The sequence below is a fragment of the Cryobacterium sp. BB307 genome, from assembly GCF_012274275.1.
GTDB lineage: Bacteria > Actinomycetota > Actinomycetes > Actinomycetales > Microbacteriaceae > Terrimesophilobacter.
In genome coordinates this window covers 286,927-342,809 of sequence record NZ_JAANZA010000001.1, presented here as the reverse complement: position 1 = coordinate 342,809, position 55,883 = coordinate 286,927, and the positions used below count along the sequence as shown (strand labels likewise).

The 55,883-nt window shown below is 67.4% G+C and carries 56 protein-coding genes, 4 tRNA genes and 1 pseudogene (2 of these 61 only partly in view); 42 read left to right on the top strand and 19 right to left on the bottom strand.

The window, feature by feature from the left end:
• On the bottom strand, positions 1-781 hold the 5' portion of the coding sequence (gene cls, locus HGK58_RS01570) for a cardiolipin synthase (protein ID WP_168625801.1). 686 nt of this gene lie to the left of the window's left edge; only the first 781 of its 1,467 coding nucleotides appear in the window; it begins with the start codon at positions 779-781; its stop codon lies beyond the left edge, outside the window.
• 21 nt (positions 782-802) lie between these two features.
• Entirely contained in the window at positions 803-1,291 is a 489-nt protein-coding gene (locus HGK58_RS01565) for a YajQ family cyclic di-GMP-binding protein (protein WP_168625800.1), read from the bottom strand.
• Positions 1,292-1,356: 65 nt separating this feature from the next.
• Here HGK58_RS01565 and HGK58_RS01560 point away from each other — a divergent pair, with 65 nt between their 5' ends.
• The gene (locus HGK58_RS01560; protein WP_246865403.1) at positions 1,357-2,112 is read left to right on the top strand and encodes a lytic murein transglycosylase; all 756 of its coding nucleotides are present in this window, start codon (positions 1,357-1,359) and stop codon (positions 2,110-2,112) included.
• Here HGK58_RS01560 and HGK58_RS01555 read toward each other — a convergent pair.
• A complete protein-coding gene (locus HGK58_RS01555) occupies positions 2,109-3,125 on the bottom strand; it encodes a LacI family DNA-binding transcriptional regulator (protein WP_168625798.1) in 1,017 nt (338 codons plus the stop codon). The genes HGK58_RS01560 and HGK58_RS01555 overlap by 4 nt on opposite strands.
• 130 nt (positions 3,126-3,255) lie before the next feature.
• On the opposite strand from HGK58_RS01555, the gene HGK58_RS01550 reads away from it, so the two are divergent.
• From HGK58_RS01550 to HGK58_RS01505, 10 genes are all read left to right on the top strand, one after another.
• Positions 3,256-3,337 (top strand) — tRNA-Tyr (locus tag HGK58_RS01550).
• Positions 3,338-3,397: 60 nt separating this feature from the next.
• On the top strand, positions 3,398-4,201 hold the full coding sequence (locus tag HGK58_RS01545; RefSeq protein ID WP_168625797.1) for an inositol monophosphatase family protein: 804 nt from the start codon (positions 3,398-3,400) through the stop codon (positions 4,199-4,201).
• Positions 4,202-4,425: 224 nt separating this feature from the next.
• Complete coding sequence (locus tag HGK58_RS01540; RefSeq protein ID WP_168625796.1) at positions 4,426-5,379, top strand: M23 family metallopeptidase; 954 nt, start codon at positions 4,426-4,428, stop codon at positions 5,377-5,379.
• A 55-nt stretch (positions 5,380-5,434) separates the two neighbouring features.
• Positions 5,435-5,506 (top strand) — tRNA-Thr (locus HGK58_RS01535).
• A gap of 25 nt (positions 5,507-5,531) precedes the next feature.
• A tRNA-Met gene (locus HGK58_RS01530) sits at positions 5,532-5,605 on the top strand.
• Between the two features lie 160 nt (positions 5,606-5,765).
• Positions 5,766-6,392, top strand: coding sequence for a hypothetical protein (locus HGK58_RS01525; RefSeq protein WP_168625795.1), 627 nt, complete (start codon positions 5,766-5,768; stop codon positions 6,390-6,392).
• Between the two features lie 87 nt (positions 6,393-6,479).
• Positions 6,480-7,376, top strand: a complete 897-nt coding sequence (locus tag HGK58_RS01520; protein WP_193509207.1) for a metalloregulator ArsR/SmtB family transcription factor — start codon at positions 6,480-6,482, stop codon at positions 7,374-7,376.
• Positions 7,377-7,464: 88 nt separating this feature from the next.
• Positions 7,465-7,887, top strand: a complete 423-nt coding sequence (locus HGK58_RS01515; protein WP_168625794.1) for an arsenate reductase ArsC — start codon at positions 7,465-7,467, stop codon at positions 7,885-7,887.
• Positions 7,884-8,846, top strand: a complete 963-nt coding sequence (gene trxB / locus HGK58_RS01510; protein ID WP_168625793.1) for a thioredoxin-disulfide reductase — start codon at positions 7,884-7,886, stop codon at positions 8,844-8,846. Before HGK58_RS01515 ends, trxB begins: the two co-directional genes overlap by 4 nt.
• 118 nt (positions 8,847-8,964) lie before the next feature.
• Positions 8,965-9,861, top strand: coding sequence for a DNA-3-methyladenine glycosylase 2 family protein (locus HGK58_RS01505; RefSeq protein WP_168625792.1), 897 nt, complete (start codon positions 8,965-8,967; stop codon positions 9,859-9,861).
• Between the two features lie 206 nt (positions 9,862-10,067).
• Here the strand turns inward: HGK58_RS01505 and HGK58_RS01500 are convergent, their stop codons facing one another.
• The gene (locus HGK58_RS01500) at positions 10,068-10,409 is read right to left on the bottom strand and encodes a metalloregulator ArsR/SmtB family transcription factor (protein ID WP_168625791.1); all 342 of its coding nucleotides are present in this window, start codon (positions 10,407-10,409) and stop codon (positions 10,068-10,070) included.
• Positions 10,410-10,496: 87 nt separating this feature from the next.
• Between HGK58_RS01500 and HGK58_RS01495 the strand changes: the two genes are divergently transcribed.
• From HGK58_RS01495 to HGK58_RS01475, 5 genes are all read left to right on the top strand, one after another.
• On the top strand, positions 10,497-11,498 hold the full coding sequence (locus HGK58_RS01495; RefSeq protein WP_168625790.1) for an SDR family oxidoreductase: 1,002 nt from the start codon (positions 10,497-10,499) through the stop codon (positions 11,496-11,498).
• Positions 11,495-13,645 (top strand): glycogen debranching N-terminal domain-containing protein, encoded by a 2,151-nt coding sequence (locus HGK58_RS01490; protein ID WP_168625789.1) that lies wholly within the window; start codon positions 11,495-11,497, stop codon positions 13,643-13,645. Before HGK58_RS01495 ends, HGK58_RS01490 begins: the two co-directional genes overlap by 4 nt.
• Before the next feature lie 110 nt (positions 13,646-13,755).
• The gene (locus HGK58_RS01485) at positions 13,756-15,012 is read left to right on the top strand and encodes a nucleotide disphospho-sugar-binding domain-containing protein (RefSeq protein WP_168625788.1); all 1,257 of its coding nucleotides are present in this window, start codon (positions 13,756-13,758) and stop codon (positions 15,010-15,012) included.
• A gap of 89 nt (positions 15,013-15,101) precedes the next feature.
• Positions 15,102-15,911 (top strand): GNAT family N-acetyltransferase, encoded by an 810-nt coding sequence (locus HGK58_RS13995; protein WP_168625787.1) that lies wholly within the window; start codon positions 15,102-15,104, stop codon positions 15,909-15,911.
• Positions 15,912-15,963: 52 nt separating this feature from the next.
• Positions 15,964-16,593, top strand: coding sequence for a hypothetical protein (locus tag HGK58_RS01475; RefSeq protein WP_168625786.1), 630 nt, complete (start codon positions 15,964-15,966; stop codon positions 16,591-16,593).
• Here HGK58_RS01475 and HGK58_RS01470 read toward each other — a convergent pair.
• Positions 16,584-16,973, bottom strand: coding sequence for a hypothetical protein (locus HGK58_RS01470; RefSeq protein WP_168625785.1), 390 nt, complete (start codon positions 16,971-16,973; stop codon positions 16,584-16,586). The genes HGK58_RS01475 and HGK58_RS01470 overlap by 10 nt on opposite strands.
• A 50-nt stretch (positions 16,974-17,023) precedes the next feature.
• Between HGK58_RS01470 and HGK58_RS01465 the strand changes: the two genes are divergently transcribed.
• A complete protein-coding gene (locus HGK58_RS01465) occupies positions 17,024-17,401 on the top strand; it encodes a DUF2255 family protein (protein WP_168625784.1) in 378 nt (125 codons plus the stop codon).
• A gap of 6 nt (positions 17,402-17,407) precedes the next feature.
• Here the strand turns inward: HGK58_RS01465 and HGK58_RS01460 are convergent, their stop codons facing one another.
• Positions 17,408-17,902, bottom strand: coding sequence for a bifunctional nuclease family protein (locus HGK58_RS01460; RefSeq protein WP_168625783.1), 495 nt, complete (start codon positions 17,900-17,902; stop codon positions 17,408-17,410).
• Between the two features lie 134 nt (positions 17,903-18,036).
• Here HGK58_RS01460 and HGK58_RS01455 point away from each other — a divergent pair, with 134 nt between their 5' ends.
• From HGK58_RS01455 to HGK58_RS01430, 5 genes are all read left to right on the top strand, one after another.
• On the top strand, positions 18,037-18,699 hold the full coding sequence (locus tag HGK58_RS01455; protein ID WP_168625782.1) for a TetR/AcrR family transcriptional regulator: 663 nt from the start codon (positions 18,037-18,039) through the stop codon (positions 18,697-18,699).
• Between the two features lie 40 nt (positions 18,700-18,739).
• On the top strand, positions 18,740-22,171 hold the full coding sequence (locus HGK58_RS01450) for a bifunctional proline dehydrogenase/L-glutamate gamma-semialdehyde dehydrogenase (protein ID WP_168625781.1): 3,432 nt from the start codon (positions 18,740-18,742) through the stop codon (positions 22,169-22,171).
• Between the two features lie 416 nt (positions 22,172-22,587).
• Entirely contained in the window at positions 22,588-23,034 is a 447-nt protein-coding gene (locus tag HGK58_RS01440; RefSeq protein WP_168625780.1) for a MaoC family dehydratase N-terminal domain-containing protein, read from the top strand.
• On the top strand, positions 23,031-23,444 hold the full coding sequence (locus tag HGK58_RS01435) for a MaoC/PaaZ C-terminal domain-containing protein (RefSeq protein WP_168625779.1): 414 nt from the start codon (positions 23,031-23,033) through the stop codon (positions 23,442-23,444). The genes HGK58_RS01440 and HGK58_RS01435 overlap by 4 nt, the downstream gene beginning before the upstream one ends.
• On the top strand, positions 23,444-24,541 hold the full coding sequence (locus tag HGK58_RS01430) for a UDP-N-acetylmuramate dehydrogenase (RefSeq protein ID WP_168625778.1): 1,098 nt from the start codon (positions 23,444-23,446) through the stop codon (positions 24,539-24,541). The genes HGK58_RS01435 and HGK58_RS01430 overlap by 1 nt, the downstream gene beginning before the upstream one ends.
• Here the strand turns inward: HGK58_RS01430 and HGK58_RS01425 are convergent.
• The 6 genes from HGK58_RS01425 to HGK58_RS01400 form a co-directional block, all read right to left on the bottom strand.
• Positions 24,538-25,155 (bottom strand): response regulator transcription factor, encoded by a 618-nt coding sequence (locus tag HGK58_RS01425; RefSeq protein ID WP_168625777.1) that lies wholly within the window; start codon positions 25,153-25,155, stop codon positions 24,538-24,540. The genes HGK58_RS01430 and HGK58_RS01425 overlap by 4 nt on opposite strands.
• On the bottom strand, positions 25,152-26,297 hold the full coding sequence (locus tag HGK58_RS01420) for a sensor histidine kinase (RefSeq protein ID WP_168625776.1): 1,146 nt from the start codon (positions 26,295-26,297) through the stop codon (positions 25,152-25,154). Before HGK58_RS01420 ends, HGK58_RS01425 begins: the two co-directional genes overlap by 4 nt.
• Positions 26,298-26,324: 27 nt before the next feature.
• Complete coding sequence (locus HGK58_RS01415; protein WP_168625775.1) at positions 26,325-27,158, bottom strand: ABC transporter permease; 834 nt, start codon at positions 27,156-27,158, stop codon at positions 26,325-26,327.
• Positions 27,155-28,039: an ABC transporter ATP-binding protein gene (locus tag HGK58_RS01410; protein WP_168625774.1), complete on the bottom strand. Its 885-nt coding sequence runs from the start codon at positions 28,037-28,039 to the stop codon at positions 27,155-27,157. The genes HGK58_RS01415 and HGK58_RS01410 overlap by 4 nt, the downstream gene beginning before the upstream one ends.
• A gap of 87 nt (positions 28,040-28,126) precedes the next feature.
• Entirely contained in the window at positions 28,127-28,363 is a 237-nt protein-coding gene (locus HGK58_RS01405) for an NAD(P)(+) transhydrogenase (Re/Si-specific) subunit beta (protein WP_168625773.1), read from the bottom strand.
• An 11-nt stretch (positions 28,364-28,374) separates the two neighbouring features.
• A complete protein-coding gene (locus HGK58_RS01400; protein ID WP_168625772.1) occupies positions 28,375-29,766 on the bottom strand; it encodes a PspC domain-containing protein in 1,392 nt (463 codons plus the stop codon).
• Between the two features lie 114 nt (positions 29,767-29,880).
• Between HGK58_RS01400 and HGK58_RS01395 the strand changes: the two genes are divergently transcribed.
• Positions 29,881-31,032 carry a PspC domain-containing protein gene (locus HGK58_RS01395; RefSeq protein WP_349236093.1) on the top strand — a complete coding sequence of 384 codons (1,152 nt, stop codon included), beginning with the start codon at positions 29,881-29,883 and terminating at the stop codon, positions 31,030-31,032.
• Positions 31,025-31,672 (top strand): response regulator transcription factor, encoded by a 648-nt coding sequence (locus HGK58_RS01390; protein ID WP_168625771.1) that lies wholly within the window; start codon positions 31,025-31,027, stop codon positions 31,670-31,672. Before HGK58_RS01395 ends, HGK58_RS01390 begins: the two co-directional genes overlap by 8 nt.
• 116 nt (positions 31,673-31,788) lie before the next feature.
• Here HGK58_RS01390 and HGK58_RS01385 read toward each other — a convergent pair whose 3' ends face one another.
• Positions 31,789-32,583, bottom strand: coding sequence for a hypothetical protein (locus HGK58_RS01385; protein ID WP_168625770.1), 795 nt, complete (start codon positions 32,581-32,583; stop codon positions 31,789-31,791).
• A gap of 129 nt (positions 32,584-32,712) precedes the next feature.
• Here HGK58_RS01385 and HGK58_RS01380 point away from each other — a divergent pair, with 129 nt between their 5' ends.
• Entirely contained in the window at positions 32,713-33,171 is a 459-nt protein-coding gene (locus HGK58_RS01380; protein ID WP_168625769.1) for an NUDIX domain-containing protein, read from the top strand.
• A 96-nt stretch (positions 33,172-33,267) separates the two neighbouring features.
• Here HGK58_RS01380 and HGK58_RS01375 read toward each other — a convergent pair whose 3' ends face one another.
• The 3 genes from HGK58_RS01375 to HGK58_RS01365 form a co-directional block, all read right to left on the bottom strand.
• Positions 33,268-34,638 (bottom strand): MFS transporter, encoded by a 1,371-nt coding sequence (locus HGK58_RS01375; RefSeq protein ID WP_168625768.1) that lies wholly within the window; start codon positions 34,636-34,638, stop codon positions 33,268-33,270.
• A 67-nt stretch (positions 34,639-34,705) separates the two neighbouring features.
• Entirely contained in the window at positions 34,706-35,920 is a 1,215-nt protein-coding gene (locus HGK58_RS01370) for a pyridoxal phosphate-dependent aminotransferase (RefSeq protein ID WP_168625767.1), read from the bottom strand.
• Positions 35,921-36,082: 162 nt separating this feature from the next.
• A complete protein-coding gene (locus HGK58_RS01365; RefSeq protein ID WP_168625766.1) occupies positions 36,083-38,047 on the bottom strand; it encodes a choice-of-anchor G family protein in 1,965 nt (654 codons plus the stop codon).
• Between the two features lie 283 nt (positions 38,048-38,330).
• Here HGK58_RS01365 and HGK58_RS01360 point away from each other — a divergent pair.
• The 8 genes from HGK58_RS01360 to HGK58_RS01325 all read left to right on the top strand — a co-directional run bounded on the left by HGK58_RS01360 (position 38,331) and on the right by HGK58_RS01325 (position 43,967).
• Positions 38,331-38,403 (top strand) — tRNA-Trp (locus tag HGK58_RS01360).
• A gap of 78 nt (positions 38,404-38,481) precedes the next feature.
• A complete protein-coding gene (secE, locus tag HGK58_RS01355) occupies positions 38,482-38,760 on the top strand; it encodes a preprotein translocase subunit SecE (RefSeq protein ID WP_168625765.1) in 279 nt (92 codons plus the stop codon).
• A 63-nt stretch (positions 38,761-38,823) separates the two neighbouring features.
• Positions 38,824-39,756, top strand: a complete 933-nt coding sequence (gene nusG / locus HGK58_RS01350; RefSeq protein WP_168625764.1) for a transcription termination/antitermination protein NusG — start codon at positions 38,824-38,826, stop codon at positions 39,754-39,756.
• 100 nt (positions 39,757-39,856) lie between these two features.
• On the top strand, positions 39,857-40,288 hold the full coding sequence (gene rplK / locus HGK58_RS01345) for a 50S ribosomal protein L11 (protein WP_168625763.1): 432 nt from the start codon (positions 39,857-39,859) through the stop codon (positions 40,286-40,288).
• A 102-nt stretch (positions 40,289-40,390) separates the two neighbouring features.
• Positions 40,391-41,080, top strand: a complete 690-nt coding sequence (rplA, locus tag HGK58_RS01340; RefSeq protein WP_168625762.1) for a 50S ribosomal protein L1 — start codon at positions 40,391-40,393, stop codon at positions 41,078-41,080.
• Positions 41,081-41,279: 199 nt separating this feature from the next.
• Entirely contained in the window at positions 41,280-42,929 is a 1,650-nt protein-coding gene (locus HGK58_RS01335; RefSeq protein WP_168625761.1) for a response regulator transcription factor, read from the top strand.
• A gap of 80 nt (positions 42,930-43,009) precedes the next feature.
• Positions 43,010-43,360: a hypothetical protein gene (locus tag HGK58_RS01330; RefSeq protein ID WP_168625760.1), complete on the top strand. Its 351-nt coding sequence runs from the start codon at positions 43,010-43,012 to the stop codon at positions 43,358-43,360.
• Positions 43,361-43,448: 88 nt separating this feature from the next.
• The gene (locus tag HGK58_RS01325) at positions 43,449-43,967 is read left to right on the top strand and encodes a GNAT family N-acetyltransferase (RefSeq protein ID WP_349236092.1); all 519 of its coding nucleotides are present in this window, start codon (positions 43,449-43,451) and stop codon (positions 43,965-43,967) included.
• 71 nt (positions 43,968-44,038) lie between these two features.
• Here the strand turns inward: HGK58_RS01325 and HGK58_RS01320 are convergent, their stop codons facing one another.
• Positions 44,039-44,995 carry an NADP-dependent oxidoreductase gene (locus HGK58_RS01320; RefSeq protein WP_227411708.1) on the bottom strand — a complete coding sequence of 319 codons (957 nt, stop codon included), beginning with the start codon at positions 44,993-44,995 and terminating at the stop codon, positions 44,039-44,041.
• A gap of 35 nt (positions 44,996-45,030) precedes the next feature.
• On the opposite strand from HGK58_RS01320, the pseudogene HGK58_RS13660 reads away from it, so the two are divergent.
• Positions 45,031-45,627: pseudogene (locus HGK58_RS13660) on the top strand (DUF998 domain-containing protein); the annotation flags it as partial.
• A 30-nt stretch (positions 45,628-45,657) separates the two neighbouring features.
• On the opposite strand, the gene HGK58_RS01315 reads toward HGK58_RS13660, so the two are convergent.
• Positions 45,658-46,263: a YqaJ viral recombinase family protein gene (locus HGK58_RS01315; protein ID WP_168625758.1), complete on the bottom strand. Its 606-nt coding sequence runs from the start codon at positions 46,261-46,263 to the stop codon at positions 45,658-45,660.
• A gap of 55 nt (positions 46,264-46,318) precedes the next feature.
• A complete protein-coding gene (locus HGK58_RS01310; protein WP_168625757.1) occupies positions 46,319-47,500 on the bottom strand; it encodes an ROK family protein in 1,182 nt (393 codons plus the stop codon).
• A 117-nt stretch (positions 47,501-47,617) separates the two neighbouring features.
• Here HGK58_RS01310 and HGK58_RS01305 point away from each other — a divergent pair, with 117 nt between their 5' ends.
• The 8 genes from HGK58_RS01305 to rplJ all read left to right on the top strand — a co-directional run.
• Positions 47,618-48,754 carry a Gfo/Idh/MocA family oxidoreductase gene (locus HGK58_RS01305; RefSeq protein WP_227411707.1) on the top strand — a complete coding sequence of 379 codons (1,137 nt, stop codon included), beginning with the start codon at positions 47,618-47,620 and terminating at the stop codon, positions 48,752-48,754.
• Positions 48,751-50,244 (top strand): sugar ABC transporter ATP-binding protein, encoded by a 1,494-nt coding sequence (locus tag HGK58_RS01300; RefSeq protein ID WP_168625756.1) that lies wholly within the window; start codon positions 48,751-48,753, stop codon positions 50,242-50,244. The genes HGK58_RS01305 and HGK58_RS01300 overlap by 4 nt, the downstream gene beginning before the upstream one ends.
• Positions 50,241-51,281 carry an ABC transporter permease gene (locus HGK58_RS01295; RefSeq protein WP_168625755.1) on the top strand — a complete coding sequence of 347 codons (1,041 nt, stop codon included), beginning with the start codon at positions 50,241-50,243 and terminating at the stop codon, positions 51,279-51,281. The genes HGK58_RS01300 and HGK58_RS01295 overlap by 4 nt, the downstream gene beginning before the upstream one ends.
• The gene (locus HGK58_RS01290; RefSeq protein WP_168625754.1) at positions 51,278-52,417 is read left to right on the top strand and encodes an ABC transporter permease; all 1,140 of its coding nucleotides are present in this window, start codon (positions 51,278-51,280) and stop codon (positions 52,415-52,417) included. The genes HGK58_RS01295 and HGK58_RS01290 overlap by 4 nt, the downstream gene beginning before the upstream one ends.
• Complete coding sequence (locus HGK58_RS01285; protein ID WP_168625753.1) at positions 52,407-53,606, top strand: substrate-binding domain-containing protein; 1,200 nt, start codon at positions 52,407-52,409, stop codon at positions 53,604-53,606. Before HGK58_RS01290 ends, HGK58_RS01285 begins: the two co-directional genes overlap by 11 nt.
• A 69-nt stretch (positions 53,607-53,675) precedes the next feature.
• Entirely contained in the window at positions 53,676-54,545 is an 870-nt protein-coding gene (locus HGK58_RS01280; protein ID WP_168625752.1) for a sugar phosphate isomerase/epimerase family protein, read from the top strand.
• On the top strand, positions 54,542-55,549 hold the full coding sequence (locus HGK58_RS01275) for a sugar phosphate isomerase/epimerase (protein WP_168625751.1): 1,008 nt from the start codon (positions 54,542-54,544) through the stop codon (positions 55,547-55,549). The genes HGK58_RS01280 and HGK58_RS01275 overlap by 4 nt, the downstream gene beginning before the upstream one ends.
• A 231-nt stretch (positions 55,550-55,780) precedes the next feature.
• Positions 55,781-55,883: the 5' portion of a 50S ribosomal protein L10 gene (gene rplJ, locus HGK58_RS01270; RefSeq protein WP_168625750.1), read on the top strand. The gene runs 413 nt beyond the window's last position; only the first 103 of its 516 coding nucleotides appear in the window; the start codon lies at positions 55,781-55,783; the stop codon falls past the right edge of the window.

Sequence of the window (55,883 nt, the reverse complement as noted above, 5' to 3'; positions counted from 1 at the left end):
CGCGCCAGTGCAGGCCGCGCCTGAGGTTCGACTTCTTGTTGTAGCTGGAGTCGATGATGTTCTGCGACCCGGTGAACGCGACCTCGCCGTCGAGGACGAGCAGTTTGCGGTGGTTGCGCAGGTCCGGGCGACGGATGCGCCCCTTCAGCGGCTGGAACGGCAGCATCAGGTGCCATTCGATTCCCATGGCATCAAGCCGACGAAGAGTACGGCGATAGCCGGGATACCGTGTCGTCGCCAGGTGGTCGAGCAGCACCCGAACGGTCACGCCCCGCTTGTGCGCCGCCTCCAGCGCATCGAAGAACGCCGCGGTCGTGTCGTCGAGGATCATGATGTAGAACTCGCAGTGCACGAAGCGCTTCGCCTGATTGATCGCATCGGTCATGGCGCCAAGCGATTCCTCGTAGCGGGGCAGCAGTTCAGCGGCGTTCTCACCGACCAGGGGCATCGCCCCGAGCCTGCGGTTGAGCGCGATGATCGGGTCGAGCCACTCCGGTCGGTCGGGCTCGCGGACCTGCTCCTGGATGCCAGCCGTCATCCCCAGGATGAAGCGGTTGACCTCCTTCTGCTTCTCACGCCGGCGCTTCGGCAGGTAACGGCTGCCGAGCATGAAGTAGAGGATCGTGCCGATGAACGGCAGGAACAGGATGGCGAGCAGCCAGGCCATCGCGGTCTGCGGCCGCCGGTTCTGCGGGATGAAGATGACCAGCACGATCCGGATGACGAGGTCGACGACGAACAGCGCGCCAAACAACCACGGCAGGAAGGTCGAGAGGTCCACGTACGCTCGTCGGCCGGCGAGCTATCGGAAGTTGACGAATTGGAGCGCGACATCGACGTCGGCGCTCTTCAGCATCGCGATGGTGGTCTGCAGGTCGTCCCGGCTCTTCGAGCTGACCCGCAGCTCGTCTCCCTGGATCTGCGCCTTGACGCTCTTCGGCGCCTCGTCGCGGATCAGCTTGGAGATCTTCTTCGCGTCGTCCTGGTCGATGCCCTGCTTGATCTTCACGACCATCCGGTACTCCTTGCCGGATGCGAACGGGTCGCCGGCGTCGATGCTGCGCAGCGAGATGCCCCGCTTGATCAGCTTGGACTCGAACACATCGAGCACCGCCTTGACGCGCTCCTCGGAGTTGGCCTTCAGCAGCAGGGTCTCGCCGCTCCAGTCGATCTCGGCGCCGACATCCTTGAAGTCGTAGCGCTGCGCGATCTCCTTCTGCGCCTGGTGCAGGGCGTTGTCGAGCTCCATGCGGTCGACCTTGCTGACGATGTCGAACGTTGAGTCTGCCATGCCCATCATGGTAGTCGGGAGCGTCAACTAAGTCCGGCTATCTGTGGTGGGATAACGCAGTGACCATGGACCGACGCACCCGCCTGTCCCTGATCGTCGTCACGGCCGCTGTGCTCCTGATCGCCGCGCTCGGGACGGTGCTCATTCTGACCCCGCGCTCGCTGCCCGAGACGGTCGAGCCGCAGCGGGAGCCCCCGGGCTACGCGCTCCCGGTCGCACCCCCGCTGGCCGCCGCCACTCCCGCGGGCGCCGGGACCCAACATCTCACCGACCCGGAGTGGGTCGCATCCGTCGCCCGAGAGACCGGGATCCCGGAGCGGGCGCTCGCCGCGTACGGCGGAGTCGCCCTGTGGAAGGCCGGCGAGATGCCGTCCTGCGGGTTGGGCTGGACCACCCTGGCCGGCATCGGCGCGATCGAGAGCGATCACGGCAGGCACGGCGGTTCGTCGATCGGGGCCGACGGCACGGTCTCGCCGCCGATCTTCGGGGTTTCGCTGTCCGGTGACGCGACCGCGCACATCCCCGACACCGACGACGGCGCGATAGACGGCGACGCCGAGTTCGACCGCGCGGTCGGCCCGATGCAGTTCATTCCGCAGGCGTGGCGCAATTGGCATGTGGATGCCGGCGCCGACGGCGTCGAGGATCCGCAGAACATCCACGACGCGGTCATGGCGGCCGCGAACTATCTGTGCCGGGCGAGCGGCGACATGGCGGCTCCGGATGGCTGGCGCGCCGGGGTGGGCGCGTACAACCATTCGCCGGTGTACGTGCAATCGGTGGCGAATGCCGCCAACGCGTACGCCGAAGCCGCCCCCTAGCCGCGTCGCCGGGCGGTGCTGGCGCGGACGATCAGGTCGTACGGCAGCGCGGTGTTGATTCCACCAACCTCGCGGCTTTCCGGATGCAGCTGCTCCATGAGCAGTTCGACGGCCAGCCGCCCCTGCAGATCGGGGTATTGAGCGACGGTGCTGAGGCCAAAGAACTCGGCCAGGTCATGGTCGTCGATGCCGATCACCGAGACGTCGCCGGGGACGTTCATTCCCATGTCACGGGCGGCGAGGATGGTGCCGATAGCCATTTCATCGGAGGCGGCGAAGACGGCGGATGGCCGCTTACGTGGGTTGCCGAAAAGCTGCTTGGCCGCCCGGTAGCCGCCGGGCAGGGTGAAGTCGGCCGGCTGGAACAGGTCGGGGTCGACCGGGATGCCGGCCGCCTCCATGGCCGCCTCGTAGCCGATGCGACGGTTGGTGGGCAGATGGAAGTCGCGCTCAAAGTCCTCGGTGCCGCCGATGTGGGCGACCATGGTGTGGCCGAGGGCGATCAGGTGCTCGGTGGCGAGCCGCGCGACCTCGACGTCATCGATGCTGAGCGTGCGCACGCCGGGGAGTGGTCCGCCGACGCCGACGGTGGGCTTGTTCAGGGCGAGCAGTCGACTGGTCTCCTGCGGCGTGAGTTCGAGCGAGATGGCGATCACCGCATCCACCCGTTTGCGCAGCAGGAAGTGCTCGAACACGCTGTCGCGCTCCTCGCCGGTGCCGGCCAGGTTGTAGAGGGTGAGATCGTAGCCGTTGGCGAGCAGCGAGCTCTCGGCGCCCTGCAGCACCGAACTGTAGAACCAGTGGTTCAGCGATGGGATGACGACACCGATGTTGCGGGTACGGCCGGTGGCGAGACTGGACGCGTTCGAGCTGACCACGTAGCCGAGTTCCGCGGCGGCGCGGACGACCTTGTCTTTGGTGGTCGCCGAGACGGCGCCGTTGCCGCTGAGTGCGCGCGACACCGTGGCGGTTGAGACGCCCGCGAGCTCTGCAACTTCGTTGATTCCCGGCATCGTCACCTCCCGCCAGTGATACTAGCCGCGGCGCTATCCCCGCCGATCGGGTGTGTTTCTTGACGGGTCGCGCGCACTGTATTGTTGTCTTCTGACTCCGGCCAGATGAGTACATGTGGCCGGAGGACTTGGCAAGTTACCCAAGCGGCCAAAGGGATCTGACTGTAAATCAGACGGCTCAGCCTTCGGGGGTTCGAATCCCTCACTTGCCACCCACCGGGGGCCCGACTATTTGGTCGGGCCTTCGTGGTATCGGGCGGAGGAACACAACGATGACCGGCAACGAAGAGCTTCTCGAATTGGCGGTCGCCATCGCCACGGATGCCGGACGCCTCGCCGCCGCGCGCCGAGAAATCGGCGTCGAGGTCGCCGCGAGCAAATCCTCGCTGGAGGACGTCGTCACCTTCGCCGACCGGGAGACCGAGGCGCTGATCCGATCCCTGCTGGCGGATGCGCGCCCCGACGACGGGTTCCTCGGCGAGGAGAGCGGCACAGGTTCCGGCCGCTCCGGCCTCACCTGGGTGGTCGACCCGATCGACGGCACCGTCAACTACCTGTACGGCATCCCGCACTATGCGGTGAGCATCGCTGTGGTCGAAGGCGAACCCGAGCCGGCGACGTGGACCGCGCTCGCCGGAGTGGTCTTCAACCCGGCGTCGGGGGAGCTGTTCACGGCCACTCGGGGCGGGGGAGCCCACCTGGCCGGCCGCCGGTTGACCGTCGCCCCGCCCGTCGACCTGTCGCAGGCGCTGGTCGGCACCGGCTTCGGGTACCAGGCGGCGAAGCGCGAACGGCAGGCCGCAGTCGTGCAGCGGCTCATCGGGCGCATCCGGGATATTCGCCGCTTCGGCACCGCGTCCTTGGATCTCTGCTCCGTCGCATCCGGTCGCCTGAACGCCTACTACGAGAGCGGACTCGCGCCGTGGGATCACGCGGCCGGCGGCCTGGTCGCGGCCGAGGCAGGTGCGCTCGTAACCGGCGGTGATAGCCGCCCGGCATCCAGCGATCTCATCATTTCTGCGCACCCTGACGTGGCCAAAACACTGGAATCCGTTCTTCGAGAGGTTACGAACTGAGGATTCGGGCTGGCGCAGGTGGTGAGCCTGGGTTACTGTTTATAAATCCGTTACCTGAGAACCCGAAGTTCGATGGTGGCGAGAATCAGATCAGTCCCGCACTTCGCAGGGCTGATCGACTTACGAGGAGCACCCGAATGGCGAACCCGAGTAGCCCTGAGTGCCGTGCGCAAGTCGAAGTGATTCATAACGGAAATTCGGCGATTCAGGTGGGGTATTAGTTCGTGACGGGTGTCGATTCAGAGTTCGAAGCAGGGGCGCCGCTCACCCGGCGTGAGCTCCGGAACCGCGAAGAAGCGGCTCGCAAGCAGCCCTCCCGTCGTCTGACGGGAATCCCAAAAGCACCACCATCGGGGGATGCGTTCCGCGGCGCAAAGCTGAAGTCGAAGGAACACAAGGAGTCCCTCAAGGCGCAAGCCAGGGCGCGGGCAGAACGCCAGAGTGCGGCGAGCCGGCCCCCGGCGGGACCGAAGAAGAGCCTCAAGCGGCGCATCGCGTCGAAGGCGATGAGCCTGTCCGCAGCGGTTGCCGCCGGCTTGATGCTCGTCTCCACCACCATCCCGGCGAACGCGTTCTACCAGGAGCCGCTCAACACCGCGCCGACGGCACAGGCCGTTGAGATCCAGGCCCTGACCGTCGGAACTGAGACCAAGACCGTCGCCGTCGAGCGCGACGCGTACACCGCGAGCTCGCTGGCCGACCAGATCCGTGCGAAGTACGGCAGCGCCGCCCGCAACTACGCGTACGCAGTCAACCCGGCCGGCACCATCCAGTGGCCGTTCCCGTACGCGGCACCGATCACCAGTGGCTTCGGCCCGCGCGGTGGCTGCGGTTACTGCTCGACCTACCACAACGGCCTCGACTTCACGCCGGGCGCCGGCACCCCCATCCACTCCATTGCGGATGGCACGGTCGTCGACATCAGCAACGGTGGTTCGGCGTACGGCGTCATGGTCATCGTCGAGCACCTGGTCAACGGTCAGTCCGTCAAGAGCATGTACGCACACATGTCGTACGGCTCGGTCGCGGTGGCCTTGGGGCAGCAGATCGGCGTCGGCACCATCATCGGCACGGTGGGCAGCACCGGCGCGTCGACGGGTGCGCACCTGCACCTCGAGATCCACGTCGAGGGCGTCCCGGTCGACCCCTACGAGTGGCTGCAGGCGAACGCAAACTAGCGTGCCGTGAAGTGCTAGTCTCTTACGGTGCCTCGGCGACTTAGGTCGCCAAAGCGCCCCCTTAGCTCATTGGTAGAGCACTTCCTTGGTAAGGAAGAGGTAGTGGGTCCGATTCCCACAGGGGGCTCGAACATCCGGTTTGCGGATGTCGTGGCTGGGTAGCTCAGTTGGTGAGAGCGCACGACTCATAATCGTGAGGTCGCGGGTTCGAATCCCGCCCCAGCTACCGCCCGAGTGACTACCCCGGAAACCCCTTCCTCCCGCAGCGGTTTTTACCGCGGCGGCGCGATCCGCGCCTCTACCGGACAGCCGCACCCAGTGCGCCTGGCGCGGCCGACCGGAACGAGCGCGGATGGTCGCAAGAAAGCGATGTCATACTCTCCAAAATGAGCAAGACACCGAAACTCCGCAAGTCGCGCTTCCTCTATGCGACAACGGTTCTTGCTGCTGCAGCCTTCGTGGCAAGCTGTGCCGCCACATCGGGACCTCCGGTTTATCGCGGTCCGGCGTCGAGTGCAGTTGGAGCGGACAATACGAGCATCGCGCATGGCTCGATGGTGAAGAAATACCACAACGCAAAGGAGCTTGCTGAGGACGCATCTCTTCTCGTCGTCGGGATAATGACAGGAGTGGAGGAGGCAACCATCGCCGATCTCCTGTTCGCCCGCTACACGATCGAGGTCGAGTCGAAGCTTGCGGGTGAGGCCGACGATGAAATCGCCGTCTACATGGTCGGGGAACCGGGCATGCAATTTCAGTTCGATAGTCCCGCCTACTTCAATGACGGCCAACGATACGTTCTCTTCCTCCGTCCGACCGATGTGACAGACACGCAGGGACGGGAAGGCTACTACGTAGTCGGTCCAGGAGCCTGGGGCGAAACGAGCGCTGCAGGATTCACCATCTGGGTGGACCCAAAAGCCGACATTGACATCGCAAACATTCCCTCCTCATTCTCGCTCGACGAGGTCGCAAAGGTTTTGTCGGTCGACCGACTTGGAGCTTCGGATTAGGCCGACACGGACGACCAGTGTGGCGGGCCTTGGCGCCGCCTCCACTCCCACTGGGAACGGCACCAGCTGTCTCATAGACTGTTGTCTATGAGTTTTGAGGCTGCTGCCGCAAGCACGTCAGCGATGATCTCCGACCCGACGCGCTCCCGCATGCTCCAGCTCATCCTGGAGCGGCCGGATGGTCGCTCGACTGTCACCTGGCTCGCCCAGACTCTCGGCCTGCGGCAACCTACGGTCACCTATCACGCGAAAATACTCACCGAGGCCGGGGTGCTCGACCGCCGGCCCGAGGGTCGGCAGGTCCTGTATTCAGTCGCGTCCGACCAGCTCGATCGGGTTCTCGAGGTCCTCGGCGGCGAGGTGGAGAGCGCGCCCGACGCGGCGGTTTTCAAGCGGATCGTGGACGACTTGGCGCTCCGGTTCGCAGGCGTGTTCAGCCGAGAGACCGTCGAGCGCTACGTGCACGAGAGCGAGCGGTTGCTTGCCCACACGGGCGCGACGACATGGCACGCGTCCCGAACGGCAGAGTTCGCCGCGGAACGGCTGACCGCCGTTGCGTCCGAGCAAAGCAGGCCGGGCGACCTGGCCGAGGTGTTGTTCGTCTGCGTTCAAAACGCCGGCCGCTCGCAGATGGCCGCCGCGATCCTGCGGCACCTGGCGGGCGATCGCGTACATGTGCGCACCGCAGGGTCAGCACCAACATCGAAGGTTGCGCCGTCCATTCAGCGCGCCCTCGAGGAAATCGGCGTGCCGCTCGGTGGCGAGTTCCCCAAGCCCCTCACCGACGATGTCGTCCGTGCAGCGGATGTCGTGATCACGATGGGGTGCGGGGACGCCTGTCCGGTGTATCCGGGCAAGCGCTACCTGGACTGGGAGCTCGACGACCCAGTCGGCCAGCGCGTCGAGCGTGTCCGCGAAATCCGGGACGACATCGATCGACGTGTCCGCGAGCTCCTCACCAGCCTCGCCGAACCTGCCGCGTGAACTTTCGCTGAACTCCACCGGCAGAAGGGAAAAAGCATAGATCGTGATCTATGCTTTAACTGTTTCGAACCGCTAGAGAGGTCTACCGATGTCTGAAAAGCCCACCGTCCTATTCGTCTGCGTGCACAACGCCGGCCGTTCCCAGATGGCCGCGGGCTACCTGCGCGAGCTTGGCGGCGACCGTGTGGAGGTGCTTTCGGCCGGTTCCGAGCCGAAGGATCAGATCAACCCAGTCGCGGTGGAGGCGATGGCCGAGGAGGGCATCGACATTGCGAACAACATCCCGAAGGTGCTCACCACAGAGGCGGTGCGCGATTCCGATGTCGTGATCACAATGGGATGCGGCGACGCCTGCCCGATCTTCCCCGGCAAGCGCTACGAGGACTGGGAACTCGACGACCCAGCCGGCCAGGGCATCGAAGCGGTTCGCCCGATCCGCGACGACATCCGAAGCCGCGTGGAGGCGCTGCTGGCCGAACTGCTGCCAATCCCCGCGGAATCTGGCGCATGAGCGTCGAGAACGTCGTCGTCATCGGCTCCGGGCCGGCCGGCTACACCGCCGCGATCTACCTCGCCCGTGCCGGCCTCGCACCGGTAGTGCTGACCAGCGCGGTCGAGACCGGTGGCGCGCTGATGAACACGACCGAGGTCGAGAACTTCCCCGGCTTCATCGACGGAATCATGGGTCCGGAGCTGATGGAGAACCTGCGTCAGCAGGCCGAACGGTTCGGGGCTCGCCTGGTCACCGACGACGCGGTGGAGGTCGAATTGCGGGACGAGATAAAGACGATCCGCACCGGCACCGGGGATGTATACCGCGCACACGCGGTGGTCCTGGCTATGGGCTCGGCGTACCGCAAGCTTGGCGTCGACGGCGAGGACCGCCTGTCCGGCCACGGCGTGTCCTGGTGCGCCACCTGCGACGGGTTCTTCTTCAAGGGCAAGGATATCGCCGTCGTCGGTGGCGGCGACTCGGCTCTGGAGGAAGCGCTCTTCCTGACCCGGTTCGCAAACACGGTCACCCTGGTGCATCGCCGCGACCAGCTGCGCGCCTCGCACATCATGCAGGAGCGCGCGCTGCAGCATCCGAAGATCCAGGTCCGCTGGAACACTCAAGTCACGGGTGTGCTGGGCGACGACCGGATCGAGGCCGCCACCGTCCGCGACACCGTGACCGGCCAGGAGAGCGAACTCGACGTGTCCGGCCTCTTCGTCGCCGTCGGGCATGACCCGCGCAGCGATCTTGTCGCCGGTCAGGTCGACCTGGACGCGGACAGGTTCGTCCTCGTCAACCATCCCACCACGGCGACGAACCTGCCCGGCGTGTTCGCCTGCGGCGACCTCGTCGACCGCCGATACCGGCAGGCGATCACCGCCGCCGGAACCGGCTGCGCAGCCGCGCTGGATGCCGAGCGCTACCTCGCCGACCGGGCGTCCATGCAGAGCGAGCCGGTCGCGGTGACTGCGTGACCGCAACGACCGTGCGCACAGCTGGGCTGGGCGAATGGCGAGGTGCCTGAGACGACGCGCGGCCATTGTGCTGGCCACCACGACCTCGAGAGTCACCGGGCGAGCGTAGCCTTGCTGCATGCCCCTCGAGTCGACTTACGCGCCGCGTGAGCCGGTCGACCTCAGGGCCACGCTCGCCCCTGTCGGGCGCGGCACCTACGATCCGACCTTCCGCTGGGAAGGCCAGAACGCGTGGCTTACCCTGCGCACCGCCGACGGGCCGGCAACCCTGCACCTGCGCGCCGGCGCTGAGATTGCCGCCACCGCCTGGGGCCCGGGCGCCGAACGCGCGCTCGAGTCGGTGCCGGCGCTCTGCGGAGCGGGAGACGACTGGTCCGCACTCGACGTGAGCGGCAACGCGCTGCTCGCCGAGACCTGGCGACGGATGCCTGGACTCAGGCTCCCCCGCACGGGCCGAGTCTTCGCCGCCCTGGTGCCGGCCATCCTCGAGCAGAAGGTCACCGCGATCGAGGCGCTCCGCGCGTGGCGCCAACTGGTCACCAAATACGGCGACGAACCGCCGGGGCCAGCGCCGCTCGGCATGCGTGTGATCCCCACTGGCGATGAGTTCAAGAAGATCCCGTCCTGGGAGTGGCACAAAGCGGGCGTCGGGCCGCAGCGATCCGCGACAGTGATGCGCGTTGCAGCGGTCGCCGCTTCGATCGACCGGCTGGCGGACAAGGATGACGCGGGCACGCGCCTGCGCAGCATCCCCGGCGTCGGCATCTGGACGGCCGCCGAGGTGACCCAGCGCACGCACGCCGACCCCGACGCGGTCAGCGTCGGCGACTACCACCTGGCCGCGTTCGTCGGCTGGGCAATGGTCGGCGCGCCGGTCGACGATGACGGCATGCTGGAACTCCTCGAACCCTGGCGCGGGCAGCGGCAGCGGGTTGTGCGGTTACTGCTGGCCAGTGGCATCCGGAAGCCGTCATTCGGTCCGCGGATGACCATCCAGGACCACCGCCGGCAATAGGCGGCGACTCAAGAACGAAGCCCTCAATCGCGTTTCCCAGTCGGTGCGAATGAGGGCTTCGGTCTCAGGTCAGCAGCAGGTGCAACTCGGGTCGCATGCTTCTGGGGTGCATACTGCGGGGTCACAGCATTCAGGCATTTGTCTTCACCTCCTCTTCACCTAACCGTGAGCTCGAACGGTTACCAAGCCGGGGGCCGACGGTGCCACTAGCAGCACCCGGGAACGGTGCAAGACGGGTCAGCGCACGGAGCGTTTTGGTCCACAGCGAGCGTGACATTGACCAATGCGGTGAGCGCCTTGGTCAAGTGAGCGTCGGCGATTTCGTAGCGGGTCTGCCTGCCTTCCGGTTCGGCCACCACAATGCCGCAGTCCCGCAGACACGCCAGGTGATTCGAGACGTTGGAGCGCGTCAAGCCGAGGTCTCTCGCTAGCGCCGCCGGATAGCTGTGCCCGCTCAAAAGCGAGATCAGGATGCGAGAGCGGGACGGGTCTGCCATCGCGCGGCCGAGCCGGTTCATCACGTCGAGTTGTGTGGCAATGGTCAGCATGCGATGACTATACAGCAATGGCTGACCAATCGGTGCCGTCAAGGAACCCTCGGGTGGCGTTGAGGGTTCGGGGCTAAGGTGCGCCCCATGACCGACTCTCAAGTTGTTGTGATCACCGGCGCATCCTCCGGCATCGGCAGGGAGACCGCCATCGAATTCGGCGTCCGGAAGGCGCGGGTCGTCGTCGCGGCCCGCAACGAAGAGGCCCTCGAGACGGTCACCAAAGCGATCGAACGACTAGGTGGTGAAGCAGAGCCAGTCGTCACGGATGTCAGTGACTACTCCCAGGTGGACGCCCTGGCTTCGCGCGCGATCGAACGGTTCGGTCGGATAGACGTCTGGGTGAACAACGCCGCGGTGTCCACGTACGGCACGGTCGAGCAGATGGATCCCGACGAACTCCACCGAGTCGTCGAGGTCAATCTGATGGGGCAGATCTACGGCATGAAGGCCGCCCTGCCTCACCTCCGCGTCACCGGCGGCACGATCATCAACGTGTCCTCCGCCTTGGGTGAGCGATCGGTCCCGCTGCAGGCCGCCTACAGTGCCGCCAAGCACGGTATCATCGCCTTCGGCGAGGCGCTCCGGCTGGAACTGCGAGCCGAGGGGTCGCCGATCCACGTGGTGGATGTGCTGCCATCGTCCATCAACACGCCACTGTTCACCCACGCCCGCTCCAAGCTGGGCGTCAAGCCCAAGCCGGTCGGGCGGGTGTATGAGCCGGCGGTGGTCGCCGCCGCCATCGTGGAGGCGGCACGCCGACCGGTGCGCCGCGTCTTCGCCGGATTCAGTGGCCGGATGCTTGACGTGGGGCAGCGAATCAGCCCACGTCTCATGGACTGGTATTTGAGCAAGCCGGGTGACGCCATCGCCGGTCAGCGCACCGAGACTCCGGACGATGGCGTCGACAACCTGTTCACCGCAAGCACCGGGCCGGGCACCACCACGGGAGATTTCGGCGAGGGATCGAAATCGACCAGCGTCTACACCAGGGTGCTCGCACCGCATCCGGTCGCGGGTCGGTTGGTGGCCGCAAGCGTTGTCGCCCTGGTGGCGCTGATGGTTCGGCGAGTCGGCAGTCGGCGATGACCCGAGTGCGGGGCGTGCGGGTCCGACCGGACGTGCTGTACGTCTCGAGCGGCTGGAACGTGCTGATCACGGACGTGAATGGCCGCATCGCCGGTGTAGGGCCGCAGGGTTTCTTTGCCCGGAACACCCGCGTTCTCGATCTTGAGCGCATCACCGTGGATGGGCAGGAGCCGCAGTGGTTCAGCTCGGCCAAGGTGGGCGCGCACGCCCAGGTGTGCTTTGCGAAGCTGGTGGACGGCGAGACGCTTCCTCGCCGCGGTGCCTACCTGACGCTGGAACGCTTCCTCGGGGAGGGGCTGCGCACCCGGCTGCAGGTGCAGAGCTACGCCGACGTCGAACACCGTTTCACGCTCGGCATCGAACTGAACGCGGACTTCGCCGACACCGAGGAGGCCGAACGCGGTGAACGACAGCAGGTGGCCGAGGTCACCGATTCGTGGGATGCCGACGCGAGGCGACTCCAGTTCGACTACGGGCATCCGCAACTCGACTTGGCCGTGGCGATCACGGTCGAGACTGAACTGGAGGTCCGGTGCGAGGGGCGAACCCTGACCATCGAGCTCGTGGTGGCCCCCGGTCAGACGGCCACGGTCGAGCTGGTGACCCAGCCGATCATCGACGGTGTGACCATGGCCGCGCCTGCCGCCGGGTTCGCTGAACCGGACGACACTGCCGCGCGCGCCCGGGCCCGATTACGCGACGAACTGGCCACATTGAGCTCCAGCAACCTCGATGTCGCGAGCGCGTGGCACGCCGCCGTGCGGGACTTGGCCGACCTCGCCCTTGGGGAGCTGCCGGGTCCAGCAGCTCCGGTGGCTGGGCTGCCGATCTACCAGCAGATCTTCGGCCGTGACACGCTCACCACCGGCTGGCAGGCCATGCTCGCCGGACCGAGCATGCTGCGTGACGCTCTGCTCCTCAACGCTGAACACGTCGGCCGGACCATCGACGACTGGCGGGACGAGGAGCCCGGGAAGATGGTGCACCAGGCACGTCACGGACCACTGTCGCGGCTGGAGATCGACCCGTTTCTCGGATACTACGGCGACTGGTCCACGAGCCCGGATTTCCTGATCTTCCTCGGTCAGTATCTGGCCTGGACCAACGACGTGCCGACGGTGCGCACGCTGCTGCCAGCGGCGCGGCAGGCATTGCAGTGGCTGGAGCGCTACGCCGACCTGGACGGCGACGGCTTCATCGAGTACGAGACGCGATCCCGAAAGGGGGTGAAGAACCAGGGCTGGAAGGACTCCGATACCGCGGTCGTCGACCACAACGGGGTGCTGGTGGAGAACCCCATCGCGTCCAGCGAGTTGCAGGGGTACCACTACGCCGCGCTGCGCTACGCCGCGCTGGTCTTTGCGGCTCTCGGCGACCGGGTGTACGCCGCCGACCTGGTCGCCCGCGCGGCCCGATTGCGAAGGCGTTTTCATCGCGAGTTTTGGATGCCCGAGCATGGCTCCTACGCGCTCGCGCTCGGCCCGGACAAGCGGCAGGTGCAGTCGGTCAACTCCAACGATGGGCAACTGCTTGCCACCGGCATCGTGCCCAGTCGTTACGCTCCCACCGTCGCACGGCGGATGCTTGCCCCCGACATGTTCAGTGGTTGGGGCATGCGCACGCTGTCGGCAAAGCATCCGGCGTATGACCCTTTCAGCTATCACCGCGGCAGCGTGTGGCCCGTCGAGGCCGGGACGTTGGCGATCGGGCTGGCGCGCTACGGATGCTGGAAGGAACTCCACCGGGTGGCCGAAGCCACGTTCTCTGCGGCATCGATGTTCGAGGGACACCGATTGCCGGAGGTGCTCTCGGGCTTACCGCGGGATCGCGCGCATCCGTACCCCGGAATCTACCCGCAGTCCTGCTCACCACAGGCCTGGTCGTCGAGTGCGATCATCGCTATCGTCCAGTCGCTGCTGATCCTGCGGCCGGTCGCTGCCCTGCGCACCATCCTGGTGGATCCGCACCTGCCGCCGTGGCTGCCGGACCTCACCCTGGAGGGCGTGCGGCTCGGTGATGCCACCTTCGATCTGATCGTGCGCCGCACTCGCGGCGGCGGCGCTGCCGTCAAGGTCAGGGGCGACCGCGTGAATATCGTGCAGCAGCCGACCATGCAGGCTCAGCGCTCGAACCTGTCGTCTCGTTAGGCGGTACGGCGACAAAAGATTGAGCTACTCAGCCGCAGCAATACACCCTCGCTTCCAGCAATACACCCTCGCTTCACGAAAGCGACTCGACTCCTCCTCCGGAGGCAATGATGTCCACAATCCTCGCCTACACGTCGCCCGCAATCGGACACCTCTTCCCCATGACACCGGTGCTGCTGGAGCTCGCAACGCGCGGGCACCGGGTGCATGTGCGTACGCTGCGGGATCAGGTCGACATGCTGCGGAGCCTGGATCTCGAGGCAGACTCGATCGACGCCCGGGTGCCTGCCATCGCGCCGTCGGACATGTACGCGAGATCGACTGTCGACGCGCTACGCCGTGCGGTGCGGACCTTCACGGAGCGCGCGATCTTCGACGGCGGTGACCTGCAGCGTGCCCTCAGCGAGACCGCCGCGGACGTGGCCGTCGTGGACGTCAACGCCTGGGGTGCGCGAATGGCCGCGGAAGCGTGGGGTGGCCCGTGGGTGACGTTCTGCCCATACACTCCGCCGCTCCGATCGCGTGGCACGCCGCCGTTCGGGCCGGGGCTCGCGCCTCGCACGGGGATCATCGGAGCAACACGCGACGCGATCCTGCGGCCGTTCATCTTCGGCACGATCGAGCGGTCCACTCTGCCTAATGTGAATCGCCTCCGCGAAGGCTGGGGGCTGCCTCGGGTGCGCGACGCGGACGGCTTCTATCGGACGGCCCCCGCCATGATCGTTGCCACGTCGGAACCGTTCGAGTACCCCCACCCGGAATGGGCGCCGGATGTTCGAATGGTCGGCGCGCTGCCGTGGGAGCCCGCGTCTACGACAGCGGACTGGGTGAGCGAACCGGGAGAGCCGTACGTGCTTGTGACGACATCGTCAGAGTATCAAGGCGACGAGGAACTCGCTCGTGCTGCTGCGAACGGCCTCGGTGGTGAGCCGTATCGCGTCGTGATCACGATGCCGGCAGGAGTGGCCGACCTCGGTCCTCTACCTCCCAATGTGCGGTTGCAAGAGTTCCTGCCGCACGGCTCCATCCTGGCTCGCGCCTCGGTCGCCGTCACGCACGGCGGGATGGGTGCGACGCAGAAAGCTCTCGCAGCCGGTGTGCCGACGGTCGTCGTGCCATTCGGACGCGACCAACTCGAAGTTGCCGCCCGAGTGGTCTACTCCGGATCCGGCGTCCGGGTGCCCCGCAAACGGCTCACCGCAGATTCGCTCAGGGGAGCCGTGCGCGAGGCCTCCGGGATGACTGATGGGGCGCGGCGGGTGGCCGACGGCTTCCGCGCCGCCGGCGGGGCGAAAGCGGCGGCGGATGTCGTCGAGTCGGTGCTGCGCGGTACCGACGGTCGAGTGCCCGGGCGCGTTTCATGGTGATCCAACACCCATTCCGCGTCGCCGTCGAACGAACCACGCCAAACCGGTCGTCGCGCGCTCGGTCGCCGGATGCCCGTAGCATTTTCGTCGTGACGAACCGCTCGGGGCTGCGTGAGATCGGTACGCATGCCGACTTACTCAAGCTGACCGGCGGTGATCCGTTCGTTCGGTGGGGGATTCCGGATCCGCTCAGCGGTGCCGCGCTGGCGAACGATGGGGCGGTCGCGATCGAGCGGTTCGGGCGTCGCGGTCGCGGCATGTGGGTGTTCCTCGTCGCAAGCGGCGGCGGCATGGACGACATCCGTGACCTGCTCGAGCAGCTCGCCGCCGGACCGGTTCGTGACCTCGCGATCACCGGGATCTCTGTGCCGCAGGGATACCAGGGTCTGCTCGATGAGACCTTCGGGAGCGGACCGAGCGGCGACTGGGACTGGATGTGGACCGCCGAGGCACCGCCGCAGGTGTCGCTCGAGGACCGCCTGATCCAGCTCGACGACACCGCCGACGCAGAGGAACTCACGGCTCTCGCGAGCACGCACAGCCCCACCGGCGAGGGCGACCCGGGCACCGGCCGCACCCAGCTGTGGCTCGGACTGCGCAACACCCGGGGCGAGCTCACCGCGGCCGGGGCGATGCAGCTCTGGGAGTCCGGTGCGCCGCACCTCGCCGGGATCGTCACCCACGCCGACTATCGCGGACAGGGGCTGGGTCGCGCCGTCACCGCCGGTCTGACTCGGCACGCGGTCGCCGAGTACGGGGTGTGCACGCTCGGCATGTACTCCGACAATGCGCCCGCTCGCGCGGTCTACACCGGGTTGGGCTACCGCACCGCGTATGCCTGGCACTCCCGCAGCCCGCGTCAACTTCTGGCCGGGAGACGTCGACCAGCGGAGAACTAGGGATCCTCGCTTACTCCATGTACGCCGGCCGCACTGATCGAGGGAGTCTGGAATGCCGCGGCTCGCCGTGCGAAACACACTCGCAGGTTTGGTGGCGGTGCTGCTGCTGAGTGGTTGCGACTCGACGTCGGAACCGCCCACGCCATCCGGGCCGAAGCTGAGCGCCGCTGAAGAGCAACTGGTTCAAGAGAGCCTCGACGGCTCATGGAGGATGGTCGTCTTGCTGTATGCGGACGCAGTGCGCCCGGAGGTCGAACGAGTTCGGCTCGTGGAGCAGAGCGACCAACCGACGGCCATTGCGGACTGCCTCGCCGAGCAGGGATATGACGTCGTCGTCGACTCGCAGGGTTCGATCAGCAGCACAGGCGGGGGCGAGGCGTTCCAAGTGGCCTACTACACGTGCGAAGCCACGTACCCGCTACACCCCGACTACCTTCGCCCATTGAGCGAAGCACAATTGGCGCATCTCTATAACTACTTCCTGAACACCCTGAAGCCGTGTCTGGAAGCCGAGGGATACGACGTGCCACCCGCGCCGAGCTTGCAGCGGTTTCTCGAGACGTACAACGAGGGTGGCGGCTGGATTGTCTATGGCGAGGTCGCGGGGGCAAAGTTGCCACCTGGCGAATGGGGGCGGATCAACGCTCTGTGTCCGCAGATCCCGGATGACCTCTATGGCTGATCGCCGTCGAATTCCCGGCGGAGGTACTTCGGCGCCTGGCTTCGCCACGCCTCGGTGACGACCTCGGCCAGAAGCTGCGGGTCGACGAGGGTCAGCCGGATCAGCACCTTCGGCTGTCCCCAGCGCACTTCCGACATCCGGAACACCTCCGGCCAGCCGTAGAGCAGCGCCCGCTGCTCGTCGGTGTCGGCGACCTTGGCGCCCATCACCGGCTCGGATGCGATCAGCTCACGTAGCGCCGGGCTCTCGCTCGGCCACGGGTGCGACTCCCAGGCGTACAGTTTGTTGCGGACGAACCAGGCCGCACCGCCGGTCGTCGCCCGTTCCTCGCTACCCGGCAGGTCGGCCGCGACGCGGCTCACGTCATCCAAGGTCGGCATGCCGAACAGTCTGCCCCGCGCCACCGACGACCGTGAACTTTCAGGAGACCATGACCACCTGGACAAGCGACGAGCTCGAGAAAGTCGGCGCCGCCGAGGAGTTGCAGCTGTCATCGTTGCGACAGGATGGCTCGCTCCGGCCGTTCGTCACAATGTGGGTGGTGCGCGTCGGCGAAGACCTCTACGTCCGGTCCGCCTACGGTCCGGACAGCGGCTGGTACCGGAGGGCAAAAGCCAGCGGATCCGGACGCATCCGAGCGGGGGGCGTCGAGCGTGACGTCACCTTTGACGAAGCGGCACCAGGGGTGCACCCCGCGATAGATACCGCCTACCACGCCAAGTACGACCGCCACGGCCCCAGGATCGTCGGCACCGTGGTCGGCGACGCCGTGGCCGAATTGACCATCCGGCTGGTGCCGCGCGACTGACACCGCTCAGCCCTGAAAGTCCTCGGGGTCGACGTCATCGAGGAACTTCTTGAACTCCTCGAGCTTCTCGTCCTCGTCGAGCAGGTGCTCGGTCTGATCGACGATGCCGGCCTCGTCCAGCACCTCGTCCTCCACCCAGATCGGCGCATCCATCCGCGAGGCGAGCGCGATCGCATCCGACGGCCGCGAATCGAGCACGAGCCTGCCGGCGCTGGTCAGCAGCGTGATCTCCGCGTAGAAGGTGCCCTCTTCGATGCGCGTCACCTCTACGCGCTCCACCTGAGCCCCTACCGTCTCCAGCAGGGTCTTCATCAGGTCGTGCGACAGCGGCCGCGGCGCCTCGGCGCCCTCGATCGCGATGAAGATCGACGTCGCCTCCTGGCTGCCGATCCAGATCGGCAGGATCCGACCCGTGCCCGGCTCCTCGAACAGCGGCTTCAGCAGGATGATCGGCTGCGCGCGCGAATCGAGGGCAATCCCTGCAATGCGGACCTGAACCATGGTGCGACTCCCGGATAGGCGACCGGATGTTCGGACATGCTATGCCAGCCGGGTGAGTGCGTCACGGGTTGGGAGCGAACACCCGGCGTGCTGCGGCATCCGCTTAGGCTGGGTTCCCAGCGGAAGGAGAGCGGATGCCGCAGCCGGTCAACGGTCGCTACGCGAAGGGCGTCGCCAAGCGAGAGGCGATCCTCGACGCCGCACTCGAGGTGTTCGGCGAGGTCGGCTTGCACGGCGCATCGCTGCGCGAGATCGCGAAGCGCGTCGGGGTCAGCCACCAGTCCCTCATGCACTACTTCCCGACCAAGAACGAGCTGCTGATGGCGGTGCTCCGCCGACGTGACGAGCGACTCCGCCGCCACTTCGACGACCCGAGCGGCATGTCGCTTCGCGAACTTATCTCGCTCGCCGAGGACAACCGAAGGATGCCCGGCGTCATCGAGCTGTACAACATGGCATCCGCCGAGGCGACGACGGAGGGGCATCCGGCGCACGCCTACTACCGCGAGTTCTATGAGCGGATCGTCGAGTCGACGGGCCGGTTCCTGCAACGTGCCGCCGACCGCGGCGTGCTCAAGGAGGGCTGGACGCCCGAACTCGCCGCGCGTGCTGTGCTCGGCGCGCAGGATGGGCTGCAGCTGCAGTGGCTGTACGACCGCAACGATGTGAAAGTCGCCCAGATCATGCGAATGCTGGTCGCCGCACTGATCACGGTGCCGCTCGAAGAGCTCGAGGAAACGCCGGCCGACCCCGGCGAAGAGCCGGTCAAGAAGTCGGTAGAAAACACCACGTCATAAACCTTGCCAACTGGCAAGAATTTGGGGTTATATTTGCTCCATGCCAACGACGACAACCGCCCACCAGACGATCCCCGCGGACCTCGCCGACGCCGCAGTCGCGCAGGCCAGGGATTGGGCCGGGACCGGGGCACGAGCCGGCTCCAGCCGTTCCGCACACCTGCTCGCGCAGGTGCTCAAAGACAAGAACGGCCTCGACTTCACCATCGGGTTCGTGGACCGGGTCGTGCGACCGGAGGACCTCCGGGTCGCCGCGGTCAACCTTGCGCAGCTCGCGCACCGGGTGCCGGCGTTCCTGCCCTGGTACATGCGGTTCGCGATCCAGCTCGGCGGGTTCGCCGCGCCGATCCTGCCCTGGCCGGTCGTGCCCATCGCACGCGCGGTGCTGCGGCAGATGGTCGCGCACCTCATCGTCGACGCGCGCCCGGAGAAGCTCGGCCCCGCGATCGCGAAGCTGAAGCGTCCGGGCATCCGGCTCAACATCAACCTGCTCGGTGAGATCGTGCTCGGCAAGGCCGAGGCGGACCGGCGGCTCGCGGGCACTCGGGCGCTTCTCGAGCGCGACGATGTCGACTACGTCTCGATCAAGGTCTCGTCGATCGAGAGCCAGCTGAACATGTGGTCGTACGACGAGACGGTCGAGCGCGTCACCAAGCGGCTCACGCCGCTGTACGAGCTCGCGGCGACGTCGAGGACGCGCAAGTTCATCAACATGGACATGGAGGAGTACCGCGACCTCGACCTGACCATCTCGATCTTCATGGCGCTGCTGGACCAGCCGCAGCTGCAGAAGCTCGAGGCGGGGATCGTGCTGCAGGCGTACCTCCCGGATGCGCACGCCGCCTACCGCAGGCTGCTCGACTGGGCGAAGGAGCGGGTCGCGAACGACGGCGCGCCGATCAAGGTGCGGCTCGTGAAGGGCGCGAACCTCGCGATGGAGACTGTCGAGGCGACGGTGCACGGCTGGGAGCTGGCCACCTGGCACAGCAAGCAGGCCACAGACACCCACTACAAGCGCATCCTGAACGAAGCACTCACCCCGGAGAACATCGCCGCGGTGCGGCTCGGCGTCGCCGGCCACAACCTATTCGACATCGCCTTCGCACACCTGCTCGCGACGCGGCGCGGCATCACCCGCGGCGTCGAGTTCGAGATGCTGCTCGGCATGGCCGAAGGACAGGCGGATGCCGTGCGCGAGTCGGTCGGCGGGCTGCTGCTCTACACACCGGTCGTGCAGCCCAAAGAGTTCGACGTGGCGATCGGCTACCTGATCCGCAGGCTCGAAGAGAACGCGAGCCAGGAGAACTTCATGTCTGCTGTATTCGAACTGGTCGAGAACGAGCGGCTGTGGAACCGTGAACGGGACCGCTTCCTCGCGTCGCTGCGTGACGTCGACGACACGGTGCCCTCGCGCAACCGCCTGCAGTCGCGGCTCGATTCGCCGGCACCCGCCGGCCCTGAGTTCGCGAACGAAGCGGACACCGACCCGGCGCTTCCGGCCAACCGGGAGTGGGGCGCTCGAGTGATCGCGGATGCCGCGGACGACAGCATCGGGCAGGAGATCGTGACCGAGGCCGCGGTCACCGATGGCGCAACGCTCGACGCGATCATGCAGCGCGCACTGGACGCAGCCGGGGACTGGGCGGCTCTCGGCGGCGCCGGCCGAGCGCAGGTGCTTCGCCGCGCCGCGGACGAACTGGCGGCAAGCCGCGGCCGGCTGCTGTCGGTGATGGCCAACGAGACCGGCAAGACCATCGCCGAGGGCGACCCGGAGGTCAGCGAGGCGATCGACTTCGCCCGCTACTACGCAACCCTCGCTGAGGAACTCGACCGGGTGGATGGCGCCGAGTTCGCCCCGTCCAAGCTTACCGTCGTCACCCCGCCGTGGAACTTCCCCCTCGCCATCCCGGCCGGGTCTGTGCTGGCTGCCCTCGCATCCGGGAGCAGCGTCGTCGTCAAGCCGGCAAAGCAGGCGCAGAGGGTCGGCGCGCTGATGGTCGATGCGCTCTGGCGTGCCGGAGTGCCCCGCGAGGTGCTGCACCTCGTCGACCTGAAGGACCGCGAGCTTGGCCAGCGGATGGTCTCGCACCCAGGCGTCGACCGGGTGATCCTGACCGGCTCCTACGAGACCGCGGAGATGTTCCGCGGCTGGCGCCCGGACCTGCGGCTGCTGGCCGAGACCAGCGGCAAGAACGCGATCATCGTCACGCCGTCGGCCGACCTCGACCTCGCCGTGTCGGATGTGGTCAAGAGCGCGTTCGGGCACGCCGGGCAGAAGTGCTCGGCCGCGAGCCTGGTGATCCTGGTCGGCTCGGTGGCGCGGTCGGAGCGGTTCGAGCGCCAGCTCGTCGACGCGACGACCACTTTGCGCGTCGGCTACCCGACCGACCCGACCACGCAGATGGGTCCGGTCATCGAGGACGTCGCCGGCAGCAAGCTCGAGCGCGGGCTGACCCAGCTCGGAGCCGGGGAGCGCTGGCTGCTCAAGCCGGAGCGGCTCGATGACTCCGGACGGCTGTGGTCGCCGGGCATCCGCACCGGGGTGACCGAGGGCAGCGACTTCCACCTGACCGAGTTCTTCGGTCCGGTGCTGGGAATCATGCGCGCCTCCAGCTTGGCCGAGGCGATTCGGCTGCAGAACGCCGTCGACTACGGGCTCACCGCTGGGCTGCACTCGCTCGAGCCGTCGGAGCTCGCGACCTGGCTCGACGCGGTGCAGGCGGGCAACCTCTACGTGAACCGGGGGATCACCGGCGCGATTGTGCGCCGTCAGCCGTTCGGCGGCTGGAAGCGCTCGTCGGTCGGCGCCGGGGCGAAAGCCGGCGGACCGAATTACCTGGTGCACCTAGGCGGCTGGAAGCGGGCCGAGGCTCGTGAAGGCAGCGAGCCCCGCGGAGCGGTCGCCGGCCTGGTGAAGGCCGCGGGCGGCGATGAGTTCCTGCAGCGCTCCGCCGCGAGCGACCAGCTGGCCTGGGAACGCGAGTTCGGCCGGGCGAAGGACGTGTCGGCGCTCGGTGTCGAACGCGACGTGTTCCGCTACCGTCCGATCGACGTGACGGTGCGGTTGAACGAGGGCGGGGCCGTGGGGGACCTGGTCCGTGTGCTTGCCGCCGGCATCCGGGCGGGCGCTCGGATGGCGGTGAGCAGCGCCGTGCCGCTCTCCCGCGATCTGTTGGTTGAGCTGTACGGCTACAAGGCGTACGTGACGGTCGAGAGTGACGCCGCATGGCTGAAGCGGGTCGCCGGCGGGGGACTCGTCACGACGAGGGTTCGGCTTATCGGCGGCGGCCACAGCGAACTCGCGGCGGCGCTCGGCGGAACCCCGGATCTCGCGATCTACTCGGACGAGGTGACCGAGTCCGGCCGGATCGAGCTGCTGCCGTTCCTGCGCGAGCAGGCGATCGCGATCACCGCCCACCGCTTCGGAAACCCCGACCACTGGTCGGAGACAGTGCTGCGCACCGACGCCTGACCGCCGAGTTGCCCACTTCGGCCCTATTTCGGGCACCGAATCGGGGCGGAAGTGGGCAACTCGAGGCGCTTTTCAGGGTGAAATGTCGGTGGTGGGGAGTAGTCTGGCGACACGCCGAAAACACAACATGTAGGGGAATGACAATAGTGTGATTCCCGTTATATAGTGGGTACCCACCAAGCCAGTACAAAAACGAGAAGACCTGAGGAGGCACCATGGAGAACGACACCGACACCGTCGGCGGCTACGCCGTTCCCGTCGACCCGATGGATCTTCTGCAGTGCGACAGCTGCCAGTAAGGCGCTCGCACCTTTAGATTCCTTAACCCCGGCCACCATGTAGGTGACCGGGGTTCGGTCGTTAACGTGCCCGCTGTGAGCGGGAGCTGGTCAGACGGCTCTGGCTAGGATGACCGAGTGGCAGTGAATCCTGAACTCGTCGGCCGTCAGTTCCCACCGATCCCGCCGTACCTCGTCGGCCGCGAGAAGATTCGCGAGTTCTCCCGTGCGGTGTTCGCCACCAGCCCGCTCAACCTCGACCCGGATGCCGCGCGCGAAGCCGGCTACGCCGACGTTGTCGCACCGCCGACCTTCCCGATCGTCATCCAGGAGCACACGCTCGCGCAGCTCCTCGCCGAGCCGGGCGCGGGCATCGACCTCACCCTCACGGTGCACGGCGACCAGCGCTTCAGCTACACCCGGCCGATCGTCGCCGGCGACGAGCTCACCGCCTCGCTGACGGTCACGAGCGTCAAGAGCCTCGGCGGCAATTCGATGGTCACCGCGGAAACTGTCATCACCGACCTGGCAGGCGAGCACGTCGTCACCTCCACCTCCACCCTCGTCGTGAGGAGCGCCGAATGACCGACACCTCCGCCCTCACCGTCGGCGACGTCGTCGCCGAACGCGAGTACCACTTCACGCGTGACTCCCTCGTGCGCTATGCCGGCGCATCCGGCGACTTCAACTCGATCCACTACCGTGACGACGTGGCCGCCGCGGTCGGCCTGCCCGGCGTCCTCGCCCACGGCATGCTGACCATGGGCGTCGCGGTGCAGCCGGTGGTCGACTGGGCCGGCGACCCGGCCCGCGTCACCGACTACCAGGTGCGCTTCACCCGTCCGGTCGTCGTCGACCCGGCCGACGGCGCGACCATCACCGTCGTCGCGAAGGTCGGCGCGATCGAAGAGGGCCGGGCACGCATCGACCTGACCGTCAGCTTCGACGGCAGTACCGTGCTCGGCAAGGCGCAAGCCAAGGTCAGGACCGCCTGATGCGGCTGGCCGAACTCACCACCCTGCGGGTCGGCGGCGAGGCGCGCGAGCTGATAGATGCCGAGACGACGGATGCGCTGACCACCGCGGTCATGGACGCCTGGGCTTCCGGCGAGCGGCTCCTCGTGCTCGGCGGCGGCTCCAACCTGGTCATCTCCGACGCCGGCTTCGACGGCCGGGTCGTGCGTGTGCTCAGCCGCGGCATCGAACGCGACGGCACCACCCTCCGGGTGCAGGCGGGCGAGCCGTGGGACGAGGTCGTCGCCTTCGCGGTCGCGGGCGGGCTCGGAGGCATCGAGGCGCTCTCCGGCATCCCCGGCTCGACCGGTGCGGCGCCCGTGCAGAACATCGGCGCGTACGGCCAGGAGCTCTCCGACACCCTGGTCGCGATCGACTTCCTCGACTACGACGAGGGCAGCGTCATCCGGATCCCCGCCGCCGGGCTCGAACTCGGCTACCGCACGTCGTCGCTCAAGCAGGGTCGCCGCGGCGTGGTCACGGCCATCGAACTCCACCTGACCGATGGCGCCGACGGCAGCCCGGTCGGCTACGCCCAGCTCGCGTCAGCGCTCGGCGTCGAGGTGGGCGACCGGATGCCGCTCGCGCGGGTGCGCGAAGCGGTGCTCGCGCTGCGGTCATCCAAGGGCATGGTGCTCTCGCCCGACGACCCGGACTCGGTGAGCGCCGGTTCCTTCTTCACCAACCCGATCGTCAGCGAGAACTTCGCCCGTGGGCTGCCCGGTGAACCGCCGCGCTGGCTCATCGATCCGCTGCCGGAAGCGCGCGTGCTTCCGCTTCCGGACGCCGTGCCCGGTGACGCAGCAATCGTCGCGCCCCCACCGGTCGTCGCCGAGCATGAACCGCTCGCGAAGCTCAGCGCGGCCTGGCTGATCGAACACTCCGGCATCCAGCGGGGCTTCTCGCTGCCCGGCTCCCGCGCGGCAGTCAGCGGCAAGCACACACTCGCGATCGTCAACACCGGCGGCGCCACCGCGGAGCAGATCGCCGAACTGGCGCGCTACATCCAGGTGCGGGTGGTCAACCAGTTCGGTGTGCACCTGCAGCCGGAGCCGACCCTGGTCGGCCTGGAGCTCTAGAGCAGCCCGAGTTCCATCGCCTTCGTCACCGCGCGCGTGCGGTCGCTCACCTCGAGCTTCTCGAACACGTGCAGCAGGTGCGTCTTCACGGTCGCCTCCGACAGGAACAGCTCCGCCGCAATCCGCGGATTGCTCTGGCCTTGCGCCACCAGGCCCAGCACCTCGAGCTCGCGCGGGCTGAGGGTCGGCGTTGCAGGCCGCTGCACCCGAGCCACCAGCTTTGCCGCGATGGTGGGCGCCAACGCGACCTCGCCGCGCGCCACCGAGCGGATGCCAGCGAGCAGCTCCTCGGTCGGTGCCGCCTTCAGCAGGTACCCGCTCGCGCCCGCCTCGATCGCCCGCAGGATGGTGTCGTCCGACTCGTACGTCGTCAGCACCAGCACCCGGATGCCGGGTTCGGCGGCGAGGATGCGCTCGGTCGCGACATCACCGTCGATGCCTGGCATCCGCAGGTCCATGAGCACGACATCCGGCTTCAGCTGGATCGCGGTCTCGACAGCTTCCGGTCCGGTGGTCGCCTCGCCGACGATCTCGATGTCGTCCTCGGCGCCGAGCAGCGCCACGATCCCGCCGCGCACCACCGGGTGGTCGTCGGCGACCAGCACCCGGATCATTGGGCGCCCGCCGGGATGCGAGCCACGATGCGGGTGCCGTCGGAGCTGCTGCTGACGTCGAGCGAGCCGTTCACGAGCGAGAGCCTGTCACGCATACCGTCGATCCCGAAGCCACCGGCGGCACGCTCGACGAACCCGTGCCCATCGTCCACGACGGTCAGCCACACGTCGCCCGCCTTATCCTCGACGAGCATCCGCACCGTGCGAGCCTCGGCATGCTTCCGCACGTTGGCCAGCGACTCCTGCGCGCATCGCAACAGCACCACCTCCCGATCCCGACTGAGTGGGGGAAGCGCGTCTGCCCGCACCTGAACCCGGACGCCAGACTCGCGCTCGAAGCGCTCGGCGAGCCGACCCAGCGCCGGCACGATCCCACCGTGCACCTCGATGGGTGCTCCCGCCGCGACCAGGGTGCGGGTCTCCACCAGCGCGTGGCGGGCGCTGTCCTCGAGGATGTCGAGGCGCTCGAGCAGGCCGGCGGTGTCCCCGGATGCCGCGTCCACCTTCGCGCGTTGCGTCACCATGACGATCGCGGTCAGGCTCTGCGCGATGGTGTCGTGCAGCTCGCGGGCCATCCGCTCACGCTCGCTCGACACACCGGCATCGCGGTTCATCGCGGCGATCTCCTCCTGCGCTTCGGTGAGCTCGGCGAGCAGTCTGCTCACTTCGTCGGCGCGGTCGGTGATGCTGCCGATCCAGAACCCGATGGCCATGCTCATGCCGAACGACAGCACCGCGATCATCAGGATGACGAAGAAAGAGTCAGGGTTCTGGTCGTACGCGAAGTAGAAGCCCGTCGCGGTGGCCAGCGCGACGGCGATGTTCGCCCAGATCGCGCGCGGCAGGGACGGTGCCAGCGTCCACACCAGCGGGAACAGCACCGCCTGCAGGGTCGCGGCATTGGGTGAATGGGCCACCGCGACCGCGAGCAGCACCAGCAGCAGCAGCTGGAACGCGATCGCCACCCTGCGCGACATGAACGACCGCCATCCGAATGCCAGCCAGCTGATGCTCACCAGCACGAGCGCCGCGCAGGAGATCAGCCAGTCGGTGACATCGAGCTGAGCAGACAGCCAGGTGGCCGGGATGAGCAGCAGTGGCACGCCGATGAAGGCGACGTGCCACCACTTCAGAGACTGCATGTCCCTACCTTCGCACGCCTCGCACGATCAGCTGTCCTTGCGGATCCAGCGGAACGCGAACCGGCAGAGCACGAGGCCGGCGACGAGCCAGATGCCTAGGGCGATCGCAACGCCGGGCAGATTCCACGCCTCACCGACCTCCATCGCCGCGAAACTCTCCGGCAGGAACACCGAGCGCATCCCCTCGGCCATCCACTTCAGCGGGAACAGGCTCGCGAAATTCTGCAGCCACTCGGGCAGCTGCGTGAACGGCAGGTACACGCCCGAGATGAACTGCAGCACCAGCGCGATCGGAATGACCACCGCGGTTGCGCTCTTTCCGCTGCGCGGCACGCCGCTGAGGGCGATGCCGAGCACGGCGGAGGTGATGATGCCGAGCACGAACACCCACGCGAACGTGAGCCAGCTCTGCGGGTCGGTGGGCAGCTCAACGCCGAACGCGAACCGGGCGAGGGTCAACAGCAGCGCGGCTTGCAGCGTGCCGGTGACGAGCACCTGGCCGATCTTGCCGATGAAGTAGCTGAACACTGGCAGCGGCGTGCCCGCGAGGCGCTTCAGGGTGCCGTCTCCGCGCTCGATTGCGATGTCGACCGCGAGGTTCTGCACCCCGCTGAGAAGCAGGCCGGCGGCCAGCATTCCCGGCAGGTAGTAGGCGGCGGCGCTGATCTCGGTGCCGTCTGCGGTGCCGAACGGCAGGTCGGAGAACGCGACGGCGAAGATCGACAGCATCAGCACCGGGAACAGGAACGTGAAGAACACGGTGTCCCCGAGCCGGAAGTACGACTTCAGCTCGTAGCCGATCCGCGAGACGCCGAGCCGAACGGTGTGACCGGCCGGGAGAGTGGGGTTCAAGGTAGTCATGATGCGAGGGCCTCCTCGGCGATGGGCTCGACTCCGGCCGAGCGGACCAGTTGCAGGTAGACGTCCTCGAGGCTGGGACGCACGATCTCGACCTCGTGGGGTTCGGTTCCGGATGCGGCGACCAGCCGCGCGACCAACGTCGCCGGGTGCTCTGTGCGCTCCTCGCGCAGTTCGCCGTCCTCGCGCCAGCGCACGAGCGGCACCCGCGCATCCGCCCCGCCGATCTCACCGATGGCGCCGATGTCAACCAGCCGACCGCCGACGATGATGCCCGCGCGGTCGCCGAGTTGGGCGGCCTCGTCGAGGTAGTGAGTGGTGAGGAGGATGGTGGTGCCCTCCGCCTTGAGGTTGCGGACCAGGTCCCAGAATTGGCGGCGGGCCTCCGGGTCGAAGCCGGTCGTCGGCTCGTCCAGGAACAGCAGCTCTGGACGTCCGATGATGCCTAGTGCGACATCCACGCGCCGACGTTGGCCGCCGGAGAGCTTGCGGATCATCGTCGTCGCCTTCTCCTCGAGGCCGACCGCGGCGATGGTTTCCTCGACGTCTCGCGGGTGCGGGTAGAAGCCGGCGAAATGCCGAAGCTGCTCCCGCACGGTCACGTTGCCGCTCTCGCCGGTGCTCTGAAGCACGATGCCCAGGCGTGCCTTCCAGTCGAGCCCGCCGTGGCGGGGGTCAGTGCCGAGGACCGAGACCTGGCCGTCGGTGCGGTCGCGGTAGCCCTCGAGGATCTCGATGGTGGTGGACTTGCCTGCACCGTTCGGCCCGAGCAGCGCGAACGTCTCGCCGCGTTCGATGTCGAACGAGATGCCGTCCACCGCGGCGAAGTCGCCGTAACGCTTGTTGAGGTCGCGAACGCTCACGACCGGGTCGGTTCTTGTCATGCCTTAAATGCTGCTCGGGGGCCGCCCAAAAGGGCAGCCCCCGATCGATGGGATTGTGCATCAACCGATCGGTTGATGCTGCGTGTCTCAGCGTCTCCGGGTGGTGGCCGCGACGACCGCACCGGTCAGCGCGATCGCGCCGATCACGATCACCGCCCAGGCGAGGATGACACCGGGGCCGACGTTGCTGAGGTCGAGTTGCGCTCCGCTGAAGTACAGCGCGGCGAAGGCGATGAGGATGAACCCCCACACCACCGTTCCCACGCGCACCCGGCGGGGTCCGTTATCGTACTGCCGCACCGGGCTGGTCTGCTGCTCTGACATGGTGTGCGCTCCTAGTTCTGTGCCTGGTTGACGTCGATGTTGCCGGCGATGACCCACACGTCGATGACGAGCGTGCGGTCCGGGTCCGAACCGTCACGCGGCTCGAACTCCTCGACGGTGTTGATGACCGCGCCGCCGCGGCTGCGCTCGCCCTGGAAGTTCACGTTCCCCGCGACGATGCGCGTGTGGACCTCGCTGTGCTCGTCGGCCGGCACCGTGACATCCGCGTTCCCGGCGATCACGGTGAGGGCGACGTAGCCGTCGTCATCCCGGGCGTTGTCGAAGTAGTCGCTGAGGTCGATCGACGAGTCGCCGCTGATGACCGTGCGGCGCTGCGAGTCGCCCTCCGCGTAGCTGGGCTGCCACTGGAGCGCGTTGTCGATGATGACCGGGCCGCCGACGAATCCGAACGCGGAGGTGAACACCAGGGCGATGGCGACGAAAACGCCGAGGCCACCCGCACCGCCGCTGCGGCGGCCGCTGAAGCCGTTGATCACGACCGCGAGCCCGAGGATGCCGAGGGTGACGGCCATGCCGGTGATGGTCGCGCTGAGCGACCAGGCGCCATCGGCGAGGATCAGCGCGGTGGCCGCGCCGGCGATGAGTGCGACACCGATCGCGATCAGGGTGACCACCGGGTTGGCGGCGGTGCGCTGGTGCTCCTCGGCCCACTGGCGGCGCTGCTCGGCCGCTTGCGCTGCCCGGATGCGGCTCTCCTCTGCGAGGCGCTCACGCTGGTAGGCGTTCTGGCGCTCCTTCCAGGCGGCGTGCTCGCGCTTCCACTCGGCCTGCTGCTCCTTCCACGCGGCCAGCTCGTCGGGGTCGGTCGGGGGAGCGGCCGGCGGAGGCGTCGGAGCCTCCTCGTTCTGGATGGCGTCGGATGAGGCATCCGTTGCGGAGGTCATGAAGTAGGTCCTTCCGGGGGTGGTGGTGGAATTGCGAGTCGCCAGCCAGATGATGAGCCAGACGATCGAGCCGATGATGGCGAGAGTCCAGATGATCCGGCCGACGCTGAAGCCCCAGAACGGTTCATCCCATGCCCACGGCCCGGCGAACCAGAAGCCCTGTGAGAACGGGAGCAGCGCGAGCAGGAACAGTACGCCGATGCCGGCGATGGCCCCGTCGAACTCGCCCTTGAAGAGGCGCTCGAGGTGGATCCGGTCGTTGGTGTCCGGCAGCAGGAGCCAGGCCGCCGCGTACAGCAGCAGCGCCGGACCGCCCAGGATGGCAACGACGACGATGATCCCGCGGACGATGAGCGGGTCGATGCCGAGGCGCGCGGCGACACCGGCGGCGACGCCGCCGATCCAGCCGGGCTCGCGGCGGACATCGAGTCCGCGGATCCAGTCGAAGAACCGGTTTGCGCCGCCGGTCTCGGTGGTGTTGGGAGTTTCTGTTGGCATGCCTCAATCGTGGCGCTCGGTGAAGTCGGCTCGCCATCAGGGTCTGCCCTGATCGCCCCCTGATTCCGGCCCCGAGCGGGTCCCCCGGGTGGGTGCGTCTGCTTGGATTGACCCGTGCAGACAACGACCCGACCCCCGCTCATCCGGCCGCGCCGGATGCTGGTGGCCGGCGTGTCCGAAGCGCTCGCCGCCCATCTGGGCTGGTCGGTGACGCGCGTGCGCTGGTCGTTCGTGGGACTGTCGCTGTTCGGCGGTGCGGGCGTGCTGCTGTACCTCTGGATGTGGGTCTTCATCCCTCTGGATGCGACCGAGCGCACGCCAGTGACGCGGTCGTTCGCAACCAGCGCGTGGCTGCTCGGCGCGGGGGCGGTTGCGGCCATGGTCGCCATCGCGACCGCGAATTCGGAGACCTCTCCCTACTTCCTGGTGCTGCTGACCATCCTGCTCACCGGTGCGGCCGTTGCCTGGAGCATCGGGCTCGACCGGGAAGATCCGAGCAAGGGCCCGCGCTACCGGCTGCTCGTCAGGTCGTTCAGTGCTGGGCTGCTGGTGCTCACCGGCGTGCTGCTGCTGCTGTCGCGCGGTGCGCGACCGGATGCGTTGACCGCAGTGCTCGCGGTGTTCATGATCGTGCTCGGCGCTGCGGCGGTTGCCGCCCCAAGCGTGGTGCGGCTGTGGACCGACCTGATGGCCGAGCGCGCCGGGCGGGTGCGGGAGGAGCAACGCGCGGAGATCGCCGCGCACCTGCACGACTCGGTGCTGCAGACGCTCGCGGTGATCCAGAACCGGGCCGGCACCGGAACCGAGGTGGCGCGACTCGCCCGCGCCCAGGAACGCGAGCTGCGGGACTGGCTGTTCGGCGGGACCGCGCCGACCGGGGCGGACCTGGCCACCGACATCCGGGACCTGGCCGGGGCGATCGAGATCGACTTCCCGGTGCGGATCGAGGTGGTGGCGACCGGCGAGGAGAGCCAGGCGCCCGCGGCGGCCGTCGTCGCGGCAACCCGCGAGGCGATGCTGAATGCCGCCCGGCACGCCGGCGGGGATGTGTCGGTGTACATCGAGACGACGCGGTCGGCGATCGACGTGTTCGTGCGTGACCGCGGACCAGGCGTCGACCTGACGAAGCTGCCCGCCGACCGGCTCGGCATCCGGGAATCGATCATCGGACGGATGGCGCGCGCAGGCGGGCAGGCTACCGTGAGCGCGGGGGTCGGCGGCGTGGGAACGCAGGTTCACCTGCATGTGGAGGCCAGTGATGACTAGGGTGCTGATCGTCGACGACCACTCGATCTTCCGGTCGGGGCTGCGCGCCGATCTGGACGATGCGATCGAGGTGGTTGGCGAGGCGGAGGATGTCGACTCCGCGGTGCGGCTCATCGCCGAGCTGGAGCCCGAGGTGGTGCTGCTGGACGTGCACCTGCCGGGCGGAGCCGGTGGTGGTGGTGCGGAGGTGCTGAAGCGCTCGGCAGACCTGTTCGAGCGGGTGAAGTTCCTGGCGCTGAGCGTGTCTGACTCGGCCGAGGATGTCGTCGGGGTGATCCGGGCCGGTGCGCGCGGGTATATCACGAAGGGCAGTTCCGGGGCTGAGGTGAGCGCCGCGGTGGCGACGGTGGCGAGCGGTGATGCGGTGTTCTCGCCGCGACTGGCCGGGTTCGTGCTGGACGCGTTCGGCGCGGTCAGCGGTGAGCAGGCGGTGCACGATGACGAGCTGGACCGGCTGTCGGCGCGGGAGCGTGAGGTGATGCGGCTGATCGCGCGCGGATATGCGTACAAGGAGGTCGCTTCCGAGCTGTTCATCTCGATCAAGACCGTAGAGACGCACGTGTCGGCGGTGCTGCGGAAGCTGCAGCTGTCGTCGCGCCACGAGCTCACCGCGTGGGCGCTGGGGCGCAAGCTGCTCTAGCCCCTGCCTGCCGCGCCCCGCGCCCTGCCCCGCGCGTGTGCACACCCAAATGCCGAGTTGCCCACTTCCGCCCCTAAATCGGCCCGAAACAGGGGCCAAAGTGGGCAAATGGGGGTCTAGGGGCGCCATCCGCGCTTCAGAAGCACGCGCCGGATGCGAGCGATCAATTCCTCGGGATTCCTCAAGTCGTCCGCATTCAGCTCCATGACATACCAGCCTTCGTGGTAGATCCTCGGCGTGGGCAGACCCGCAAGGTGAATGAGAACCCGCAGGATGGACTCCGGTCGAGACTCAGCCCGGTCGTTCAGGAGTGGAAACGCTGCGGCCCGGTTTCGGCTTCCACGACGTCGAGACATTCGGCCAGCGACGCTCCCCAGCTCCTCCCTTGTGGTCAATGGATTTTCCCAGTGGAGCAGAAAGTCGCCGGCCGCTACCAGGTCGGTGAGCTTCAGGATGCCGCTGAGGTCGCACCAAGTGCGTGCGGCACTCGTGTGGACAAGCGTCGAACCGTAGACGAGTTCGGTATCGCCATCGATGGTCAGACTGTGGCCCTTGAGACCGGATGCGTGCGGTGCGCGCTGCGGTCGCGGCACCGATACGTGGATGGCCCGTTGCTCGGCAAGGCTCGGCGGAAACGGGATACCGAGGAGAAGGGCTGCCGTCGTGTGACTGAAGAACGCGTCCGTGGGCATCCGAACCGCAAGAAGTTCGCATCTGGTGCGGATCGACTCCTCATTCGCCCTGCCGCGGACGCCCCACACCGACCGATCCATGTCGCGCCCGCGTAACCGCTTCGGCGTCACGCCGTGGTACTCGCCATCCATGACTCGGAAGGGTCCGTCCGTAAGCGGCTCCGGCAATTGTGAAGGCATGCCACGAGGATGACGCGCCCCCGCCTTCGCCGCGTCCAACTGTCCACAGCATTCTCGCCCCACGACCGAGTTGCCCACTTTGGCCCCGAAATAGGACCGAAACAGGGGCCGAAGTGGGCAACTCGGGGGCTTCAGGTGTGGCGGGGGCCGTGGTCGTAGGGTGGGCGCGTGGCTGAGACCAGCGCGGGCCTGTTGCTGTACCGCCGCACGCCCGCCATCGAGGTGTTCATCGCGCACATGGGCGGACCATTCTGGGCGAAGAAGGATGACGCCTCCTGGTCGGTGCCGAAAGGCCTGTACGACGACGGCGAGGCACCGCTCGCCGCCGCCATGCGCGAGTTCGAGGAGGAGATCGGTACACCCGCTCCGGATGCCGACTATCAACACCTCGGGCAGGTGCGGATGGCATCCGGGAAGATCATCACCGTGTTCACCGCGGAAGCCGACTTCGAGGTCGACCGGATCGAAAGCAACACCTTTGCGCTCGAGTGGCCGCCGCACTCGGGACGGATACAAGAGTTCCCGGAGATCGACGACGCTCGCTGGTTCACTCTCGATGGCGCCAGGGCAAAGCTGGTGAAAAGCCAGCGCCCGCTGCTCGACCAACTCGAGCGCCGCCTCGCTTAACCCGTTTCAAGGAAACTCTCACCGGAGGGTGCCCGGATGCCCGCCATCCGTCCTCGAGGGGGCGAATTTCCTTGAGACGGGTTAACAACGACGCGGTCAACGCGCCCGGAACGCCACCGGCACCGCAAGCACGGCAATCACCGCGGTGAGCGCGAGCGCGCTGGCGAACGGGTTCACGCCGAGTCCCAGCCCAACCGCGAACATCAGCCCCGCGAACGCGATCGCCGTCGCGCCACCCACCGAGTCGGCGATCGACAGCGCCGCGCTGTTAAAGCCCTGGTCCCGTTCGGTCGAGTGGCCGAGCACGAGCGTGCCCATGCGCGGGTAGATCAGGCCCATCCCGCCACCGGCCACGAACCATCCGGCCGCAGCGACGACGGGCGAGAGCTCCAGCCACGCCGTCAGGAACTGCACCGCAACCCCGACCACGAGCACCACCGAGCCGAGCCGCAGGACCGCCGCGTGCTCCATTCGCTCGCCGATGCGGCTCTGCAGCGCCGAGCCGAGCGCCCACGACACCGCGCCGACCGTCAGGATGAGACCGGCCAGCCAGCTCGCCAGCCCGTACCGCTCGGTGAGCAGGTAGGGCAAGTACACCTCGGTCGCGAAGAACGTCGCCGCCGCGACGCCCTTCAGCATCACGGTCGCCGGCAGACCCCGCCGCACGAGCAGCGCACCCCGCGGCAGCAGCGGCCGCACCGCCACCACCACGATGGCGAGCGCAGCAGCGGCGATCACCCACGAGTACGCCCCGCCCGCCTCACCGCCCAGGCTGATCGCGAGCACCGCGGCGGCCACCACCACCGACAGCACGATCGCGACCCAGCCGCGCCGGCCCACGGCATCCGGATCCCCCGCGCCGTTCGGCAGCGAGCGCAGCTGGAACAGCGTGGGCACAACCGCACCCCCGGCGAGCACCACCAGCCCGCCGACGCCGAGGAACACCCAGTGCCAGCTGAAGGTGTCGGCGATCAGGCCCGCGATCGGGGGACCGATCATCGACGGCAGCACCCACGCCGCCGCGAACATGCCGAAGATCCGCGGATGCAGCACAGCCGGGTACAGTCGCGCCACGATCACGTACAGCGCGACGTTGATCGCCCCGGCACCGAAACCCTGCAGCAGCCGGCCGACCAGGAACACTCCCATGTCGGTCGCCAACCCAGACACCAGCAACCCGGCGATGAACACGATGGTCGCGGCAATCAGCGGCACCGACGGGCCGCGCCGGTCCGCCCACTGCCCGGATGCGACCATGCCGATCACCGAGGCGGCGAGCGCCCCCGAGAAGGCCACCGAGTACAGCGCCTGCCCGTTCAGCTCCCGGCTGATGGTCGGCATCACGGTGGTGACCGCGAGCGCCTCGAACGCGCCGAGGAAGACCAGCGCGTTCGCGCCGATGGTGGTCCAGAAGTAGCGCGGCGAGAACAGGCTCGTGCGAGCCGTGACTTCCTGCTCCGCGGACATCTGCCTCACGCTAACGGCCCCACCGGGGCGACTGGTTCACAACGGCCCCACAAGGGGCGACTGGTTGCTAAGAGAACAGCTGCTGCAGGCGCTTGATGCCCGTCAGCAGCGGCTCGTCGCCGAGCGCGTACGAGAACCGCAGGTAGCCGCTCGGCCCGAACGCCTCGCCCGGCACCGCCGCGACCTCGGCCCGCTCGAGGATGAGATCGGCCAGCTCAAGCGACGTCGTCGGGGTCACACCGCCCCAGTCCCGGCCGAGCAGCCCGCTGACGTCGGCGTACGCGTAGAAGGCGCCCTCCGGCATCGGCGCGTGCAGGCCCTCGATCAGGTTCAGTTCCCGGATGATGGTGTCGCGCCGGCGCTGGAACGCCAGCCGCATCTGCTCCACCGTGTCCTGCGGGCCGGTCAGCGCCGCGATGGCCGCGCGCTGCGAGATGTTGGAGACGTTGCTGGAGAGGTGCGACTGCAGGTTGGCGGCCGCCTTGATGGCGTCATCCGGGCCGACCATCCAGCCCAGCCGCCATCCGGTCATCGCGTACGACTTGGCGACACCGTTCACCAGAATGGTGCGGTCGGCGAGCTCGGGCACCGCATCCACGATCGAGAGCGCGGTCGGCTTCGAGCCGTCAGACGGGTAGACCAGGTTCTGGTAGATCTCATCGCTGATCACCCACAGCCCGTTCGCAAGCGCCCACTCGCCGATGGCCCTGGTCTGCTCGGCGGAGTACACCGCGCCGGTCGGGTTCGACGGCGACACGAACAGCAGCACCTTCGATCGCGGCGTCCGGGCGGCTTCGAGCTGCTCGACGGTGACCAGGTAGTCCTGGTCGGCGCCGGCGAAAACCTCGACCGGCACACCGCCCGCGAGCTTGATCACCTCGGGGTAGGTGGTCCAGAACGGCGTCGGCATGATCACCTCGTCGCCCGGGTCGAGCAGCGTGGCGAACGACTGGTAGACCGCCTGCTTGCCGCCGTTGGTCACGATCACCCGCGACGGCGAGACGGTCAGCCCGCTGTCCCGCGCGGTCTTCTCGGCGATCGCCTCGCGCAGCTCCGGCAGCCCGGCAGCGGGCGTGTAGCGGTAATTGCGCGGGTCGAGTACCGCAGCGGACGCCGCCTCGACCACGTTCGCCGGAGTCGGAAAGTCCGGCTCCCCCGCAGCGTAGGAGATCACCGGTCGCCCCTGCGCCTGCAGCGCTTTGGCCTTCGCGTCGACCTTGAGGGTCGCCGATTCGGCGATGGAACCGATGCGCTGGGAGATTCGAGAGGTGTCTACGGCCACCGCACCAGCCTATCCGCTGGCCCAGGCGAAAAAGAGGGTGGAGCGGTGCCCCCGAGACACCACTCCACCCCGTCGAGACGCCCGGTTGCGGACCGCGTACTCACGCGCGTCTCGGGATGCGGGTGCGGCCCAATCCCCGAGATTCGGCCCGCACCCGCACGACTAGGCCATGGGCGCTCCCGACTGTCCGCGACCGCGGCGGACCAGCCACACACCCGCGGTGACGAGCGCGCCGAGCAGCAGCAACAGCGCGCCGATGCTCACCCCGGTCGCGGCCAGCGGGCCGAAGCGTCCGTCGAGCAGCCCTCCCGTGCCATCCGCAGCAACACCGGAGTCGGCATCGCTGCCCGGCCCGCCGGGGTCACCCGGAGCACCTGGGGCGCCCGGACCACCAGGTGCGCCCGGGGTCACGCTCGGTGCGACGGATGCCGCGGCCAGGTTGAGCGTCGTCAGCCCCCCATCGGCAACGTCGCTGGCAACCCCGACCCGCATCGCGGTCTGCGTGAAGAGCGTGTCCCCGGGTACCGCGAGAGCGCCACCGCCGACGCGCGTCTCCTGCAGGTTGATGCGGATCGACAGCAGCTCATTCAGCACGGTCCGCACGCCGTTCGTGCCCAGCATCCCCTCGTGCACCGGCGAGACGACGTTGCTTTGCAGCAGCCCCTCGAGCAGGTCGAGCGCCCCATCAGTGTCGAATAGCGAGTCGTTGGTGCCAGCGATCAGTCGGTCGAGCACCTCGCCGGTGCTCACGTTCACCGGCACCCCGAGCACGAGCGCGCGCACGGTGAGCGGCGCTTCCCCGGTCAGCAACTGGCCGAGCGTGCCGTGGAAGTCCACCGATGCCGCGGTCTCGAGCGACGGGAGTGCCCGGATGCGATCGGAGCAGACCGGCTGGTCGGCCAGCCCGCTCGCGGCGGCGCCATGGCCGAGCCCGAGACCGTTCAGGATGCCGCCGACCAGACCGTCCGGGGCATCGGGCACCCGCACGAGACGACACACCTCACCGGAAATCGGCGCCTGCGGTGTGAGCACCGACACGTCCGCGTCGATGTCCAGGCGTGCGTGGTGCAGCGCCAGTTCGACGCGCTCCAGCAACTGGTCGGCGAGCGTCTCCACGTTGCCCATGATCGTGCCGACGATGCTGTTCACTGTTGCGGCCTGCAACACCTGGTAGCCGACCGGGCGGTTGTTGAGGTCACCGCCGGCGAGGGCCTCGAGATCGATGGCGACCTCGCCCGTGCTGAGGTCGAAGCTCACGCCGTCGCCGCCGTAGCTGGCGCCGAGCAGGTCGGCGATTGCCGCGTCGAGGTCGACCGCGAGGGCGATCGACACGTTCGCGCCGGTCCCGAGCGCACCGAGTGCGGGATCTATCCCGAGCAGCGAGTCGCGCACGGCCGGGGCAAGCGCACCATCCGGCCCCGCCAGCGCGTCGACCCGCAACTCGACCTGGTCAATCGCTTCGCCGACAGCGGTGGCCACGCCCGCGAGCGCCGGACTCGTGAACCTGAGAGTCAATCCGTCGATGTAGTAGTCGCCGGATACCGCATCCGGAGCGCCCGAGGCCTGCGCCGCGATCGCCGCCAACTCGAGCCGCAGTCCCACCACGACGTCGGCCACCTCTTGGTCCAGCAGGGTGTCGAACGAGATCGAGAGCGGGTTGTAACCGGGGGAGGCGTCCGGGCCGATCGCGCCGCCGTCGCTGATGGTTCCGCTGGCGCCGAGCGCTGCTCCGGTGCTCTCGGCGCGGGCGTACTGGCCGATCGCGCCGCCGTCGATAGAGGCGCCGAGCGCCTCATCCGGAACGGCGTCACCGACACCGGATGCGTCGACCGGCTCTCCCCCGAGCACGCCGACCGCGAGCGGGTCGACCTTCTCCGACGTTGGCACCGAGCCGTCGTTGCGCGCCTCGGCCGGTTCCAGTTCAACGATGCCGGCGAGATCCATGCCGGCCATCGAGCCGGACAGGAACTGCCCGCTCGCGTAGGTCGAGTAGCCAGCGCCGCCGCTCGCAGCGCTGGGTCCAGCTAGCGCGAACGCTCCGACGAGCGACACCACCGCGACTATCGCGGCCGGTCGCCTGATCGGCTCCGCTGTGCCCTCTCGGTGCCGTTTCTGTTTGCGCAGCACTTCTGGCCTCCCCATCGAGTTGTCGTACGCGGACCGTGGCCCGTTACAAGGGGAGAGTCGGTGACCCCGGGAATATGACGCCGCGCACAGCGAACTCGGAGGAAAACCCTCGAACGGTGGAGCATGATGGTGCGTGCCCGCGGGCGGCGTCCGGCTTTACAGTGCGGCGCGGCGTCACCTAGACTGACTCGCGGTAGTTGTTATCTGCCATGATTTCGCATGCCAATTTCTGGCCGACTCTCCTATGTGTGACGGTGCGAAGCTATGGCGTTTCGCACTGCTAAGGGCGGTGGCTCAATTGGTAGAGCAGCGGTCTCCAAAACCGCAGGTTGCAGGTTCGAGTCCTGTCCGCCCTGCAATCCGTCCCGTGCGTGCGCGGGTCGGGGAAATGAACGGATGCATGGCATCCGGATAAAGCCCGGAAGGTAGTGACAGTGGCGAAGAAAGATGTCGACGTCCCCAGCGAGGACCTCGTCGCCAACGCCAAGAGCGAGCGCGCCAGGCGGCGCGGTCCGTTCGCGCGCATCGCACTGTTCCTGCGCCAGGTGATGAACGAGCTCAGCAAGGTCGTCACGCCGACTCGCAAGGAGCTGTTCACCTACACGGGCGTCGTGCTCGTGTTCGTCGTGATCGTGATGGCGCTCGTCGCGGGTCTGGACTTCGTGTTCGGTCTGGGCGTCGCATACGTGTTCGGCAATGGGCCGGTCAACTAGACCCACCGCCCAAGCAAGCTTGATCGGCCATGCGCCGGCTCTACGAAATGGAATGAGAAGTAAGTGGCTGACAGAGAGTTCGAAGACGTCGACCTGACGCCTGCTGTGGAGCAGTCCTCCGAAGTTCAGGAGGTGCAGGAGGGCGACTTCGACATCATCGAGGAAGTCGAGGAGTCCAGCGAGGCGGCCCTGACCGATGCGGTGCACGTTGTCGATGAGTCGACTGACCTGAACGAGGCGCTCGACGCGGTCGAGACCGCGACCGACCCTGCCGCCGACGAGGTTGTCGACGACGCGCTCGACGTCGACTCCGCGCCGGAGGCAGACGCCGCCGCCGAGGCGGTCGAGGACGAGGCCGAGGAGCAGGAGCCCGAGGAAGAGGACCCGTACGCGGCCTTCCGCGACGAGCTGAAGTCGAAGCCCGGCCGCTGGTACGTCATCCACAGCTACGCGGGATTCGAGAAGCGCGTCAAGCAGAACATTGAGAACCGCCGCATCTCCATGGCCATGGAGGACTACGTCTACGAAGTCCAGGTTCCGATGGAGAACGTCGTCGAGATTAAGAACGGCCAGCGCAAGCTCGTGAACCGGGTGCGCATCCCAGGCTACGTGCTTGTCCGCATGGAACTGAACGAGGACAGCTGGTCCGTCGTGCGGCACACGCCCGGCGTCACCGGCTTCGTCGGCAACTCGCACAACCCGACCCCGCTGCGCTTCGAAGAGGCCTTCTCGATGCTGCAGAGCCTCGTGCAGGTCGCCGAGGCACCGGTCAAGACCGGCGGGGGCAAGGGCGCGAAGGTCGCCGCGCGGGCGATCGCGCAGGAAGTCGACTTCGAGATCGGCGAGACCATCACCATCAAGGAGGGCTCGTTCGCGGGTCTTCCCGGTTCGATCAGCGAGATCAAGCCGGAGAGCGGCAAGCTCACGGTTCTCGTCTCGCTGTTCGAGCGCGAGACCCCGGTCGAGCTCAGCTTCGACCAGGTCACCAAGCTCTAGTTCCTGTAAGATCTACAGGTTCCCCCAACGACCACTGCCAGGAGTTGCCTGGTTCGTGGAAGCGCGTCCGTGACCGGATGCACGAAAGAAGGAAAAGGAAATGGCACCGAAGAAGAAGGTTACGGGTCTGATCAAGCTTCAGATCCAGGCCGGCGCCGCCAACCCCGCACCGCCGATCGGTCCGGCGCTGGGTCAGCACGGCGTCAACATCATGGAGTTCTGCAAGGCGTACAACGCCGCGACCGAGTCGCAGCGCGGCAACGTCATCCCGGTGGAGATCACCGTCTACGAGGACCGTTCGTTCACGTTCATCCTCAAGACCCCGCCGGCCAGTGAGCTCATCAAGAAGGCCGCGGGCGTCGGCAAGGGCTCCGCGACCCCGCACACCGCCAAGGTGGGCAAGCTGTCGAAGGACGCGCTGCGCCAGATCGCCGAGACGAAGCTGGCCGACCTCAACGCCAACGACGTCGAGGCCGCAGAGAAGATTATCGCCGGCACCGCCCGCAGCATGGGCATCACTGTCGACGCCTGAATTCCAGGCATCCTTCCCACATTCATCCGGTGACTCACCGTCACCGAAGCGGGAGAGCCAGCCAGGCTCACGACACCGCGAACTCATCACAGGAGAACTGAAATGGCACAGAAGTCCAAGGCGTACCGCGCCGCGGTCGAGAAGATCGAGCCGGGCAAGTACTACACCCCCGCGGAGGCTGTCGCCCTTGCGAAGGAGACCGGTTCGGGCAAGTTCGACTCGACCGTCGAGGTCGCGCTGAAGCTCGGCGTCGACCCGCGGAAGGCCGACCAGATGGTGCGCGGCACCGTCATCCTGCCGCACGGCACCGGTAAGACCGCGCGCGTCATCGTATTCGCGACCGGCCCGGCGGCGGAGGCTGCTCGCGAGGCGGGCGCTGACGAGGTCGGCGGCGCCGAGCTCATCGAGAAGGTTGCCGGCGGCTACACCGATTTCGACGCGGCCGTCTCCACCCCAGAGCTCATGGGGCAGGTCGGACGCCTCGGTAAGGTGCTCGGTCCCCGTGGCCTCATGCCGAACCCGAAGACCGGAACCGTGACCCCCGACCCGGCGAAGGCCGTTTCGGACATCAAGGGCGGAAAGATCGAGTTCCGCGTCGACAAGCACGCCAACGTGCACTTCGTGGTCGGCAAGGCGTCCTTCGGCGCGGACCAGCTCGCGGAGAACGCGAAGGCTGCGCTGGACGAGATCATGCGCGCGAAGCCGGCTTCCTCGAAGGGACGCTACGTGCTCAAGGGCACCGTGGCCACCACCTTCGGCCCCGGCATCCCGCTGGACACCGCGTCCATCTAGACGCCATCAGCATCGAAAGGCCCGTTCCCTCGTGGAGCGGGCCTTTCGCGTATCCGCCCGCACTCGACAAGTGAAGGAGATCGGGCCGTTTTCGCGCGGTTCTGCGTCAGGATGCCCGTATTCGTGCTGCTTCTCCTGCATTTTCAGCCGGGCGGGCGTAGCCTGACGCATAACGACGGGACAGTCCCGCCCCACGCCCATGACACCGTCGACCGACCTGGTGAATGGCCGAGCCGCGTATGCGCAGCGCCGGTGGGCTGACGCGCGATCCGCGTACGAGGGGGCCCGCGAGGCCGGTGACCTCGAGCCGGAGGATTTCGTCCGCCTCGCGACCTCTGTGCTGATGGTCGGCGAGTTCGAGGACGGCATGGACCTGCTCACCGTCGCCCACCAACGGTTCGCCGCCGACGGTGACGTGCGCAAGGCGGTACGCACTGCAGGCTGGATCGGCCTGCAGCTGATGGCCACCGGCGAACTCGCGCGGGCGGCCGGCTGGCTCGCGCGAGGCGACCGAATCGCCGAGCAGCACCCCGACCAACCCGAACTGCGCGGGTTCTCGCACCTGGCGGAGGGTCTCGGCGGGCTGTACGGCGGGCGCGTCGAGGATGCCGCCCGGCCGTTCGCGCTGGCTGCGCAACTCGGCGACGACTACGGCGATACGGACCTCTCCGCGCTCGGTCGGCTCGGTCAGGGTCAGGCTCTCGTCGCGACCGGTGACACCGGGCGAGGCCTCACCATGCTTGATGAGGCGCTTGTCGCGGTGACGACCGGTGAGGTGTCTCCGATCGCATCCGGCCTCGTCTACTGCGCGGTCGTCTACACCTGCCATTTGGCGTTCGACGTGCAGCGGGCGCGGACCTGGACCGCCGCCCTCGATCACTGGTGTTCCAGCCAGCCGGATGCGGTGGTGTTCAGTGGGGAGTGCCACGCGCACCGGGCGACGTTGTTCCGTTTGCACGGAGCCTGGGATGAGGCCCTTGCCGCCGCCCACCTGGCCGAGGACCTCTACTTGCGCGGTGACCGGATGGCGGGATTCGACGCCTACTACGAGTGCGGTGAGATCCTGCGGTTGCGCGGCGAACTGATCGACGCTGAGGAGTCGTTCGTGCGCGCGGCGCGGTTCGGCACCGACCCGCAGCCGGGTCTTGCCCTATTGCGCCTAGCCCAGGGCAGGGCGGCCAACGCGCGCGAGCTGATCGGGCGGTGCGCCGACCTGGCGGACCCGGGCATCCGCCGCGGCCTGCTGCCGGCGATAGCCGAGATCGCGCTGGCCGTGGGTGACCTCGCCGGAGCGCGGCTCGCCGCGGATGAACTGGTGGGCGTGGCCGAGGCGCATCCGCTTCCGTTTCTGGTGGCGACCGCACACACCGTTGACGGGGCGGTGCTGCTGGCCGAGGGCGAAGGCCCACAGTCGTTGGCACGGCTGAGGGCGGCTTTGCGGCTCTGGTTGGACCTCGACGCACCGTACGACGAGGCACGCTGCCGGATGCTGGTGGCGCGGGCATTCCGGGCGGTCGGTGACGAAGACACCGCGGCCATGCACCTCGAGGCCGCGCGGGACATCCTGGCCGAGCTCGGGGCGGTGCAGGCGCTGGCGGATCTGAAGGCGGCGGACCAGCCAACGCACGGAGCGGACGGCTCGCTCACGGCGCGCGAGGTCGACGTGCTCCGGCTCGTCTCGGAGGGGATGACGAACAAGGCGATCGCCGCACAGCTGTACCTGAGCGAGAAGACCGTGGCGCGTCACCTCAGCAATATCTTCGCCAAACTGGGGCTGTCGACTCGCTCCGCCGCGACGGCGTACGCGTATGAACACCAGCTCGTCGGAGCCGACCGGCCGCCTGCATAAAATGACCCATTTGTCGGCTCAGGCGAAATGGGTCAAAGGGCCGATTGGTGCGCGGCCGGTAGGTTCCTAGCGTTGAGCGCATGAACCTTCCACTGATCGCCGGCAGCGTCTCGACACTGCTCTTTGCGACGAGCATGCTGCCGATGCTCGTCAAGGCGGTGCGCACCAAGGACCTCAGCTCTTACAGTTTCTCGTACCTCGCGATGACGAACGTCGCCAACCTGGTGCACTCGGTGTACGTGTTCAGCCTCCCGCTCGGGCCGATCTGGCTCCTCCACGGCTTCTACGTGACCGCATCCGTACTCATGCTGGCCTGGTTCGTGCGCTTCCGGGCATCCGCGCCCGCACCGGCATCAACACCTGACCGCGTCGCAGTGACAACCGCTGACCGCGCGCCCGACGAGACGGTTCCAACGCTCGTGCCCGTCTGAAAATGCAGGAGATGGGGTGCCGTGTGGCGCCCATATGCTTGAAAACACCATGAATCGGGCCGAATCTCCTGCATTTTCCGGAGCACGGGTGCGCCGGGCCACGGACGCCGACGCGCAGGTGCTGCACGAGCTCGCCGCGGCAACGTTCGCTCTCGCCTGCCCTCCCGGCATGACGCAGGCGAACATCGACGTGTTCATTGCCGAACACCTCTCCGCCGCGCGGTTCCGCGAGTACCTCGCCGACCCACAGCGCGACCTGCTCATCGCGGAGGTGGGCGGGCAGCCGGCCGGCTACACCATGCTCGTCGCCGGTGAGCCGCAGGATCCGGATGTCGCCTCGGCAGTCACCGAGCGGCCGACGGTCGAACTGAGCAAGTGCTACACGCTGCCTTCGGCGCACGGTACAGGGACGGCGCCGACCCTGATGGCCGCCTCCGTTGATGCCGCTCGGGCGCGCGGGGCGCGCACGGTCTGGCTCGGCGTGAACCAGCAGAACGCGCGCGCGAACCGGTTCTACGACAAGAGCGGCTTCGTGGTCGTCGGCACCAAGCGGTTCCGCGTCGGCGACGCGGTCGAGCACGACTTCGTGCGCGCCCTCACCCTCTGACCGCAGAGGTTTGTGCCACAAGCAAGCGAACGTTCCCTTGCCTTTGGCACAAAGCGCTGCTTGGGGGGAGGTCAGACGGTCAGCACGATCTTGCCGCGCGTGTGCCCCGACTCGATCGCGCGGTGCGCGTCGGCCGCCTCCTCGAGCGGGAACTCCCGGTCGATGTGCACCCGCAGGTCACCGGCGTCGATCATCGCGGCGATCGCGTCCAGCGTCGACCCATCCGGGATGGCGCGCAGGTTCGACGCGCGCATCCCGAGCGCTTCAGCCTCGTCCCGGTAGGTCGGCCAGCTCGCGGTTGGCACGTTGATGATCAGCCCGCCCGGCCGCAGAACTGACAGTGAACGCGAACCGGTGTCGTCCTTCACATTGCCGATGAGGTCGATCACGACGTCGATGCCGTGCGTCTCCTCCTCGAAGCGGGTGCTCGCGTAATCGATGACCTGGTCGGCCCCCAGCTCCATCAACCAATCGGCATTCCGCTGCGAAGCCGTGGTGATAACGTGTGCGCCGGCGTGATGCGCGAGCTGCACGGCCAGATGCCCGACCCCTCCGGCGCCAGCGTGGATGAGCACCCTGTCGCCGCGCTTCACCTTGCCGACGTCGACGACAGCGCCCCACGCGGTCAGCGCCGCACACGGCAGCGCGGCGGCGTGCGTCAGGCTGAGAGTCTGCGGCTTCCGAGCGACCGCGGTCGACGGCACCGCGACATACTCGGCGTAGGACCCGCTGGCCCGCGGCACGGTGATGATTCCGAACACCTCGTCGCCGGGCTGCAGCGGATGCGTGTCGTACGCGGGCGTCTCCACGACCCCGGCGACGTCAACACCCAGCACCACGGGCCACGCCTCGATCAGCCCGGCCGCTCCGCGGCCAGCCCTGGTCTTTGCATCGATCGGGTTCACCCCGGCGGCGGTCACCTTCACGATCAGCTCGCCGATCGCCTGCTTCGGGCGCGGGATCGCTGCAACACGCAGCGCCTCCGGCCCGCCGGTCTGTTCGATCACCATCGCGCGCATCTCGGTCATTTCTCCACGGTACCCGCCGTCGTTACGATGGTGCGGTGCAGCCGACCCGACCGTTGATCGCGACCGTGCTGGTCGGAGTCGCCTGCATCGCGGTGGTTACGGCCCTCGTCATCATCTGGGCGGCGCGTCTCACCGTCGACCGGGTCGTCTACGTGAGCGGGCTCGGCGCGGAGGGCGAGCCCACCGCCGGCTGGTTCGAAGCCGCCCTCCTGCTGCTCGTCGCCGGCGGTACGGTCATAGCCTGGGCGGCCCGCCGCATCCGGTCGTCGCCGCGGATCCTGCGCGCCTGGACGCCCACCATCTCCCTGCTGATTGCGTGCGGATTCTTCCTGGTCGCGTCGCAGGTCACCTGCACGAGCGGGTGCCCGCTGCCAGTCGGCCCGACCTTCACGGTGCAGGACTTCACCCACACGCTCGCCGCCGTGCTCGCTTTCGCGGCGGCCTGCTGGGCGATGCTGCAGGCGAGCTTCGCGGTCGGCCAGAAGGCCATCGCGCGGTTCTCGCTCGTCAGCGGCATCGCGGTGGCCGTCATCGCCGCAACCGGCGGCATCCTGTCGCTGCTGCGCTTCGGCACCGATGTCGGCAGCGTCCTCGAGCTGGTCGCCACCACGATCGCGATCCTCTGGCTTGCGACCTTCGGCGCCATGGTCGCGCGCACGACGCTAGCCGCGCATCAGCTCCAGCAACCGGTCGGCGAGCCCGACGAGCACGTGGATCTCGTTGTCGTCCCGGTCGACCCATTGGCAGCGAGGCTCGGCGTCGATGGGCACGAAGTCCCGGTGCTGCTCCCAGACAACCAGCGTGCGCTCGGCACCTAGGACGTACTGCTGCCAGAAGACCTGCCGCAGGTAGCTGCGCGGGATGCTCCGCCAGGCTCGCGCGGTCGTCTTGATCTCGGAGAGCTCCACACGTCCATCGCGCACCCGGATGCCGTCCGGCGTCGCCAGGTGCCGGCGGTTCCCGTCGGCGTGGAACAGGTTCGCGCTCGGGTCGATGCCGTACACCGAGCGCACCCAGCGTGCGATCTCCGGCTCGCGCGCGCGGCCGTGGTCGGTGAACGCGTTGCCTGTGAACCGTGAGCCGAGCAGTTTGTCGCGGGCGACTGATGCGACGGCGCGCGTACTCGACAGCTTGGCGACATCCGTTCCGGTCACCCCGACGCTGCGCGCCCGAAGCCAGGCGACCCTGTCCGTCGAGCTGGCCAGGATGCGGGACGTGTGGTCCGCCCGAGGCTCCTCGAAGAGGCTGAGGACGGGCTGGAGACTCACCTAGCCATTCTGCCGCCTTGCGGCCGTCGGTCCGCGCCGGCGGCACGGCGTGGTGTCAGGCCATAGCGTCGATGCTCGCGGGCGACAGCGCATGGTGAATCGCGAGCATGCTCGCCCCGAGCACCGCGGCATCCTCGCCCGCGCGTGATTGCACAATGCCAAGATGCTCGGTCGCCAAGGGCATCGAGCGCGCGTACACCACCTCGCGGACACCGGCGATCAGGTGCTCGCCCGCCTGCGCCATGGCGCCGCCGATGGCGATGATCGACGGGTTGATCAGGCTGACACACGCGGTCAACACCTCCCCGATGTCGCGTCCCGCCTGCCGGACCGCCTGGACCGCGTCGATGTTGCCGTGCTTCACGAGCTCGACGACATCGCGACCGGTCTGCACGTCGATACCCGCGTCGCGCAGGCCCCGTGCGATCGCTGGGCCGGATGCCATGGCCTCGAGGCAACCACGGTTGCCGCAGTGACACGGCACCCCTGCGCCGCGTGCGATCTGGACGTGCCCGATGTCCCCAGCGATGCCCTGCGCGCCACGCTGCAGCCGCCCCCCGGAGACGACACCCGCACCGATACCGGTGGCGACCTTGACGAACATCAGGTGCTCGACATCCGGCCACGCCGTTGCTAGTTCGCCGATCGCGGAGATGTTCACGTCATTGTCGACGAGCACCGGCACGGGCCAGTGCTGCTGCACCCATCCGGGCACGTCGAATCTGTCCCAGCCGGGCATGATCGGTGGGTTTATCGGGCGTCCGGTCTTGAACTCGACCGGGCCGGGCAGACCTATGCCGATGCTGATCAAGTCGGCGGTGTCCCGACCGAGCCCGGCAAGCAGGTCGTGTCCGGCATCCACCACCCAGCTCAGCACCGCTTCCGGGCCATCGGCAACGGGAAGGGGCTCTCCGTGCTGGGCGAGGATCGTTCCCGCGAGATCCGCGATGGCGAGCTTCGCGTGCGACGCTCCGACGTCGACGCCGAGCACCACACGAGCACCGGGATTGAGAGCGAACCGGGACGATGGCCTGCCGCCCGTCGAGATCGCTTCGCCGACCGGCCGGATGAGCCCCAGCTGCATGAGCGAATCGACACGAAGCGCGATGGTGGAGCGGGCCAGGCCGGTGAGCGTCGCGAGCTCCGCCCGAGTCCGCGGCTGTCCGTCTCGGAGGAGCTGGAATAGGGCACTCGCACCGGATGTCCCCAACGCCGAGTCTCGGGCGATGTCGATCATGTGGAAAGTAAAGCACAGACCGTTATGCAGGTCTGCGCTACAGAAGTTGTAACGGCTTCCTGTCAGTTCTGCCGACCGCTTGACAAAAGATGCGTAATCTCTGGCAGAATCGCGGGCATGACGACGAGGTCCTCGCAGCGGCCGTCCGAGCTTGGTATCGGCATGGTCGGAGGCGGCTTTATGGCCACGGTGCACAGCCGTGCAGCGCGCGTCGCGGGCGCACGGCTCGTCGGTCTCGTATCGTCCTCAGCCGAGCGCGCCAATTCAGCGGCACACGAACTCGGATACGAGCGCGGCTATGGCAGCGTCGACGAGTTGCTCGCCGATGGCGCCATCGACGTTGTGCACGTGTGCACTCCGAATACGACTCACGCGCACATCGTCCGTTCCGCGCTTGCTGCCGGAAAGCACGTCATCTGTGAGAAGCCACTCGCCACGAGCGCCGGGGAGGCCGCGGAGCTGGTCCGCCTGGCCGACGACGCAGGCGTCACCGCAACCGTTCCCTTCGTCTATCGATTCCACCCAATGGCACGCGAAGCGCGAGCCCGCGTGAGCAGCGGCGCCACCGGCACCCTCCTCAGCGTGCAGGGCACCTACCTGCAGGACTGGCTTGTGCGCCCGGATGACGATGACTGGCGAGTCAACTCCGACCTGGGCGGTCCATCGCGAGCGTTCGCTGACATCGGGTCCCATCTCGTCGACCTCGTCGAGTTCGTCACGAGCGAGCGCATCGGCAGGCTCAATGCCGTCAAGCGCACCGTGTTCTCCGAGCGGTCGACCAACCGCGACATCGCCACCGAAGATGCCGTGGCGGTGGTGTTCGAAACGGTGACCGGCGGGATCGGGACACTTCTGATCTCCCAGGTTGCCCCGGGACGCAAGAACCACTTGGTGATCGAGTTTGCCGGCGAAGCAGAATCGGTGCGGTTCGACCAGGAGCATCCGGATGAACTGTGGCTCGGCCGTCGGGTCGGCTCCCAGCTGCTTGCTCGGGATGCGGTCGACCTGTCCCCGGATGCCGCGCGGCTTAGCGTCCTCCCGGCCGGACACCCGCTCGGCTACCAGGACGCGTTCAACGCCTTCATCGCGGACAGCTATAACGCGATCGGCGGCAACGTCGCCGACGGTCTCCCCACGTTCGCGGACGGCCTTCGCGCGGTCAGGATCACTGACGCTGTGCTCGCTTCCGCTGCATCCGGCGATTGGGTGGAAGTGCCCTCCGTCGGAACTCCAGCTGAGGCGGTGAGTCGATGAACGGGGTTGAGCCCATCCTCACCACGAGGGGCATCACCAAGAGCTTCTTCGGCGTGCGCGTGCTGCACGGCATCGACTTGGAGCTCTACCCCGGTCGCATCCATGGGCTCGTGGGCGAGAACGGTGCGGGCAAGTCGACCCTCATGAAGATCATCGCCGGGGTGTATACGAAGGACGACGGCGAACTGCGCCTTGACGGCGCACCGGTCGACTTCACCCACCCGCTGCAGGCGATGCACGCAGGCGTCGCGACGGTGTTCCAGGAGTTCAACCTTCTCGCCGAGCGCAGTGTCGCCGAGAACGTGTTCCTCGGCCGGGAGCCGCGGACGCGCGGGTTCGTGAACAACAAGGAGATGGCTGCCCGCACGTCCCAGCTGCTCGATGAGCTGGGTATCGACTTCATTGACCCCGGCTCGCGCGTCGGTACTCTGAGCGTCGCGGAGCAGCAGATCGTCGAGATCGTCAAGGCGCTGTCGTTCGACGCGCGCGTGATTTCGATGGATGAGCCGACCGCGGCGCTGTCGGACAACGAGGTGGTGCTGCTCTACGGCATCATCCGCAAGCTCGCCGCACGCGGCGTCGCCGTGCTGTACGTCTCCCACCGGCTGGCCGAGGTATTCGAACTGTGCGAGACGATCACCGTACTGAAGGATGGTGCGCTCGTTTCGACTGGACCGGCCGCCGAGCTCACGCCGGGCGAGCTTGTGCGCCGGATGGTTGGACGCTCGATCGCGAGTTACTTCCCGGATCCTGTGCCGGGCACCGTGGCTGGCGACGTGCGGGTTGCCGTGCGCAATGCGGGCAACGACTACCTCGAGGGCATCTCGTTCGACATTCGCGCGGGCGAGATCGTGGGCCTCGCCGGTCTGCAGGGAAGCGGTCGCACCGAGTTGGCAGAGGCCCTGTTCGGCGCGGTTCCGTTCACGCGCGGATCGGTGGAGCTGGACGGACGGCCGGTGACCATCACGAGCCCGCGGGCCGGCGTCCGAGCTGGACTCGCACTGGTCACCGAAGACCGGAAGGCGCACGGTCTCGCCTTGAACCAGTCGCTGCTCGACAACGCGCTGCTGGTCATCCGCGGCGTCTTCGCCGGCCGAACCGGTGAAGCCCGGAAACGCATCCCGGGCGTGCTCTCGTCTCTTGAGGTCAGCGCTCGCGGACTCGACCAGCAGGTGGAGTTCCTCTCCGGCGGCAACCAGCAGAAGGTCGTGCTCAGCAAATGGCTGGTCACCGAGCCGCGCGTCGTCATCTTCGACGAACCGACTCGCGGGATCGACGTCGGTGCCAAGGTGGCGGTCTACCAGCTAATGCGGGAGTGTGCGGCTGCGGGCATGGCGATCCTCATGATCTCCTCCGAGCTGCCGGAGATCATCGGCATGTCGGATCGCATCCTGACCATGCACGACGGCCGGATGGCGGCTGAATTGCCAGCCGGTTCCTCTGAGGAAGCCATACTGCTCGCGGCCACCGGTCACGAGGTGTCGGCATGAAACTCCTGCGTGGGCGACGACTCGACAACACGGTGATCGTGCTGCTCGTGCTCATTGCGGTGATGGTGGTCGGTTTCATCCTGGTGTCGATGGCTGGCCGCAACTTCCTCAGCCCAGGCAACATCCGGGACATCCTGACCGGGATGAGCGTGCTCGGTTTCGTCGCGATCGGGCAGACCCTGGTCATCCTGTGCGGTTCGCTCGACCTCTCGGTGCCGTACGTGGTCAGCCTCGCCAGTCTGATCGCCGCTGAGACGATGGCGGGGGATCCAGGCAAGATCGCCCAGGGTGTGCTGCTTGCCCTCGTGGTCGCTGGCCTCATCGGACTCGCGAACGGCGTGATCGTCACAGGACTCAAGGTCAACGGATTCATCGCGACCCTCGGCGTGGGGTTGATCGTCTCCGGCTACCTCGCGACGACATACCAGGGAACCGCCGGCAGCGTGCCGCGGGAGTTCCAATTCATCGGCGCGACCGGTGTCGGACCGGTGCCGATCTCCACCATCATCATGGTTGCGCTCGTCGCACTGACCGCTGCGTTTCTGCGCAAGACGCGAACCGGCCACCACATGTACGCGGTGGGCGGCAGCCAGTCGGTGGCGCGACTGTCCGGGCTTCGGGTCTGGCAGCCGCTCGTCATCGCCCATGTGCTGTGCTCGATGACCGCCGCGCTCGCCGGATTGCTGCTGGCGAGCAGACTCGGCGTCGGCAGCCCAACCGTCGGTTCCCAGGGCGGCTACGACCTCCTGTCGATCGCCGCTGTCGTTCTCGGCGGCACTCTGCTGCTCGGCGGACGCGGCTCCGTCTGGGGAACTCTCGGAGGAGTCGCAATCTTCGCCGTCGTTGACAACGTGATGAGCGTGCTGCAGGTCAATCCATTCATGAAGGACGTCGTGCGTGGCATCGTCATCGTCGCAGCTGTCGCTCTCTACACGGGCAGGGCGACTGAGCGCCGCAAGGCGAGGTTCAGCCCGGGGAGGGCGGCAACCCAGGAGGCGCTCGCACGCGACACCTCGATGGAGGGGAGCGCGCGATGAGCACAACGGATGCTACTGCGACGCGGCCGGCTTTCGGCCGTCGCCTTGCGCGGCTCGGGTTCACTCTGATCAGCCCGCGTGGCGCCGTCTTCCTGCTGCTCGCGCTGCTGCTCATCGCGATCATGGTGCTCAACCCGAAATTCGGCGATCCCGGCCAGCTCATCCGCTTCATCCAAAGGGTGGCGCCTGTCGCGATAGTGGCGATCGGCCAGTACTTCGTGATCGTCTCCGGCGAATTCGATCTATCGATGGGTTCAGTAGTGACCGCCCAGGTCGTCATCGCAGGCAACCTGATCGGGCAGGATGACTCGCGAAGCATTCCCGTGCTGCTGTTCATGCTGGCGTTTGGGGCGGCGGTCGGTCTAGTCAACGGGCTCGTCACCACGCTGCTCCGGGTGCCGTCGTTCATCGTGACGCTCGGGATGATGCTTGCCCTGCTCGGCGCGGTGTTCTACTGGACCGGCGGCGCGGCGACCGGCAACCCGGCCGACAGTTTCCGGGAGGTCGGGCGCGGCGGCATCCGGGATGTGCCGGTGGTCGGGATCATCCCGTGGTCAGTGCTGATCCTGATCGTGCTGACGCTGGCCGCGGTCTGGTTCGCCCGTCGGCCATTCGGCCGCATGGTGATCGCGGTCGGGGACAACGTGACGACCGCGCGCTACTCGGGTGCTCGGGTGTGGTGGGTGAAGACGAGCGCGTTCATCCTGTCCAGCCTGAGCGCGACGGTCGCTGGCGTGCTGCTCGTCGGCTATGCGGGAGTGCACCCGTCAGTTGGAAACGGCTACGAGTTCACCGCAATCACAGCGGTGGTGCTCGGCGGTGTGGCACTTGGCGGTGGTCGCGGCTGGGTGGTCGCTGCCGTTGCCGGCGCGTTCGCGTTGGAGGCGCTGTTCATACTGCTCAACTTCGCGGAGGTACCGGCCACAATGCGCGACGCAGTGCAGGGCGTGATCATCATCGCGGCTGTGGCCTACTCGGCAGTGACGTTCCGTGCGATACGCAGCGGTCGCACACCAGAGACTTCCCCGCAACCGGGGGAGCCGTCCGATCTCGGTGAAGATCGTGCGGCACTTGCACCGCAGACCCGAACGCCGAACGGCGCGAGGACAACCAATGGAGGTAGTGATGCGACGTAAGAATCTAACGCTCGTCGCCGTGGGAGCTGGGGCGCTCATCGCCCTGGCCGGCTGCACAACGGACCCGAATGTCGAGGCGCCCGAGGGCAGTGAGGCGCCGGAGGAATCGGTCGAATGGTTCGACCAGGCGCTGTTCGACAAGCAGGATGCCGAACGCTCCGTCACCCCGGAGGGTCCAGAGGGCGAGCCGTGGCTGCAGCACATCAACGCCGAGATGGTTGACACGAGCCAGTACGCGAGTGAAGGCGCCAAGAAGGTGTGCTTCGCGAACGCGTCCATCTCCAACCCGTGGCGCCAGACGGGCTGGATCACCATGAACGAACAGCTCAAGGTGCTGCAGGAGTCCGGCGCGATAAGCGAGATGGAAACGCGTGATGCGCAGGACAGCGACGACACGCAGATCGCCGACATCGACTACTTCATCGAGGAAGGCAACTGTGACGCGTTCGTCATCTCACCGAACAGCACAGCGGCGATGACGCCGGCGGTGGAGCGCGCGTGCGAGACAGGCAAGCCAGTGGTCGTCTTCGACCGTGGCGTGCAAACCGATTGCGCCGTGACGTTCATCCACCCGATCGGTGGCTTCGCGTGGGGCATCGACACCGCTGAGTTCCTCATCGACAACCTCGAGGAGGGCGACAAGGTGATCGCCTTGCGCATCCTCCCCGGAGTCGACGTTCTAGAGCAGCGCTGGGCCGCCGCCGAGAAGCTGTTCGATGAAGCCGGAATCGAGGCTGTCGACTACTTCACCGGTGCTGACCCGGTGAAGATCAAGCAGATCGTCTCGGATGAGCTCGCACGCGGTGACGTTGCAGGAGTCTGGATGGACGCCGGCGATGGTGCTGTCGCAGCGATCGAGGCGTTCGAGGACGCTGGAGTCGACTATCCGGTGATGACCGGGGAGGACGAGCTGAGCTACATGCGCAAGTGGGAAGAGACCGGCCTGAACGGTCTGGCGCCCGTCTACTCGAACTTCCAGTGGCGTACGCCACTACTCGCGGTGCAGATGATCTTCGCGGGTGAGGAAGTCCCGAAGGAGTGGGTGCTGCCGCAGGTCCCGATCACTGAGGACGATCGGGCCGAGTTCCTCGAGGCGAACGAGGGAATGCCGGACGGGCACTACGCCAAGTTCGGCGGGGAGGACCTGCCTGGCTACCCGACCGTGTGGCAGGAGCGGATCATCCCGTAATCGATTGAAGCGCGGGCGGGCCGGTGGCTGGTTCACCGGTCCGCCCGCCCGACTGTGAACGGAGGCGACATGCGTCGGTCTCTCGGCGTCAACACCTGGGTGTGGGTCTCGCCCCTCGACGACGAACGGCTTGAGCGGATTGCAACCGTGGCAGCCTCGCTCGGTTTCGACGCCATCGAGCTGCCGGTCGAATCGGTCGGCGACTGGGATCCGGGCCGCGCTCGCGACCTGCTCGGCGGACTCCGTCTCGAGCCATTCGTCGTCGGGGCCATGGGCAGCGGTCGCGATCTGGTTGACGAGTCGCCCGGCGTGATCGAGAACACGCAGGACTATCTGCGGCAGTGCATCGATATCGCGGCGGCCGTCGGCGCCGGTGTCGTCGCCGGCCCGTTCTACGCGCGAACCGGCCGCACCTGGCGGATGACTCCCGCGGAGCGGGCGCGCACGATCGACCGGCTGCGCGAGTCGCTTCGCCCGGTCGTCGACCACGCGGCGACTCATGGCGTTGTGATCGGAATCGAACCGCTGAACCGGTACGAGACGAGCCTGATCAACACCGTCGAACAGGGCCTCGACGCGCTTGACCCCTTGCTCGGCGACCACCTCGGACTCGCGCTCGACAGCTACCACCTCAACATCGAAGAGAAGCGGATCACGGATGCCGTCCGGGCGGCATCCGGGCACATCGCCCACGTGCAGGTGAGCGGCAACGATCGGGGAGCGGTAGGCGACGACCACATCGACTGGCCGTCGTTCCTCGACGCGCTCGACGATGCGGGCTATGCCGGACCGCTCAACCTGGAGAGCTTCACCGGCGACAATGAGACCATCGCGACGGCCGCCTCGATCTGGCGGCCACTCGCGCGCAGTCAGGACGAGCTTGCCGAGCGATCGTTGCGCTACCTCAGGCAACTGCAGGATGAGAGGACCAGACAATGACGACGAACCCGGTCACCCTATTCACTGGCCAGTGGGCGGACCTGCCCTTCGAGGAGGTCGCGCGGCTGGCAGCGCAGTGGGGCTATGACGGGCTCGAGATCGCGTGCTCAGGCGACCACCTCGACCTGAGGCTCGCCGAGGAAGAACCCGGATACCTCGACGAGCGCATCGAGATTCTGGGGCGGCATGGCCTTCGGGTGTTCGCGATCTCCAACCATCTCACCGGCCAGGCGGTGTGCGACGATCCGATCGACTTCCGGCACCAGGCGATTGTTCGTGACTACACGTGGGGCGACGGTGACCCGGAGGGAGTCCGCCAGCGGGCGGCAGAGGACATGAAGCGCGCGGCTCGGGTCGCCCGCAAGCTGGGGGTCGACACCGTGGTCGGCTTCACCGGCTCCCGCATTTGGCCGTACGTTGCGATGTTCCCGCCGGTGCCGGCTTCGGTCATCGACGACGGCTACCAGGACTTCGCCGACCGCTGGAACCCGATCCTCGACGTCTTCGACTCGGAGGGCGTGCGGTTCGCGCACGAGGTGCACCCGAGCGAGATCGCCTACGACTACTGGTCCAGCGTCAGGGCTCTCGAGGCGATCGGTCACCGCGAGGCGTTCGGCTTCAACTGGGACCCGAGCCACATGATGTGGCAGAACATCGACCCGGTCGGCTTCATCGTCGACTTCAAGGACCGCATCTACCACGTCGACTGCAAGGACACGCGGATGCGTGCGCACAACGGTCGCGCGGGAGTGCTCGGCTCGCACCTGCAGTGGGGAGACCCCCGACGCGGCTGGGACTTCGTCTCGACCGGGCACGGCGACGTGCCATGGGAGGACTCCTTCCGGGCCCTGCGGTCGATCGGCTACACCGGGCCGATCTCGATCGAGTGGGAGGACGCCGGCATGGAACGACTGCACGGTGCAGCTCGGGCTGTGCAGTACATCCGCTCGCTGCTCTGGGAGCCGCCCGCCCAGTCGTTCGACGCCGCATTCAGCAACCAGTAGCCGGTTTGCGCGCATCCCGGCGAATCACTTAGGCTGTACGGAGCCAAAGACCGCTGGTCTTCGGCGTGTCCACGAAAGTGGGCCGTCGAACGAAGGAATGCGTCAAGCATCGTCCCGCGCAGGTGTGTGAAGTTATCCTCCCGAAAGGGAATCGACAGCTCCGTGCGCTTGCGTCGGAGCTTTTCTTGTTTCACTCCTTTGCTCGACATCCATCGAAACATAAGGAGTGCCATGGCGAACAAGGAAGCATCGGTCGCCGAGCTCACGGGCCAGTTCCGTGACTCGAACGCCGTACTGCTCACCGAGTATCGCGGTCTCACCGTCGCACAGCTCA

Excerpts from the sequence above, each read along its gene's own strand:
- HGK58_RS01565 (WP_168625800.1), bottom strand. The coding sequence starts at position 1,291 with ATGGCAGACTCAACGTTCGACATCGTCAGCAAGGTCGACCGCATGGAG.
- HGK58_RS01560 (WP_246865403.1), top strand. The coding sequence starts at position 1,357 with ATGGACCGACGCACCCGCCTGTCCCTGATCGTCGTCACGGCCGCTGTG.
- HGK58_RS01555 (WP_168625798.1), bottom strand. The coding sequence starts at position 3,125 with ATGCCGGGAATCAACGAAGTTGCAGAGCTCGCGGGCGTCTCAACCGCC.
- HGK58_RS01545 (WP_168625797.1), top strand. The coding sequence starts at position 3,398 with ATGACCGGCAACGAAGAGCTTCTCGAATTGGCGGTCGCCATCGCCACG.
- HGK58_RS01525 (WP_168625795.1), top strand. The coding sequence starts at position 5,766 with ATGAGCAAGACACCGAAACTCCGCAAGTCGCGCTTCCTCTATGCGACA.
- HGK58_RS01520 (WP_193509207.1), top strand. The coding sequence starts at position 6,480 with ATGAGTTTTGAGGCTGCTGCCGCAAGCACGTCAGCGATGATCTCCGAC.
- HGK58_RS01515 (WP_168625794.1), top strand. The coding sequence starts at position 7,465 with ATGTCTGAAAAGCCCACCGTCCTATTCGTCTGCGTGCACAACGCCGGC.
- trxB (WP_168625793.1), top strand. The coding sequence starts at position 7,884 with ATGAGCGTCGAGAACGTCGTCGTCATCGGCTCCGGGCCGGCCGGCTAC.
- HGK58_RS01505 (WP_168625792.1), top strand. The coding sequence starts at position 8,965 with ATGCCCCTCGAGTCGACTTACGCGCCGCGTGAGCCGGTCGACCTCAGG.
- HGK58_RS01500 (WP_168625791.1), bottom strand. The coding sequence starts at position 10,409 with ATGCTGACCATTGCCACACAACTCGACGTGATGAACCGGCTCGGCCGC.
- HGK58_RS01495 (WP_168625790.1), top strand. The coding sequence starts at position 10,497 with ATGACCGACTCTCAAGTTGTTGTGATCACCGGCGCATCCTCCGGCATC.
- HGK58_RS01490 (WP_168625789.1), top strand. The coding sequence starts at position 11,495 with ATGACCCGAGTGCGGGGCGTGCGGGTCCGACCGGACGTGCTGTACGTC.
- HGK58_RS01485 (WP_168625788.1), top strand. The coding sequence starts at position 13,756 with ATGTCCACAATCCTCGCCTACACGTCGCCCGCAATCGGACACCTCTTC.
- HGK58_RS01475 (WP_168625786.1), top strand. The coding sequence starts at position 15,964 with ATGCCGCGGCTCGCCGTGCGAAACACACTCGCAGGTTTGGTGGCGGTG.
- HGK58_RS01470 (WP_168625785.1), bottom strand. The coding sequence starts at position 16,973 with ATGCCGACCTTGGATGACGTGAGCCGCGTCGCGGCCGACCTGCCGGGT.
- HGK58_RS01465 (WP_168625784.1), top strand. The coding sequence starts at position 17,024 with ATGACCACCTGGACAAGCGACGAGCTCGAGAAAGTCGGCGCCGCCGAG.
- HGK58_RS01460 (WP_168625783.1), bottom strand. The coding sequence starts at position 17,902 with ATGGTTCAGGTCCGCATTGCAGGGATTGCCCTCGATTCGCGCGCGCAG.
- HGK58_RS01455 (WP_168625782.1), top strand. The coding sequence starts at position 18,037 with ATGCCGCAGCCGGTCAACGGTCGCTACGCGAAGGGCGTCGCCAAGCGA.
- HGK58_RS01450 (WP_168625781.1), top strand. The coding sequence starts at position 18,740 with ATGCCAACGACGACAACCGCCCACCAGACGATCCCCGCGGACCTCGCC.
- HGK58_RS01435 (WP_168625779.1), top strand. The coding sequence starts at position 23,031 with ATGACCGACACCTCCGCCCTCACCGTCGGCGACGTCGTCGCCGAACGC.
- HGK58_RS01430 (WP_168625778.1), top strand. The coding sequence starts at position 23,444 with ATGCGGCTGGCCGAACTCACCACCCTGCGGGTCGGCGGCGAGGCGCGC.
- HGK58_RS01425 (WP_168625777.1), bottom strand. The coding sequence starts at position 25,155 with ATGATCCGGGTGCTGGTCGCCGACGACCACCCGGTGGTGCGCGGCGGG.
- HGK58_RS01420 (WP_168625776.1), bottom strand. The coding sequence starts at position 26,297 with ATGCAGTCTCTGAAGTGGTGGCACGTCGCCTTCATCGGCGTGCCACTG.
- HGK58_RS01415 (WP_168625775.1), bottom strand. The coding sequence starts at position 27,158 with ATGACTACCTTGAACCCCACTCTCCCGGCCGGTCACACCGTTCGGCTC.
- HGK58_RS01410 (WP_168625774.1), bottom strand. The coding sequence starts at position 28,039 with ATGACAAGAACCGACCCGGTCGTGAGCGTTCGCGACCTCAACAAGCGT.
- HGK58_RS01405 (WP_168625773.1), bottom strand. The coding sequence starts at position 28,363 with ATGTCAGAGCAGCAGACCAGCCCGGTGCGGCAGTACGATAACGGACCC.
- HGK58_RS01400 (WP_168625772.1), bottom strand. The coding sequence starts at position 29,766 with ATGCCAACAGAAACTCCCAACACCACCGAGACCGGCGGCGCAAACCGG.
- HGK58_RS01390 (WP_168625771.1), top strand. The coding sequence starts at position 31,025 with ATGACTAGGGTGCTGATCGTCGACGACCACTCGATCTTCCGGTCGGGG.
- HGK58_RS01375 (WP_168625768.1), bottom strand. The coding sequence starts at position 34,638 with ATGTCCGCGGAGCAGGAAGTCACGGCTCGCACGAGCCTGTTCTCGCCG.
- rplK (WP_168625763.1), top strand. The coding sequence starts at position 39,857 with ATGGCACCGAAGAAGAAGGTTACGGGTCTGATCAAGCTTCAGATCCAG.
- rplA (WP_168625762.1), top strand. The coding sequence starts at position 40,391 with ATGGCACAGAAGTCCAAGGCGTACCGCGCCGCGGTCGAGAAGATCGAG.
- HGK58_RS01335 (WP_168625761.1), top strand. The coding sequence starts at position 41,280 with ATGACACCGTCGACCGACCTGGTGAATGGCCGAGCCGCGTATGCGCAG.
- HGK58_RS01330 (WP_168625760.1), top strand. The coding sequence starts at position 43,010 with ATGAACCTTCCACTGATCGCCGGCAGCGTCTCGACACTGCTCTTTGCG.
- HGK58_RS01320 (WP_227411708.1), bottom strand. The coding sequence starts at position 44,995 with ATGACCGAGATGCGCGCGATGGTGATCGAACAGACCGGCGGGCCGGAG.
- HGK58_RS01310 (WP_168625757.1), bottom strand. The coding sequence starts at position 47,500 with ATGATCGACATCGCCCGAGACTCGGCGTTGGGGACATCCGGTGCGAGT.
- HGK58_RS01305 (WP_227411707.1), top strand. The coding sequence starts at position 47,618 with ATGACGACGAGGTCCTCGCAGCGGCCGTCCGAGCTTGGTATCGGCATG.
- HGK58_RS01300 (WP_168625756.1), top strand. The coding sequence starts at position 48,751 with ATGAACGGGGTTGAGCCCATCCTCACCACGAGGGGCATCACCAAGAGC.
- HGK58_RS01295 (WP_168625755.1), top strand. The coding sequence starts at position 50,241 with ATGAAACTCCTGCGTGGGCGACGACTCGACAACACGGTGATCGTGCTG.
- HGK58_RS01290 (WP_168625754.1), top strand. The coding sequence starts at position 51,278 with ATGAGCACAACGGATGCTACTGCGACGCGGCCGGCTTTCGGCCGTCGC.
- HGK58_RS01285 (WP_168625753.1), top strand. The coding sequence starts at position 52,407 with ATGCGACGTAAGAATCTAACGCTCGTCGCCGTGGGAGCTGGGGCGCTC.
- HGK58_RS01280 (WP_168625752.1), top strand. The coding sequence starts at position 53,676 with ATGCGTCGGTCTCTCGGCGTCAACACCTGGGTGTGGGTCTCGCCCCTC.
- HGK58_RS01275 (WP_168625751.1), top strand. The coding sequence starts at position 54,542 with ATGACGACGAACCCGGTCACCCTATTCACTGGCCAGTGGGCGGACCTG.